This is a genomic window from Buttiauxella sp. JUb87 (assembly GCF_004361975.1).
GTDB classification, from domain to species: Bacteria; Pseudomonadota; Gammaproteobacteria; order Enterobacterales; family Enterobacteriaceae; genus Buttiauxella; species Buttiauxella ferragutiae.
In genome coordinates, this window is record NZ_SNVY01000002.1 from 615,285 (window position 1) to 672,955 (window position 57,671).

Consider the following 57,671-nt stretch of genomic DNA (forward strand, 5'->3'; position numbering starts at 1 on the left):
CAGGAAAATAGCGGAAGGGTTGCTCACTTCACGCAGCCCTTGCTCCGTCATGGCAAACACGCCTAACTCATTCACCGCACCAAAGCGGTTTTTGTGGCTGCGCAGCGTGCGGAAACGGGAATCGGCATCGCCATCGAGCATCACCGAGCAGTCGATACAGTGTTCGAGCACTTTTGGCCCGGCAAGCGAACCATCTTTGGTGACGTGGCCGACCATGATAATCGCCACACCGCGCGTTTTAGCAAAGCGCGTCAGATAAGCGGCTGACTCACGCACCTGCGCCACACTGCCAGGCGACGACTGTACGTCGGCCATGTGCATCACCTGAATGGAGTCGATAACCATCAGCTTCGGCGCTTCTTCCTCGGCAATCATACAGATTTGTTCGATGCCAGTTTCCGAAAGCATATTCAGGTTATTGGTCGGCAACCCAAGACGGTGGGCGCGCATCGCCACTTGTTGCAGCGACTCTTCACCGGTGACGTACAACGTTTTCATCTGTTCGCTGAGCTTGCATAAGGTTTGCAACAGCAGCGTGGATTTACCTGCACCAGGATTACCACCAATCAGAATGGCACTTCCCGGCACCACACCGCCGCCTAACACGCGGTCAAACTCTTTAAAACCAGTAGAAAAACGCGGCAGCTCTTCGAGGCTGATTTCAGAAAGTTTTTGAACTTTACTGACGCCCGCACTACCGGCATAACCTGACAAACGCTCATTACGCGCAACCGTCGGCGAGGCGGCAATGCGCACCTCAGTGATCGTGTTCCATGCGTGACAGGCGCTGCATTGCCCCTGCCAGCGAGGATAGTCTGCGCCGCACTCGTTGCAGACAAAGGCGCGTTTCGGAGCTTTTGCCATTAGCGTTCTTCCTGGATAAGGCTACCGGACAGAATGCAGAATACGCCCATCAAATCAGCATGACGGATGGTGACTTCTGTTTTCTCATTCACTTTAGGTTTAGCGTGGAAAGCAATGCCCAGGCCCGCCGATTGAATCATCGGTAAGTCATTCGCCCCATCACCAATCGCGACGGTTTGCGCGACGGGGATTTCGTATTTATCTGCCAGACGCTGGAGCGTTGTGGCTTTGAATTGTGCATCAACGATTTGACCGATGACTTCGCCAGTGAGCTTGCCGTCGCAGATTTCCAGCTCGTTTGCCACCACTGCATCTAAATGCAATTTGTCGCGCAGATATTCGGCGAAGAAGGTGAAACCACCGGAGGCAATCGCAACTTTCCAGCCAAGAGATTCAAGCTTAAGTACCAGTGACGTCAGCCCTGGCATCAACGGTAGTTCATCACGCACCTGGCGCAGAATAGACGCGTTAGCACCTTTAAGCGTGCCAACGCGTTGTTTCAAGCTTGCGGCAAAATCCAGCTCGCCACGCATCGCGCGCTCGGTGACTTCAGCCACCATTTCGCCAGTGCCTGCCAGTTTCGCGATTTCATCGATACATTCTATTTGGATGGCGGTGGAATCCATGTCCATCACCAGCAGGCCAGGCGTGCGCAGATGCGGGATTTTGCCCAGTGGCGCAACATCCAGACCGGCTTCGTGGGCAAGTTTGGTAGCGCGAGGAGTTAATGAACCGGCCAGGCGAATAACCTGATAATCTTCAACGCACCACGCGGTGACGATAACCATCGCCGCTCCTAACTTACGTTGATAGCGATTCAGGCACTCTTTATCCAGATTCCGACCATACAGAAGCCAGCCGCTGCGGCCAGCACGGTAATCGAGTGGCATAACTTCATCGCCACTTAACGATAGCGGCAAACCAGGCCAGAGAGATACGTCGGTTGGCAGGTCGCACCAGGTCAGACTATTCGGCATCACAACTCCAGGAAAGATTTAAGAGATAGCATTAATCATTCGGATTACAGCCAACACTGCAGCAATTCGAATGATTAAGGGTATTCGGAACAAAACAACGCATGAGGCTACCTTGTCCACGCCGCTTCTGGCAACATTAAAGTAAGCAATTTATTGAAGGTGCATTATGGCTCGGGCAAAAATGAAATTTAGGCTGCATCGTGCAGTGATTGTGCTTATCTGCCTCGCACTTTTAGTCGCACTGATGCAGGGCGCGTCGTGGTTTAGCCAGGGGCATCAACAAGCCCGGAACGTGCAACTTGAAGAACTGGCAAGAACCCTGGCACGGCAGGTGAGCTATAACCTGATTCCATTGATGAAGTCTGAAAATCCTGATGAGAAAAAGATTTCAACAGTGCTGAATTTATTGACTCAGGACAGCCGAATTCTGGATGCAGGTGTTTACGACAACGGCGGCAGCCAGGTCGCACATGCGGGCGAAGGGATCGCCGTGCGCGATCGACTCGCTCTGGATGGGAAAAAAGCGGGCAGTTATTTTAATCAGCAAATTGTTCAACCGATTGAAGATAAAGATGGGCCTGTAGGCTATCTACGCATCACGCTCGATACCCACACGCTACCCACTGAAGCCAAGCAAGTGGATAACACCACCAATATTTTGCGCCTGATGATGTTACTGGCGCTGGCAATTGGCATTGTGCTGACGCGCACGCTTTTGCAGGGCAAACGCACCCGCTGGCAACAATCTCCTTTTCTTCTGACGGCGAATACCGAAGTAAAAGAAGATGAGGAAGAACCGAGCGCCAATAAACCCCAATAAGAAAGGACTTCTGCTATGTCTACATTACGTCTGCTTATTTCGGACTCTTACGATCCCTGGTTCAACCTGGCGGTGGAAGAGTGTATTTTCCGCCAGATGCCTGCAACCCAGCGCGTGCTGTTCTTATGGCGCAACGCGGATACCGTGGTCATTGGCCGGGCGCAAAACCCGTGGAAAGAATGTAATACCCGGCGCATGGAAGAAGATAACGTGCGGCTGGCCAGACGCAGCAGCGGCGGTGGCGCGGTATTCCACGATTTGGGCAACACCTGTTTCACCTTTATGGCGGGAAAACCGGAATACGACAAAAGTGTGTCGACGGCAATTGTGGTGAATGCGCTTAATGCGCTCGGCATCAGTGCCACCGCTTCCGGACGCAATGATCTGGAAGTTGCCACCGCGGAGGGAGTGCGCAAAGTTTCCGGCTCGGCTTATAAGGAAACGATGGATCGGGGATTTCACCATGGCACGTTATTGCTTAATGCCGATTTAAGCCGCCTGGCAAACTACCTGAATCCAGACCAGAAAAAACTGCAGGCCAAAGGCATAACGTCAGTACGCGGACGAGTGGCAAACCTCAGCGATCTGCTGCCTGGCCTGACACACGAGCAAGTTTGCGATGCGGTACGTGAGTCATTTTTTGCCTTCTACGGCGAACGAGTGGCAGCAGAACATATTTCTCCTGATGCCCTGCCCGACCTACCCGGCTTTGCTGAAACCTTTGCCCGCCAAAGTAGCTGGGAATGGAATTTCGGCCAGGCTCCGGCATTTAGCCATTTACTGGATCAGCGTTTTACCTGGGGTGGTGTTGAACTGCATTTCGACGTTGAGAAAGGGCATATCACCCAAGCGAAAATATTCACAGACAGCCTAAACCCCGCGCCTCTTGAAGCGCTGGCGGCCCGTTTGCAGGGCTGTTTGTATCGCAGTGACATGTTGCAACAGCAATGCGAAACGCTGATTGCCGACTTCCCGGAACAAGAAATGGAATTACGTGAATTGAGCACGTGGATTGCGCAGACGGTGCGCTAGGCGAGTCGCTTAACGCCTGCCTCAACGGTATCAAGTTGCAATGACATCTCGGGGTAATATCTTCCGGTAATCCTGTTTGCTGTGCTAAGCGCTTCCCCCACGCTCGCCCCAAAAAACCCTGAGGACGCAGATCGGTTAAATACCATGGGATACCGTTAAACCATTGCGCGGTGCCATTATTCAGTATCACCAGACAGCTTCCCTGCGCCAGATGGGATACAAGTCACCGAAACGCCAGGCCTGCCCCGCATCATCTATTTGCCACAATGGAAATTGCCGGATCTGGCGCACTGGTCTGATCCAGGCATATTGGGTCGCTCTGGCAGAGCCTGCTTTTATGACATCGCTTTCAGTATTCACCAGACGTGAAAACGTCGCCTGGCTGACACCCAAACGCTGGTGTAATGAGGTTGCAGTTTATGGGCCATGCAGCAATAAATCTGTCAGAGCGCTCATATGAATAGATTTATGAATAGATACTTGAATAGATATATAGCGCTATACAATTGAAAGATAAAGCAGATAAGCGGAATAGATGGATTAAAATGAATAGATAATTTGAAAAGATAAAGGGTGCCGGAGCACCCTTTAAAATCTTACTCTTTGTCGCCCAGTAACACAGATTCAAGAGCGATCTTGATCATGTCGTTAAAGGTTGTCTGGCGCTCTTCAGCAGTAGTCTGCTCGTGAGTACGGATATGGTCAGACACGGTACAGATGGTCAGTGCTTTAGCACCAAATTCTGCTGCCACGCCGTAGATGCCCGCGGCTTCCATTTCCACACCCAGGATGCCGTATTTTTCCATCACGTCGAACATAGTCGGGTCTGGGGAGTAGAACAGGTCTGCAGAGAAGATGTTGCCCACGCGAGCATCAACGCCCAGCGCTTTAGCTGCATCAACCGCGTTACGCACCATGTCGAAGTCAGCGATTGCAGCGAAGTCATGGTCTTTGAAACGCAGACGGTTCACTTTGGAATCGGTGCAAGCACCCATGCCGATAACCACGTCACGCAATTTCACATCCATACGTACTGCACCGCAAGAACCCACACGGATGATTTTCTTCACGCCGAAATCAGTGATCAGCTCTTTGGTGTAAATCGAGCAGGATGGGATACCCATGCCGTGGCCCATTACAGAAATTTTGCGGCCTTTGTAAGTCCCGGTGAAGCCCAACATGCCACGCACGTTGTTCACTTCACGAACATCTTCAAGGAAAGTTTCAGCGATATGTTTTGCGCGCAGCGGGTCGCCTGGCATCAAAACGACGTCTGCGAAATCACCCATTTCTGCATTAATGTGTGGCGTTGCCATGTTTTTATTCCTTGTTTTAAGAGGTTAACGTCTGGGCGGATAAAACATCTCACCCAAATCTGTAATCCATATACCCTAAATAATTCGAGTCGCAGGTAGGCGGCAAGAAAGCGAATCCCCAGGAGCTTACTTGAGTAAGTGACTGGGGTGAGCTTTTGCAGCCAACACCCCTGCGGCTCGAAGAATGACGGGTATCACAGCATGTTCTTGCCGTAGTCCATATCTGAAACACCGAAGTGTTTCGCCACGGTCTGGCCGATATCCGCGAAGGTTTCACGATGGCCCAGAGAGCCAGCTTTCACTTTCGGGCCGTAGACCAATACCGGAATGTGTTCGCGAGTATGGTCAGTACCTTGCCAGGTTGGGTCACAACCGTGGTCAGCGGTGAGGATCAGAATATCGTCCTCTTTCAGCAATTCCATCAGTTCTGGCAGACGACGGTCGAACAGTTCCAGCGCGGCGGCATAACCTGCTACGTCACGACGGTGACCGTAAGAGGAGTCGAAATCGACGAAGTTGGTGAACACGATAGTGTCGTCACCCGCTTCTTTCATCTCGGTAATTGTCGCGTCAAACAGCGCATCCAGACCGGTCGCTTTCACTTTTTTGGTGATACCGACTTCAGCATAGATATCTGCGATTTTACCCACGGAAACAACCTGACCATTTTTTTCATCAACCAGTTTTTTCAACACGGTTGGAGCTGGTGGTTCAACAGCCAGATCATGGCGGTTGCCGGTACGCTGGAAGTTACCCGCTTTGTCACCAACAAACGGACGCGCGATAACGCGACCAATGTTGTAGCCGCCTTCGGTCAACTCTTCGCGGGCGATTTCGCACAGTTCGTAGAGTTTATCGAGGCCGTAGGTTTCTTCGTGGCAGGCAATCTGGAACACGGAGTCAGCGGAGGTATAGAAAATCGGCTTGCCGGTTTTCATATGCTCTTCGCCCAGTTCATCCAGAATCACAGTACCGGAAGAGTGGCAGTTACCGAGGTAACCTGGCAGGTTTGCGCGCTCGACCAGTTTATCCAGCAATTCTTGCGGGAAGCTGTTTTGGGTATCGGAGAAGTAGCCCCACTCGAACAGCACAGGAACACCGGCGATTTCCCAGTGGCCTGACGGAGTGTCTTTACCAGACGAAAGTTCATGCGCCCAACCGTATGCACCGATAACTTCTGCGTTACCGTCCATGCCCGCCGGGATTTTACCGGTAGAACCTTCAGCCGCTTTCACCAGACCCAGGCGAGTCAGGTTAGGCAAATGCAGTGGCCCTTTACGGCCTTTGTCGGCTTCGCCATTTGCACAAGCTTGCGCGATATGGCCGAAGGTATCAGAGCCAACGTCGCCAAAGCGGTCAGCATCTTCAGTCGCGCCAATGCCGAAAGAGTCCAGCACCATAATAAATGCACGTTTCATAATTTCTCCTGCGTCGTTGCGCCTGAAACGCCCGAGAGCGTTTCAAAAAGTGATCAGATCAGTATGCCAGCATTTAGCTAATACGGCGATAAACGTCTGGCGTTTTAGCCGGTGCCGTATCGTTAACTTTAATTGCCGCTTTAACCGCACGAGCCGCTTCTTGCCACTGACTTTCGCTTGCAGCGTGAATCACCGCTAACGGGCGAGAAATCTCAACGCTATCGCCCAGGCGCACCATATCGGTGAAGCCGACGCTGTAATCCAGGGAATCAGAAGCCTGACGACGACCGCCGCCCATCGCTACCACCGCCATACCTAGCGCGCGGGTGTCCATTTCGGAGATGAAGCCATTTTTATCTGCATAAACCGCTTTGCTCAGCACGGCGGTTGGCAGGTACTTCGCATAGTTTTCGACGAAGTCTGTCGGGCCTTTTTGCGCCGCAACCATGCGACCAAACACTTCAGCCGCTTTACCGTTATCGAGCACCGCTTGCAGTTTCTGGCGGGCTTCGGCGTCATCTTTTGCCAGATTGCCGGAAAGTAACATTTCCACGCACAGCGCCATGGTGACTTCATGCAGGCGCGGGTTGCGGTATTCGCCGGTCAGGAATTGCACCGCTTCGCGAACTTCAACCGCATTACCTGCGCTGGAGGCCAGCACCTGGTTCATGTCGGTCAGCAGCGCAGTGGTTTTAACGCCTGCGCCATTTGCCACGCCAACAATCGCTTCGGCGAGCAATTCAGAAAGCTCATAAGTCGGCATAAATGCACCGCTGCCGACTTTCACGTCCATCACCAGCGCATCCAGGCCTTCGGCCAGTTTCTTCGCCAGAATGGAAGCGGTAATCAGCGGGATGGAGTCTACGGTCGCGGTAATGTCACGCGTGGCGTAGAAGCGTTTGTCCGCCGGAGCAAGCGAGTTTGTCTGGCCGATAATTGCCACGCCGACGTTTTTAATAATGTCGCGGAAACGGTTATCGTCCGGGAAAATATCAAATCCAGGGATTGCTTCGAGTTTATCGAGCGTACCACCGGTATGGCCTAAACCACGGCCAGAAATCATTGGGATGTAACCGCCACATGCCGCCACCATTGGGCCAAGCATTAATGAAGTCACATCACCGACACCGCCCGTTGAGTGTTTATCAACGATTGGGCCGTTCAGATTGAGGCTCTTCCAGTCCAGCACGGTTCCTGAATCTCGCATCGCCATGGTCAGAGATACGCGTTCCGGCATAGTCATGTCGTGGAAGAAAATGGTCATTGCCAGTGCTGCAATCTGCCCTTCAGAGATAGTGTTATCCCGAATACCATTGATGAAGAAACGAATTTCCTCATCGCTTAGCGCATGACCATCACGTTTTTTACGAATAATTTCTTGAGCGAGGAACAAGGTAACCCCCTGAATTCATCAGGTGAAATGCGGCGGGGAAACCGCCGCAAGGAAGAGATTAGTAGCCGCTTGCGCTTTTGCCGTCACCGTGACCCAGCGTTTTTAACAGGCTCGCGAGCAGGCTGGACGCACCAAAACGGTAGTGACGGGAATCAGCCCAGTCAGCACCAAACAGTTCATCCGCGATAGACAGGAACAGCGCCGCATCTTCAGCAGTACGCACGCCACCGGCTGGTTTGAAACCAACGGTTTTCTCAACGCCCATATCACGGATCACTTCCATCATGATGCGAGCGCTTTCCGGCGTGGCATTGACCGGTACTTTACCGGTAGAGGTTTTGATGAAATCAGCACCGGCTTTGATAGAAATTTCCGACGCTTTACGAATCAGGGCTTCTTCTTTCAGCTCGCCGGTTTCGATGATCACTTTCAGCAAAACGTTTGCCGCAGCACAGGCTTCTTTACAGGCTTTAACCAGGTCAAAACCCACTTGTTCGTTACCCGCGATCAGCGCGCGGTATGGGAACACCACATCAACTTCGTCGGCACCGTAAGCGATAGCCGCGCGGGTTTCAGCCAGCGCAATTTCGATGTCGTCGTTGCCGTGTGGGAAGTTGGTCACGGTAGCAATGCGGATCTCAGGAGTGCCCTGGGCATTCAGAGTTTTACGAGCAATTGGGATGAAACGAGGATAAATGCAGATCGCCGCAGTATTACCTACCGCTGTTTTGGCCTGATGACAAAGTGCTACCACTTTTTCATTGGTGTCATCGTCGTTCAGGGTAGTCAGGTCCATCAATTTCAGGGCACGCAGACTGCTTGCAGTTAAATCGGTCATAACACTCTCCAACAAAAGATATAGAAGTCTCTGGCTTCGAAACTCAACACGTTGGAGCGGACTTGGTTCCTTGAAGAGCAGAGGTAACACGGGTCACCGTCACGTTGAGATCCTTCTCACCGCACATCATATGTAGCAATGTTATAATTATAACATTCACCATCTTGATAATATTGTGTCTCGCTTCACAAAAGCCAAAGGAGAAATTACATGCTTTGTACAGTATATGTGATTTAACAAGGTTAGATAGAGTAAAAATGTGATTCAAATATAAAAAAATGGCCGGCAAAAGTGCCGACCATTGATTTCACAGGGATGTTATAATTTTAACATCACCTTTTTATAATGACAGGAACACCCCGGCAATTGTCGCACTCATCAGGTTAGACAAGGTACCTGCTGCTACAGCCTTCAGGCCAAGCTGAGCAATATCGTGACGGCGGTTTGGAGCCATGCTTCCCAGGCCACCAATCAGGATAGCGATAGAGGAAAGGTTAGCAAAACCACACAGCGCGAAGGAAATAATGGCTTTGGTGTGATCTGAAAGAACTTGCAGGCCTGCTGCCGCAACGGTGGCGTCATCTTTCAGGTATTCCCCGAAGTTCAGGTAGGCGACAAATTCGTTGATGATCAGTTTTTGGCCGATGAAGGAACCCGCAACGTTAGCTTCGCTCCATGGCACACCGATAACCCACGCCAGCGGTGAGAACACCCAACCAAGGATCAGTTCCATCGACAGTTGCGGGTAGTTAAACAACCAGCCGCCAATGCCAGAAAGCATCCCGTTCAGTAAGGCAATCAGAGCCACAAACGCCAGCAACATTGCGCCTACGTTTAGAGCCAACTGCATACCCGAAGCTGCACCTGATGCCGCAGCATCCAGCACGTTCGCTGGGCGATCTGGATCGTTTTTCATCGATTCCAGCTCTGGTGCATCGTTTGGTGTTTCTGTTTCAGGCAGGATGATTTTTGCAAACAGTAAACCGCCGGGTGCCGCCATGAAGGATGCTGCAATCAGATATTCTAGCGGTACGCCCATTTGTGCGTAACCGGCCAACACGGAACCTGCCACGGATGCCAAACCACCACACATGACGGCGAAAAGTTCTGAACGCGTCATGGTCGCGATATAAGGACGGACCACCAGCGGAGCTTCAGTCTGGCCAACAAAGATGTTGGCTGTCGCAGACAGGGATTCAGTGCGAGAGGTTTTCAGCAACTTACGCAGGCCGCCGCCGAGAACACGAATCACTAACTGCATGATGCCCAAGTAGTAAAGCACTGCAATCAGTGAGGAAAAGAAGACAATAATTGGCAGAACGCGCAGGGCAAATACAAAGCCGCCGCCGCCAAAGACTTCGAACATTTTGTCCGAAACCAGGCCACCAAACAGGAAGGAAATACCGGCGTTACCGTAAGCGATAACGTTAGCGACACCTTCAGACATGGCCAACAGAACTTTACGACCGACCGGAACATACAGGATAAGAGCACCGATGCCGACCTGGATAATCCATGCGCCCAGAACAGTGCGAAGATTTATCGCTTTGCGATGACTGGAAAGTAAAACGGCGATCAGCAGCAGAACGATCATGCCGATCAATCCCATGAAGAGTTGCATACAGAATCCCTGTGTATTAGTTGATAAAAGTGAAAGCGAGCTAAAAACCGACAACTGGCGGGATTATAGCGGCAGGGAAGCCAGCAAATGGAACGGCAATCACGTATTTATACACATTCATGGAAACGTTTATCTTATAAGGTGAGCTGGATCACATTTTGTTACTGACTATTTCAGATTGAATAATTCATTGCAGTTATGAATGAAAGTATTTGCGATAACATCCGCAGGTTCAGAACGGAGAGAACAAAGGGTTTGAAAAACCTCAACAATGCGTTCCGGACGATTAGCCTGTCCTTGCCAGCCATTGAGTGGCATATCGGGAGCATCCGTTTCCAGCACCAACGCGCTGAGCGGTAGTTGCGCCATCACATCGCGCGTTTTGCTGGCTCGCGGATAGGTTATGGTTCCCCCCACTCCAATCTTGTAGCCCAATGCCACAAAACGTTCAGCCTGTTGCAGGCTGCCCGAAAAACCATGCACCACACCGGCTCGCGGTAAATCGTGGCGTTTTAAATGGGCAGCGAGTTTGTCGTGGGTACGACGTGAATGAAGGATGACCGGCAAATCATAACGTTTTGCCAGCTTTAACTGCGCATCGAGCATCGCTTCTTGTTTCTCAAAAAGCGGATTATCCATATAGAGATCAAGACCGATCTCGCCAATTGCCACAAGCTTTTTCGGACGTTGTTGCAGATGATGTTCCAGCAACGCCAGTGACGCATCCTGGTGTTTGTGAATCACAATCGGGTGCAAGCCCAGCGCGGCATACAACGGCGGATAATTGTCGGCCAGAGCCAGAACGACACCAAAGCGCTCGGCTTCAATGGCCGGAACGATAATTTTTTCGACACCCGCTTGTGCAGCAAGCGCCAGACTACTGGCTTCGTTATTGCTAAACGGCGGGAAGTCGAAGTGACAATGCGTATCGTAAAAAGTCATTGTCACGCCGTACCTTCATTATTAAAGGTGGAATCGTTCGCCTCTGGGGTTTCAATCACCGCCTGAGATAAAGGCTCATGCGTCACGATTCCCGGCGCCACCACAACCGGGCCTGGCACGATAATACGCGGATGATGGCGTTTTATCGGCGGTTGAGCCGCCAGCAGTTTACCCACGGTAGCAAGGAAATAGCGCCCGCATAAACGGCCCGTTTTATAGTCCGTATTCAGCGCGGGCATTCGGCTGCCAAGCGCCATGCTCATCAGTGGCTTCGGCGGATAGATTTCGAAAATACGCAGTTTGCCCGGTGGCTTTTCAATAAAATTCTGTATCTCACGATAACTTGCCTCGTGATGTTTCACCAAATGGAGCAACGGTTGCAGGCTGCTATCGCCAAGCCAGCGCTCCATGCGTTTAAACCATTCAGGCGTGTAATACATTTGCGAAGGAACAGTACGGATAACCACCAACGTATCAGCCCCCAGGCGCACGGCTTCGCGAACCGGAATCGCATCGCTTATTCCACCATCCTGATAACCGATGCCATCAATCTCTACCCCGCTACGGTAAAAACCCGGGATGGCGCTGGAGGCTTTGAGGATATTCAGCCAACTTGTGCTGTTCGGCGAAAAGTAACCTGGGGTGTAATCATCACTGCGACAGGCGCACATATAGAACGCTTTACCGGACTCAAACAGTTTTTCCGCGCTCGACATTGAGAGCGGAATTTTTGACGATGTGGCCTCAACCAGCCAGTCGAGATCGATAAGATGCCCGCCACGCACAAAGCGCAGAGGATCAAAAAATTCACGGGTCGTGGTAAAACGGGTGATCACTCTTCTGGCATAACCAGGCTGGTGACAAACATAAGCGGAAAGGTTTTGCGCACCCGCGGAGGTGCCTAAGAAGAGATCGAACGGGTTGAAGTTAGCGCGCATAAACTCGTCCAGCACGCCGGCTGTAAATATCCCACGCTGCCCGCCACCTTCACAAATAATGGCGAGTTTTCCTGGACGAAACGTTGGAAGCGCAAGCGGCGCAATGTTGCCGAGCGTTACGGGTATTCTTTGTCCCACCCTGCTTTCCTTAATCTAAAGGATATTTATTATTGGTTATTTGTTAGTCGCTTAAAAACGCGAGAGCCAGTCTAAATAGACTGGCTCTCTGGTCTGTCTCTAATGGTTATAGCACGTAAAAATCGCTATGGGCGTTTTCGGCCCATAAACAGGCTAACCAGGAACAGAATAATACCTACCACAAAGACAATTTTTGCAGCACCTGCCGCAGTACCCGCAAGAGTACCAAAACCCAGAGCTGCTGCAATCAACGCAATGACCAGAAAAATAATGCCCCAACGAAACATAAGCCTCTCCTTAACCATAGTGAACCCGAATCGCTTCTGGATGGGTGCGGGATGCGCACTCATTGGCGATATTTGGTATTGATGTTGCTTACTTGGTTACTGACTCCCCCGGCATAACCAGAGGAGAAAGTTTCGATTGATCGGTTACTTCACTTTCAGGTCGTTTTTGACGCTTTTAACGCCATCAACTGCTTTGGCAACACTTTCAGCCCGCTCGGACTGCGCGCTTGATTCCACAGTACCCGATAGCTGGACTACACCTTCGGTGGTTTCAACTTTCACATGGCGCGAAGGCACGATGTCGTCTGCTAAAAGTTTAGCTTTAATTTCGCTGGTGGTAGCAGTATCGCCTGCATAACCGCTGACTGATTTATCGGCCCCGTCACGCACATGCAGTTTGTCGCTGACAGAAGAGACCCCTTCCACGCCTTTGGCAACTGTTACGGCCTGCTCAGCCTGCGCCTGGCTTTCAACGAACCCACTTAACGTGACGATTTTTTTGTCGGTTTTCACTGAGATATCGGTACTTTTAATATCTTTGTGATCGACCAGGGCGGCTTTCACTTTCGCAGTGATAGCGCTGTCATCCATGAAATTACCGACGTCTTTTACGGAGCTATCAATTTTTTCGCCTGCTGTGTCCGCTGTCGATTCGGTTTTGTTAAGCATCTTGTCTTCTGCTAAAGCGCTACCGCTTGCCAGCACAGAGCCAAGAACAACAGCTAACAGAGTTTTAGAAATCTTAGTCGTAGTCATAGTCATCGATTAATTCCTATAGTTTTGCTCACAATTTGAGCACAAGCCTTAACGTAACGGCTTTCCTTAAACCTCAGGCCAAGTGTTACGGCCCAAAAATTTTCCGTTCAGTTTTTAATAACGCCAACAAAAATTAGAGTGGATGAACCCGCCAGAAAGCTTCGTTTACATGGCATATTCGACCAACCAATTTGTCACTGGTTTGTTAAATATAGACAACAATCACAGATTTGCATGGTGTGAATGGAGGAACGTAAGGAAAATGCAGGAAATTAAGAACAATCCGTAAGGGATTAATAAGACGGGAAAAGTAGCAGGACGCGACGACTGCCGCGCCCTGAGAGGGGATTAGTGCTCGCGAGTTTTACGGAACGTCACTTCCGGGTAACGATCTTGCGTCAGGTTCAAGTTCACCATGGTTGGAGCGATATAAGCGAGGTTGTCGCCGCCATCAAGAGCCAACTGCATTTCGTTTTTCCGTTTGAATTCTTCAAACTTCTTCACATCAGTGCTTTCAACCCAACGCGCGGTCGAAACGTTGACGGATTCGTAAATCGCTTCAACGTTGTATTCACTCTTCAGACGCGCCACAACCACATCAAACTGCAGCACACCGACCGCACCCACAATCAAATCGTTGTTGGCGATTGGGCGGAATACCTGTACCGCGCCCTCTTCAGAAAGCTGTACCAGGCCTTTGAGCAACTGCTTCTGCTTCAATGGATCACGCAGACGAATACGACGGAACAGTTCCGGTGCGAAGTTCGGAATACCGGTGAACTTCATCATTTCGCCCTGGGTGAAGGTATCACCAATTTGAATGGTGCCGTGGTTGTGCAGGCCGATGATATCGCCAGGGAAGGCTTCCTCAACGTGCGAACGGTCACCCGCCATAAAGGTCAGCGCATCAGAAATCACCACGTCTTTACCGGTACGAACCTGGCGCAGCTTCATGCCTTTTTCGTACTTGCCGGAAACCACACGCATGAAAGCCACGCGGTCACGGTGTTTCGGGTCCATGTTGGCCTGAATCTTAAACACGAAACCGGTGAATTTATCTTCAGCCGCTTCTACTACACGCGTATCAGTTTTGCGTGGCATTGGCGCCGGAGCCCACTCGACCAGGCCGTCCAGCATATGGTCAACACCGAAGTTACCCAATGCTGTACCGAAGAACACCGGAGTCAGTTCGCCTTCAAGGAACAACTCACGGTCAAATTCGTGGGAAGCACCTTGTACCAGTTCCAGCTCGTCACGCAGCTGTGCTGCTAGTTCTTCACCTACCGCCACATCCAGATCAGGGTTGTTTAACCCTTTCACGATACGCACTTCCTGGATGGTGTGACCTTTACCGGTCTGGTACAGATAAGTTTCGTCTTTATAGAGGTGATAAACACCTTTAAATAGCTTGCCGCAGCCGATTGGCCAGGTGATAGGTGAACAGGCAATTTTCAGCTCGCGTTCAACTTCATCCATCACTTCCATTGGGTCACGGATGTCGCGGTCAAGTTTGTTCATAAAAGTGAGGATTGGCGTATCGCGCAGACGGGTAACTTCCATCAGCTTACGGGTACGATCTTCAACACCTTTCGCGGCATCAATAACCATCAAACAGCAGTCAACCGCGGTCAGCGTACGATAAGTATCTTCGGAGAAGTCTTCGTGCCCTGGGGTGTCCAGCAGGTTAACCAGGCTGTCGCGATACGGGAACTGCATGACGGAGGTGGTAATCGAGATACCACGCTGCTTTTCCATTTCCATCCAGTCAGATTTTGCATGCTGGTTGGAGCCACGGCCTTTTACCGTACCCGCAGTTTGAATCGCCTGTCCGAACAGCAACACTTTTTCCGTGATGGTCGTTTTACCGGCATCGGGGTGAGAAATGATCGCAAAAGTGCGGCGTTTCCCCACTTCTTGCAAAAAAGGAGACAAAGTCATAATGAATTCTTCTGTGAATTGCGCACAGGCGTAACTGCGCGGCAAATGAACGTTACCTGGCGGCTATTTTACCCATCAGGTCAGGTTTAACAATCAGCTGTGATGCAATCATCAATTACACAACAATCGCTCCAGTTCATTTAGTGTGGTCACTTCCCAGGTCGGTGAGATGCCTTCCGGTAAGCTTCGTCCGTGGGCGTTGAGCCAGCAGGTGGCAATTCCTGCATTCATGCCACCCAGAATATCTGATTCTGCGGTGTCGCCAACCATCATGACGCGGTCGCGCGGCGGATGGCCCATTTGCTCAAAGGTGTAATCAAAAATCTTACGATCGGGTTTCGCGACACCGACCTGTTCGGAAATCACCAGCAAATCGAAATAATCGCGCAGACCCGTGCGTTCCAGGCGGATTTGCTGCAGCGCAGTAAATCCGTTGGTGATAATACCGATTTTTACTTTATCTTTTAACGCATTAAGCAGCGAAACAGCACCGGGCAACGGCACACAAATTTCGGCCATAGCATTGAGAAACGCAGCGTTCAGGTCACCCGCAGGCACCGACAATCTTTCCGACCAGCCCAGAAAACGCTGATGCTGTAACTGAAGCGCGCTAATAGCACCGTTCTGATAATCGACCCACAAAGGTTTGTTAACAGCCTGGTAATCCTGGAAATCTTCAGCGGTAAACGTCACGCTATAATCGAGAAACATCCGCTGTAAGCCGCCGAACGCGTCAAAGGTAAACAGCGTTTCGTCAGCATCAAATAAAATCCAGTCCCAGTTCATTTACACACCTGTCGTTTCAGCCTAAAGGTAATGCCATGATGATGGCATCTTCCCGACCCTCTTTTGTGGGGTAATAGTTACGGCGAATCGTCGCCTCGTTAAAGCCCAGGCTTTCATACAGTGCAATCGCCGCCGTATTCGAGGCGCGCACTTCAAGCCACAGGGTAAACACATCTCGCGCTTCCAGCTCGCTGATTAAATGCTCCAGCAACTGGCGGCCCAAACCTTGTCGTTGGAAATCCGGGTCGACCGCAATATTAAATAACGTCGCTTCATCCAGCACGACCTGCGTCACCGCAAACGCTGCCATTTTACCGTCAACATCGAGTCGTAAGTTCAAATAGCGTTCGCCCTCGTTACTGGCGAAGGTTTTTTCACTCCATGGGAAAGCATGGCTGCGTTGTTCGATGGCGTAAGCCAGGCTCAAGTCACTGGTGTTGAGGGAAGAAATCGTGTTCATGTTCGCAAATTTGTTGCCACAGCGCCTGTCTGGCAGCGCCATTATGATAAAGCTCGTTTAAATCCGGGGTCGCTAACTGCGCGCCAGAAATAGGGAGCGGTTCACTCACACCCAGTCGCCAGCTATTACAACGACTTTCACCTGGCAGCATTGCAGCTCGTTCCGGGGTCAGTTGCATAATCTGCTGTGCATCCAGATTCAGGCTGCGCAAAACATCGCAAACGAAAGGATCGTTTAAGTCAGGAAGATCTTCGGCGATTATCAATAACTTAACGTTTTCATGCAGCGAGACCGCGATTTCGCCCTGCAACGCAGCCGGGCGCCGCAGCTCCCACTGGGTGATGCCCAGCTGTTGTAACAACCAGTCACGTCGCAAAGGTATATGGGGCATAGCGAAACCAGGTAGAGAGTGCCAATTGGGGCGCAAATATAGCAAATTCATCGAATGTGCGCCATTAAAGCTCTATAATCCCGGTTCTGATTTCCCAGGAGTAATTTGATGACTGCGTTAACCCCGGCAAGTGAAGTGCTGCTGCGCCATAGCGATGATTTTACCGAGAGCCGCGTGCTGTTTGCCGGTGATTTACAAGACGACATGCCTGCCCGTTTCGAAACGGCAGCAAGTCGCGTCCATACCCAACAATTTCACCACTGGCAGGTATTGAGCGCTCAGATGGGCGAAGATGCACAATACGGCCTGGTGGCTGACGCCAGCAGCATTGGCGACTGCAATACATTAATCTATTACTGGCCGAAGAATAAGCCAGAAGCTCAGTTCCAGCTGATGAACATTTTATCGTTGATGCCAATTGGCAGCGATATTTTTGTGGTTGGTGAAAACCGTAGTGGTGTGCGCAGTGCTGAGCAGATGCTCGCCGAATTTAGCCCACTCAATAAAATTGATAGCGCACGTCGTTGCGGTTTCTATCATGGTCGCCTGGAAAAACAGCCGCAGTTTGATGAGAATTCCTGGTGGGATGAGTATCAACACGAAAGCCTGACCGTAAAAACTCTGCCTGGCGTGTTTAGCCGTGACGGTCTGGACACTGGCAGTAAATTGCTGCTTTCCACGCTGACACCGCACACCAAAGGCAAAGTGTTGGATGTCGGTTGCGGCGCAGGCGTGTTGGCGGTAACGCTTGCTAAGCATTCACCAAAAGTCCGTCTGACTTTGTGTGATGTTTCTGCACCAGCCGTTGCGGCAAGCCGTGCAACGCTTGCCGCCAACGAAATTGCAGGCGAAGTTATCGCCAGTAACGTCTATTCCGAAGTGAATGGCCGTTTCGACATGATTATCTCAAACCCACCGTTCCATGATGGTTTACAAACCAGCCTGGATGCGGCTCACCAGCTGATTCGTGGCGCAGTACGCCACCTGAATATGGGCGGTGAATTGCGTATCGTGGCGAACGCCTTCCTGGCGTATCCGGACGTGCTGGATGAAACCTTCGGTAACCACGAAGTGATCGCTCAGACAGGCCGTTTCAAAGTTTACCGCTCAGTTGTGATGCGTGGCGTGAAGAAGCGCTAACACGTTGTTGTGCCGCTTTTTGCAGCGATTAGAAAAGCGGCACTAAATTAACTGTTGACGACGCGCAGAAAACATCTAGAATGCGCCTCCGTGGTTACAATACTTCGGTGTTGTGGGTATGCGAAGGTGGCGGAATTGGTAGACGCGCTAGCTTCAGGTGTTAGTGTTCTTACGGACGTGAGGGTTCAAGTCCCTCTCTTCGCACCATTAACCACGCAAGATATCGTTCGCACTGCGCGAAGGTGGCGGAATTGGTAGACGCGCTAGCTTCAGGTGTTAGTGTTCTTACGGACGTGAGGGTTCAAGTCCCTCTCTTCGCACCAATGCGAAGGCGATATCAGATAAGATTTGATTTGCGAAGGTGGCGGAATTGGTAGACGCGCTAGCTTCAGGTGTTAGTGCTCTAACGGGCGTGAGGGTTCAAGTCCCTCTCTTCGCACCAATTCTTATCACCCTCTTCTGGCTTCACTCTCGTCATTCTCTGTTTCACATCCCTATTTCATAGCTTCCAGATTCATCATCACTAGTGCAAGCCCACTGGCAAATGCAACGCATGATGGCAACAAGACAAAATGACGTAACCGTTTATGGTAGAGCATTGCCGTCGTCACCAATAATCCCAGCACAATCAGCACTCGCCACTGACTAAAAGAAAGATCCAGATACAACAATGCGGCGACAATTCCTCCAGGTATCAACACTGCCCACGCACTTTCTAACTGCCGTTGTAACATTATCTCTATCTCATCAATTGGTAATGATAACCAATATCATATGATATAATTTCTCGTTTGTCAGCGCTTGTGTAGATTCTGTTTTACATTAGAAATGTTTAGCATTCCTGATCACCAGATGACATATATTCATTAAGGTGATAGATTGAGCGACGATTAAAAACACATAATTAACAGTCAAATAATTTCCTTAAGAAATCACTTTCCTATCTATTTTTATAATATTATTCAACAGCATAATGTTGAGTTCGAGTAAAAAGAACTATCTGATATGACAGCAACAACCTGGCGCGCTTTACTCAATGGGAAACATCAACTCTCGTTGCGTTTATTTTTATTACTGAACGCGTTTTCTGCGGGATTTAGTATGGCGTCGCCTTCTGCCCACACTCAGCACCTTACCTTACCGATTATCATGGTGCTGGTGATAAGCCTCTGCTGCCTACTCTGGCAGTTTTTTAACAAAAAAACACTGATCAACATTAACGCTGTTTCGTTAATAATTGGCTCACTTTGGGCATGGCATATCTATATAAAAGTCAGTGTGATGCCGATTAAAGATCTTAATTTTCTAATTATTGCCTTACTGGCGATATTATTTATTGGCTCAATCTCTTTTATCAATAACATACAAGCATTTATCGCCTCATGCTTGCCAGTAACGCTAATGATTTTATGGCTCGACCACGGGAATAATTGGCCGAGAGTTTTATATTCGGTGGCCCTCCCGGGCATTGGCATTATCATTCAGAATATCATTCAGCAACGTAATGATAATTTTACTCGTCGTTTAATGGATAAACTACTCGAAGAGAAAGAAACTCTTAACGATTTGAGTATGTTAGATCCCCTTACCGGTCTGTATAACCGCCGTGGTTTTCAAAATCGACTTGAGACAGTGTTAGCCGTTGGAAGCGGCACGCATTTCGTCTTGTTGCTGGATATCGATCATTTTAAAGCTTACAACGACAACTATGGTCATAGTATGGGCGACCAGGCTTTGATACATGTCTCTGCCGCCATTCGCGATGCCGTTCGTTCTCGCGATATTGTCACCCGTTATGGCGGTGAAGAATTTATGGTGTTGCTGACCGATGTGGATGCCGAGCAGGCTTTGCAAACCGCTGAACGTATCCGCCAACGGGTTTATGATTTAAAGATCCCACACTTGTTTAATGACGACGTGGCAACCCATGTGACGGCCAGCATTGGCCTTGCCGTGCTGGAACAGCAAAACATCGAAGAGGCCTTACGGCAGGCTGATAGCGCTCTTTATCGAGCCAAACGCCAGGGTCGTAATAGCATTTTTGTCAGCGAATCGCTGCTGCCTGCCTGAGCAAAAATCCCCCATCAGAACACGCGCACAAAATAGCCTTGCTAAAGGCTTTGCCTATAGATAGGATTGGCAATCATTATCATTTGTATTAGTGGTCTTGTTTGTCGATGGCTTTTCAGTCTTCCCAGTTTCTTGATGATTTTGCATGGCACTCGCCATTTGCTACCAGCTCACAGCCAGAGCTGGCAGATGAGCTGCGCGCGCATTTCATCACCCATCGACCTTATTTTAATGACATCATCAAATTCAATGAGCCCGCTCCGGCAACCAGCCAGACGTTGTATCAATGGGCCCAACCCGCTGCGTTAACCTCGCTTCTTGCCTGTTACAGTGACCATATTTATCGCAACCAGCCGCAACTTGCCCGTGAGGGGAAACCGCTGAAATCACTGTGGGCGCAATGGTATCTTGGCCTGCTGGTTCCACCGCTGGTGATGGCGCTGATCACTCAGCCCCGAGCGCTGGATATCGGCCCACAACATATTCATGTCGAGTTTCATGAAACGGGCAGAGCCGCCACTTTCTGGATAGACGTTCAGGAAGATAGAGTGGCAACCACCCAGCCGTTGCAACAACGCATTGAGAAACTGCTGGTTGAAGGGCTAATGCCGGTCGTTGAGGCGCTGGAAAACAGCGGTGAGATCAATGGGAAACTCATCTGGAGCAATACTGGGTATTTGCTAAATTGGTTTTTTGGTGAGCTGAGAGAGTTGCTTGATGATGCGACAATCGCTGAATTGCGCCACGCCTGTTTCTTTGAAAAACAACTGCGCGATGGCCAGGATAACCCCCTCTACCGCACTGTAATCCTGCGCGAAGGTTTGTTGGTACGCCGCACCTGCTGCCAGCGCTATAAGTTGCCTGATGTACAAGGTTGTGGCGATTGTACCCTGAAGTAATAAAGCAAAACGGCGGGTTTCCCCACCGTTTCATCTCACTCTTTCATTTCATTAAGCAGCCTGTTGGCTCTCTTCGCCAGAGGCTTTCTGAGCTTCTTCCGCTTCCTGCTCCAGCAACTGCTTCTCGTACACTTTAAAGAACGGGAAGTAGATGATGGCGGAAACAACAGCCAACAGAATCACCAAAATCGCCGCACGGAAATCCCAGCCTAATGCCCATGCAGCACCGATTGGCGCGGGTGCAGTCCATGGAACCACTGAAATCACACGGCCAATCAAATCCATCTTCATAGCACCCCATGCCAGCACGGCGTTAACCATTGGTGCCAGCAAGAATGGAATAAAGAACACTGGGTTCATTACGATTGGCGTACCAAAGATGACGGGTTCGTTAATGTTAAAGCAAGTTGGGACAATACTCAGACGGCCAATGGAACGCAGGTGGGCAGATTTACTCCGCAGATAGCAAATCACCAGACCCATAGTGGCCCCCGAACCACCGACAACAATGAAGAAAGTCCAGAATGCTTCCATGAAGATGTGTGGCAAAGGTGCGCCTTGTGCCAACGCGCTCTGGTTCATCCCCAGGTTGGTCAGCCAGAACATTTGCAGCATGCCGGAAACAATCGCCGCACCGTGAATCCCGGCAAACCACAGCAAGTGACCAATCAGCACCGCCAGCAGAATCGCCGGCAATGAATCAGCAGCAGATACCAGAGGTTTAAACACCGACATAATCGCTTGCGGGATTAACATGTCGAACTGCGACTGAATCAGCAGGCTCAGCGGGTAGAGTGTCAGAACCACAACCAGCACCGGAATCAGCAGATCAAAGGAGTTTTTGATCATTGGTGGAACCTGGTCTGGCAGCTTGATCCCGATATTGTGCGCTTTCAGGAAGCGCATCATTTCAACACAGTAAACCGCCACCAGAATCGCGGTAAAGATCCCCGTGCCACCCAGGCTATCCATCGGCATCACACCTTTGGTTTTCGGAGCCGCCACCAGCAGGAATGCCATTAGCGAAAGCATCGCACACATGAACGGATCCAGGCCGTGCGACTTCATATAATGTTTACCGAGGTTATAGGCAATCGCCGCACAAATGTAGATAGACATAATGCCCATCGTCATATCAAACGGCGTCAGAATTTGCCCTTCAAACTGTTTTGCCATATCCAGCCATGCACGAGCAAAGCCCCAGGTGGTGGTTGGCGAGAAAGGCGGATAGGCGAAGACCAGCAGGAACGAACCGACAATCATGAATGGCATCGCAGAAATAAACCCATCACGAATCGCCATAACGTGGCGTTGTGATGAAATTCTTCCCGCGACGGGACTCACGTAGTTTTCTACGAAGCGAAAGATCAGATTAAAAGCGGCATGATTCGATGACATAGCAGTGCTCCTGTCAGGCTTTCAACGCGAATGTTACAGCGGGAAGAATATCGCCGCGTAACAATCCGTAATTTATATAATTGATCCCCGTAGCCGGGACCTTTTTAGATATAGCTTTAATGTCTAAAACACTGGCAGGGGCATCAGTGGCACAGCATAAAAAAATAGGTTTCATAGGCTGCTCTTATTATTGGGTACAGGTGTGTGACCGTTTCAGTATTCATCGCCTTTTCTTACTCTGCAACCGGTTACTGAAACCGGTTGCAGTGATTGTGAAGAAGATCCAGAAATCACTGAAACTTTGAGTTGTTTAGCTATTTCACATCACAGCATTGGCTATTGACGGTATGTATTCATGACACATAGAAATTATGCGTTCACTGGTTTACATATAGCACAGCCTTATGCCAAATTATTTGCGGCCAAGAATGGGAGAAAAGCATGAGCCTGCAGTCAGTCCGGCAATTCTTTGCCGAAAACGCCCCGGATATCGACATCATAGAATTAAACCAAAGCACCGCCACCGTTGCTCTGGCAGCCATGGCCCATAACGTTGAACCGGGCCAAATTGCTAAAACATTGTCGTTGAAAGTTAAGGATCAAGTCGTGTTGGTTGTCGCGAAAGGTGACGCACGCCTGGATAATAAAAAACTCAAAGCGGCTTTAGGGGCAAAAGCCCGCATGCTCAGCAGCGATGAAGTGGTTATCTGGACAGGTCATCCAGTAGGCGGGGTTTGTCCGTTTGGCCTGGAAAATCCGTTAACGGTTTACTGTGATATTTCACTAAAACAGTACGAAGAAGTTTTACCCGCAGCAGGAGCGATTCATAGCGCAGTGCGTATTTCCCCGGCTCGTCTGGCTGAACTCACAGCTGCACTTTGGGTCGATGTCTGCCAATAATCAGATGACTGAGGACGCACTAGCGAACCTCAGTCATCACTAATTTTCTTCATATCCCCTGGTGATACGGAGGCAAATTCAGCTCCTGCATCCCATGTACACTGATCATCCATGCATACATTTCGGCGTCCGTTTTCAGCATCAGGCGGCGCATAGCACTGCTTTTTTGTGCACTGATGGTTTTGTAACTTTTCTCGAGCAGAGTCGCAATTTGGGTCAGTTGCCACCCTTTGCTAAGCAGCCGTAGAACACGACGCTCTGAAAAAGTTAAATTGGCATTCGTCACCGTAATATCGGACGTATTAACCGCTTTTTCTTGCAAAAGAAGCCGGCTAATTCTTTCGGTTTGACCACCGCTATTAAAGACATGTTCGATAATACGGCTCATCGGTTCATGTAAAGAAAGCAATGCTGTTTTGGCCGTCAACAACCGTTCAATGGCAATATTCACCAAGTTCACGGGAAGCGTGAAAACCCACTCCACTTGCCGGTGCTGATTTTGTAATTGGTTGAAGAAATCACAGGCTTCGAAGATTTCCTGCAACGTGCTATCCAGTTCAATAACCACCACATCGATCTGCAGCAATATTTCTGGCCTGATATCCAAATAGTTTTCACAAAGAATGAGCGATGATTTCTCAGCGCGTTCCTTCATCATAAACTGAAGGCCTTCTCTCATCATTGGCCGCTTGCTAACAACTAACGCGCGGCAAAATGGGTTACGCAAAAAGACCTTTGCTTTGCTTTCCTGCATATTTATCTCCTTTTAAAACTTTCACTTTCCTAGCAGTGCGCAACCCAAGACATGGAGATCTTTCTCACACTGAAGGCCGAGTTTTTCCATCGCATGTCTTTTATGTGCGCTCACCGTTCTGATATCGCGTCCTAAACTTTGAGCAACCTGGCTGACGTTGTGCCCAAGAAATAACTGCCCTATTACCTGAACTTCGCATACCGTCAGTTCACCTGAAATTCTCGTATCCAGAATATTCTTGATCATCGGGCTGGAAAGCATCGATCTGGAGGAAAAAGACTTTATAATTAAATCGGTGAATGTTGAGGATGACTCGTATTGAGAAATAATCACCCGCGCGCCCAAAGCAGAAATATAATTCAACACGCTAAGTTTATGATTTCGTGTGTAAGCAACAATGGCAGCGCCAGGTTGCACTGTACGGCACCAGTTAATAAATTTTATCTCCTCAGCGAGTTGAGTAGATGACTCGCTAATATTCAAAATAACAAGTGAGTCCGTGGCTTTTAATACCTCTCCATAAGCCTCATCAATCCTTTTGATATTGCTCACTAATTTATGAATTTTTGGCATGGATTTTAATCGATGTACAATTCCTGCTGCCGTTAACACGCAGGGTACAACCACCATTATTTTTCCAGGTAAACTATTTGTACTAATAATGTTTTCCATATCATTCCTTTGATTAATGCATTCATATTATTTAAAATATGACCGATGATTCACTCATACATTAAACATATAAGTGCTTTGAACAACAAAAATACAATAGTTTATTCAGATGGAAATTTAAATTAGAAGGAGTTTTTTATGATGAAATAATATTTCAAGTTATGATCTTATTTACAAATAATCTACAAACTACAAAACAATAGTCAGTGTGACTAAATAACGATTTAAATTTAATTAAACAATTACCTTCCTTCTATTAAAGACGCTTTCAATTCACGCATCGGATGTTGACGAAAATCCTTTGGCGTCGTACCCGTATAACGGCGGAAAAAACGCGAAAAATAGGTCGCATCACTAAAGCCAAGATAATCAGAGATCTGGCTGATCGTCATGCTGGTATACAGCAACCTGCGTTTGGCTTCGAGCAACACGCGTTGATGCAGGACATTCAGAGCGCTACAGCCATAGAACTCATGGCACAGGGTATTCAGGTGCACACTTGATAAACCGATTTCGCTGGCATAATGCGTGACCAGCAACTGCTCACGATAATGACACTCAACCAGTTGATTAAATTGATGAATCACCGCCCGTTTTCGCTCGACACGCGAACTGCTGCCTGGTACCGGAGCACATTGCCGATTGAGCCAAACTAAAAGCGCGCTGATTAATGAATGCAGCATCATGTCACGGGCTTCCCCCGCTCCTTCATACTCACTTTGTAAGGTACTAAACAGTGTATTAATTTGCCTGTTCGAGCCTTTAACCGGCACACACGCCGCCTGCTTAAGTACCTGTAAAGGGCGGCCAAATTGCTGCTCAAACTGGGCGATTAACGGAGCTGAAAACGAAAGCGAATAACCCTGAGTCCCCGGTGAGAATTTAAAACCGTGCACGCACAACGCAGGTACCACCTGAATACACGCCTGTCGCACATGATGCTTAACGCCTTCAATATCTATCTCCACCTCACCTTTGTGCAAATAAAGTAATTGAACCAAATCCGCATGCTGATGAATGCGAATGTGCCATTCATAAAGGCTGCTGCGGCTTTGAATCGATTCGCAATGCAGCAAATCTGCTGCAGGCCAGTTCCGGCTTTCACCATATAGTTTAAATACCGGAATACTGGCATTCAGATTCATTACGTCCTCTTTTTAAGCATAAGATCCACAGACTAATAGTGAATAAGTGTAGTTTATTCAACGGGCTCGAACGGTAAACCGACGTAGTTTTCGGCGATAGTCGTCAATCCGGCGCGTGAGGTCAGATAATACTCACGATCTGCCTGCTGCATTTTGCGGTCAAACGCATCCATTCCTGTAAAATCATGCAGGAGATTAGTCATAAACCAGCTAAAACGCTCACCTTTCCACACCCTGCGCAACGCCATAGGTGAATAGGTTTCCAGCAAATCGGTTCGCCCTTCGTGGTACACCTTACATAAGATCCGGAACAGATAATTCACATCAGAGGCGGCCAGGTTTAGCCCTTTGGCTCCGGTTGGCGGTACGATGTGCGCTGCATCTCCCACCAGGAAAAGGTTGCCATACTGCATCGGTTCAACCACAAAACTGCGTAACGGCGCGATGCTCTTCTCGAGTGAGTGACCAGTCACTAACTTATCCGCCAATTCTTTTGGCAACCGCTGTTTAAGCTCATCCCAGAAGCGTTCGTCCGGCCAGGCGTCAACGCTATCGCTTAAAGGAACCTGCAAATAGTAGCGACTTCTGGTTAGTGAGCGCTGACTACACAACACAAATCCGCGTTGATGATGGGCATAAATCAGCTCGTGATTTACTGGTGGCGTGTCAGATAACAAGCCGAGCCAGCCGAAGGGATAAACCCGTTCATACTCGCGAGTAATCTCTGCCGGAATCGCTTTACGTGAAACACCATGAAAACCATCACATCCGGCAATGTAATCGCAATCAATGCGGTAGGTTTCGCCCTGCTTTTCAAAAGTGACATACGGCGAATCACTTTTCACATCAAACAATTGTACATTGCTGACACCGTACATCGTCGGCGCTGAGGTTTTGCGGCGTGCGTCCATCAAATCACGCGTCACTTCGGTCTGGCCGTACACCATCACCGTTTTGCCACCGGTCAGCTCTTTTAGCGCAACCGGAATACGTTTTCCATCTACCAAAAACTCCACGCCTTCATGGACCAGCCCTTCGGCATCCATTCTTTCACTGACCCCGGCTTCACGCAGCAAATCTACGGTGCCATTTTCCAGGATACCCGCCCGAATTCGCCCCTGTACGTGCTCCGGGGTTTGTCTTTCTAACACCACATTGCTAATACCTGCATTGTGCAGCAATTGCCCCAACAACAAACCCGACGGGCCAGCACCGATTATCACGACCTGAGTTTTCATAAGATATGCTCTCTAATAAAACGTTACATGAATGTTGTTTTTATGTTTAACAAATGCTCATTCGTGCATTTTTAGCGTCCACAGAGAGAAAAAGAAGGCCAATATCTGTCTAAAACGTGCACTTTTCGAAAGTCTCACTCAAAGTGCGGACAAGCTCATATTTCGCCGAAAAAGTGTGCGAAATGCGTTATTACGCTAAATGTTGATCTGGTGCGCCTGAGTACAGGGGTCGGCATATGTTAAAAATGGGGGATGTTAAAATTTCAGCGACCGCCGTCGCTTTTCATCTTACATAGGCCAGGCATGTCGACAGATGTCAACCCGCAGCGCGAAGTCACCCGCCTCTGCATTCAATGTGGGCTTTTCTTGTTGCAACACGGCGCCGAAAGCGCCCTTGTAGAAGAGCTTTCCAGTCGTTTAGGTGTGGCATTAGGGATGGACAGCGTTGAAAGCTCAATCTCAGCGAACGCCATCGTACTCAGCACCATCAAAGACAATCAGTGCCTCACGACGACACGCAAAAACAGCGACCGCGGCATCAATATGCATGTGGTGACGGAAGTGCAGCACATCGTGATCCTGGCCGAGCATAAGCTTTTGGATCATAAAGACGTTTTGAAGCGTTTTGAGTACATTAAACCCTTGCGCTATCCCCGCTGGTTAGTAGTGCTGATGGTCGGTCTTTCCTGCGGCTGTTTCTGTAAGCTCAATAGCGGCGGTTGGGATGGTGCAATGGTTGCTTTCCTTGCCAGTTCGGTGGCGATGTATGTGCGCCTGGTGCTCACATCACACCACCTGCATCCGCAAATTAACTTCTGCATCACGGCGTTTGTCGCCACCACGATTTCTGGCCTGCTGATTGCCAAAGGCCCGTTCGCCATGACCTCAAATATTGCGATGGCCGCAAGCGTCTTGTTGCTGGTTCCTGGATTTCCGCTGATTAACGCCGTCGCCGATATGTTTAAAGGCCACGTCAATACTGGCCTTGCCAGATGGGCGATGGCTAGCCTGCTTACGCTTGCCACGTGTATTGGAGTGGTGATGGCGATGTCACTGTGGGGGTTAAAAGGATGGGAGTAATCGACTTTTTACTGGCGCTGCTTCAGGACATGACGCTGGCCGCCATTCCCGCCGCAGGTTTTGCCCTGGTGTTTAACGTCCCACAGCGTGCCTTACCTTATTGCGCACTGCTGGGTGCCATTGGCCACGGTTCGAGAATGGCGATGATGACGGCGGGCATGAACATTGAATGGAGCACGTTTATCGCTTCACTTCTGGTGGGCAGCATCGGTATTCAGTGGTCGCGCTGGTATCTCGCCCATCCTAAAGTCTTTACCGTGGCGGCGGTTATTCCGATGTTCCCTGGCATTTCTGCCTACACCGCCATGATTTCAGCCGTGAAACTGAGCCACTTTGGTTACACCGAAGACTTGATGATTCAACTGCTCACCAACTTCCTGAAGGCGTCGTTTATCGTCGGAGCATTATCGATTGGCTTATCCATTCCAGGCCTGTGGCTGTACCGTAAACGCCCGCGAGTGTGATGTGTTGCAGGGCTTCGCTAACTCATCAGTGCTTTGCCCACGCAAACTTGTTTTAATGTCATCTGGCCTGGGCGATACCAGCGGCCTGATGACATTAAGGAGCCTTGCGTGGAAACCCACGAAATTTATCTTCCTGAGCGTTTTGATGACGCCAGTTTGAAAGAAAAGATTTTCTTCAGCGCCATTAGTTTGTTCGCTGAATTTGGCCTTAACGGCGCACGCATGGAGCAAATTGCCGAGAAAGCCAACACCACCAAACGGATGGTGGTTTATCACTTTAAAAGCAAAGAGCTGCTTTACGTTCAGGTGCTGGAATATGTTTACACCCAAATTCGCAGCTGTGAGCGCCAGCTTAATCTCACTGACCAGCCGCCAGTCGAAGCGATGGTGGAACTGGTAGAATGGACCTTTGATTTCCACGTCACTCACCCCGATTTCATTCGGATCATCTGCATGGAGAACATGCAGCGTGGGCGCTTTGTGAAAGAGTCGGCTTACTTACGCGAGATAAACCGCAGTGCGCTGGAATTACTGCAAGATGTGCTTTCCCGAGGCCAGGATAAACAGCTATTCAGCAGACTCGTCACCGCTAAAGACGTCCACCGCCTGATCAGTAGTTTTTGTTTCTACCACGTCGCAAACAGCTACACATTTTCGAATTTCTTTGAAGATGGTTCAGAACCGGTTGATAGCACAGCACATTACCGTGAAATGGCGGTAAAAGTGGTGCTGCGTTATATCGGGCCATAAACATAAATCTCTACCCTAAATAATTCGAGTTGCAGCCAACGCACCTGCAGCTTGAATTATTTAGGGTAAATCTGGAAGCTTTAGGAAATCTCCTGGCACCCATCGCCCTACAGATAGCGGTATACTCGTCGAAAATTCTCCTGCGATGCAGGTTAACGAAAAGAGTATAAAAATGATGAAAGCAAGCAATCGGGTTCTCTGTGCACTGGCGTTGGCAACATCCGTATTTGCAGGCCAGGCGATGGCGTCGAGCTGGCAGGATCAACTCTCCAGTGCTGCGAGTGAATTAAGCAAAACCACCACCAGCAATACTGCAACACCTGCGACCACCGCAACCACTGGCAACTCACTTTCCTCACTAACCAGCCTGCTCGGCGGCGGTACTCAGGCCCTGAGCGCCAACAGCATGACTAACGCGGCGGGCATTTTGCAGTACTGCATGAAAAACAAACTGGTTTCAGCCACCAACACCGACAACGTGAAAAGCGAGCTGCTCGATAAACTGGGTCTTGATAGCGGCAAGAAAGAAACTCAGCCACAGGATTACACACAAGGCTTGATGGGGATGCTCAATACCGGCAAAGGCCAGCAACTGAATCTGGACACTATTGGCAGTTCGCCGATAGCAGAAAAAGTAAAAACTCAGGCCTGTGATTTTGTCCTCAAGCAGGGCATGAGCTACCTTTCCTAAGTTGATTTTCCGCCCTGCGTAAAGCGGCTGTAGGGCGGATCATCAATACTCACTCCTTAACATTAATCTCCAGTACGGCATACACCCCATCGCTGGGTAACGTCACGGTGACGTTTTGCAGATTGATTCCGGCGGCCAGAATAATCTCCCTAAGCTCAAACAGCGTGCGTGGATAAATCGTGGTCCAGCCGACACAACGCAGCGCAAAGTCAATTTGTGGACTGGTTTTCAGCATATTAGAAATAATCAGCACGCCACCGGGTTTCACCAGACGCAGCGCGTGGCGAATGAAATGCACCGCTTCGGCCTGCGAGAAATATTCGAAAATACCCAGCCCGTCGACCAGCTCCGCTGACTCCTCGCCCAGTTCCTGAACCAGCTTGTCACTGGCAATCATCCGGTCGAACAAATTGCGCATTAACAGCGAAAAATGGTGGCCTTCAACCAACCCATATTGTGTCGCCAGCCCGCGGGCAAACTTCAGCGATTGCCTGTCGTGGTCAACCAGCAACAACGTGAATTTCTGCGCCTTTAATTTTGCCCCGCGCAAAGTCTTTAAAACCGGCACCGCCGCGCCGCAAGCGAGGCTTATCCAGTTTCCTGAAACGCGGTCGTTGAGATGAATATCGGCAATGGCCGCCATTACTTTGGCGCGCGAGCGAATCCCCCGTGCATCGTTGGCGTGAATAAACCATGGCCGACTATTGAGATCCATCTCCCCGCCGCTAATCAGGCGCTCGGCAAGCGGGTGCTGCACCGCCCACAGCGCAAGTGCCGTCGGCACCAGTTGGCAACGCCACTCCGCGAGCGCGGGGCGATTATGAAAGGCAAATTCTGAGTGTTTGTTCCGGCACCTAATCTGGCGTATTCCCAGGTTGTCTAAAATGATTTCCGGGGCTTCCAAAGAAGGGTCTGATGCTAGCTGTTGATTGATGTCATCGATCTGCTCTGATACCTGATCCTTCATCGGCCAGTCATCACTGATGTCGCTGCAAGTGATGTGTTTAATGGCAAGATCCGCAGGCACCGATCCTGGGATCACTGAGAGAAAAGGTTGCCAGGACATGTAAAACCTCTGCAGACGTTTTCTTTCAGTCTAGAAAATCCTCCGTGATTGACCGTCAGCAGAAAGTTGTAATTTGCAGGCTGGATTACCGCTTGAAAAGTACCTCCTCACCGCGCATGACGCAGGGTGAGGAGCAAAAGCTAGCGTAAAAATGACTCGGTCAATTTAACCCAGTAAGTCGCGCCACCTGAAATACAGGCATCGTTAAATTGATAGAGCGGATGGTGAACCGAGTAATCATTGTTGCCCGTTGCCGTCCCCAACCATAAATAGCAGCCAGGGGCTTCTTCCAACATAAATGAAAAGTCCTCGCTGCCCATGGCACTTTTCACCTGCGCAGGATCGGCGACTTTATCGGAACCAAAAACATCGCGCGCTACCTGCAACGCAAACTCGGTCTGCTGAGGATCATTCACCGTCACCGGATAACCAAAATCCACGGCGATCGTTGCTTTCACGCCAAAGCTTTCGGCCTGAGCATGAACTAATTTCTGAATGCGCTGTTTCACCGCATCACGCACTTCCGATTTGAAAGTACGCATATTGAGCTTGAGTACCGCGCTGTGCGGGATGATGTTGTGCGTGGTGCCGCTTTGCAGGCTGCCCACTGTGACCACGGCAGAATCCTGCGGATCAACATTGCGCGAAACAATCGTTTGCAGCGCCATAACGATCGACGCCCCGGCAACGGTCGGATCAATACAGTGCTCCGGCATCGATCCATGTCCGCCCTTTCCTTCGAGCGTCACGGTCATGCTGTCTGAGGAAGCCATCAACGCGCCTGGTTTGGTGGCGATCTCACCTGCTGGCAGCAAAGGGAAATTGTGCAAACCGAACACCGCATCACACGGAAACAGCTTGAATAAGCCGTCATCAATCATCCGTTTGGCACCGCCAATCGTCTCTTCTGACGGCTGGAAAATCAGATGGAGCGTGCCGCTAAACGGGCGATGTTCTGCCAGATAACGCGCGGCTGACAACAAAATAGCGCAATGCCCGTCGTGCCCGCAGGCGTGCATTTTCCCCTCAACCACACTCGCCCACGGCAGCCCGGTTTGCTCCTGCATCGGCAAGGCGTCCATATCAGCGCGAATGCCCAGGTGCTTACCGCCACTACCCACTTTCAACGTGCCAACAACCCCTGTGCCACCTAGCCCACGGTGAACTTCATAGCCCCAGCCCGTCAGCAATTCGGCAATACGGTCGCTGGTACGGAACTCCTCAAAACCTAGCTCTGGGTGTTGATGGAAATCGCGACGAATGGCAATCATCTCTTCTTCGTAATCGAGAATTTCTTTAATCAGCATAGGGTTATTCCTTTTTATTCATCACAGAAAGTTTTGCGTTCGTGCCAGGCCAGCAACGCGGCAAAAGTCACCACCGCGCAGAACATCAAATACCATGCCGGAGCCATCGGTTGGCCGGTGACTTTCAACAACCAGGTCACTATCAATTGTGCGAAGCCACCAAACAGCGTAACGCCAATGGCATAAACCATCGCCATACCGGAGGCACGAACCGCTTTTGGAAACGCTTCAAGGATCAACAAGAAAAATGCAGCCGAGCTGATGTTTGCCAGTATCTGATCGATAGCAATCAGCAGCAGGGTGACGCCCAGCGGAGCGCCATGCAGAATTGTCGCGAAGATCGGCCAAATCAGGGCAAATGATCCCACTGCGCAGCCAATCAGGATCGGTTTACGCCGTGGCAATTTGTCCGCCAGTTTACCGCCGAAGAAAGGCACCAGCAGCGTTAGAGCCGCCGCGGTCAAACTCACCCACCATGAGGTGCTGGCTGGCATATGCAGCGTGTTAACCATATACGCTGGCATGTAATAGATGATGATGTAAAAAGTCGTAGTGCCTTTCATCACCAGTAAAATGCCCAGTAATAGAGCGCGGCGATGTTCACGCCACAGCGTTAATGCCGGGTTTTCTGCACTCACCGCAGGCGTCACGGTATGCGTTTCTTCAAGCTGGCGACGGATGTACAAACCAATCGGCATGATCGCAAGGCCGACAATAAACGGGATACGCCAGCCCCAGTCATACAACTGCTGTTCGCTCAGAACATGGCTCAGGCCCGCGCCCATTGCCGCACCAAAAAGTGCCGCGCCGCCCTGGCTGGTCATCTGCCAGCTCACTCGCGCACCGCGGCGAGATTTATCACCGGCTTCCATCAACCACGAGGTTGCCGCCCCCACTTCACCACCTGCTGAAAAGCCCTGCAACATGCGCCCGGCCACCAGCACCACGGGCGCCATAATCCCGGCTTGCTGATAAGTGGGCGCAAAAGCCACCATCATCACCCCTAAAGACATCAGCCCCAGTATCAGCGTCATGGCCGCTTTGCGCCCATGTTTATCGGCATAGCTCCCAAGCACCATGCTGCCGAGCGGGCGCATCACAAACCCCACGCCAAATGTCGCCACCGCTAACAACAACGAGGTGTATTCATTGGAGCTGGGGAAAAACAGATGCCCAATAATCACCGAGAAAAAACTGTAAACCGCAAAATCGTAAATCTCGAGGCCGTTGCCAATCGTCACCGCCACCAATGACTTAAAGTTGGCACGTTCCGGAACCAACGCCACATCTACGGGAAGCGAGGCGGAGATCCCGGCATCTAACTGGGCATAGCTGACACGCTGTTTCATGCTCACGTCCTCTTTTGTTATTCAGATGTAAACAAACTGGGCTGGATTTAACTATCTGCATAAAAAAAGAACATTACAATCATAAAAATTAGTTATGCCTTTGGTTATCTTGTTTGTATTGTTAGAGAGCAAAATTTGCACCACGGTGGTGGCTCAGGCGGGACAGAAAATTGAAAATCAAACTAAATCAGTTAGATATTTTGTTAGAGGTTGCCGCGCAAGGCAGCATTGGCAAAGCGGCGAAAGCATTACACCTCACACAACCGGCCATTTCGAAAACCATTCAGGAGATGGAAGCGGAAATCGGCATGCCGATTCTGCAACGCTCATCACGCGGCGTAACGTTAAATGAGTATGGGCAAGTTCTGCTGCGCCATGCGCGCGACATCGACCGCTCGCTGCACCAGGCGCGTGACGAAATCGACAATCTGCTCGGCAAAGCGATGCGCCAGTTACGAGTGGGGTTTACCTCTGCTGCATCCTACGGGCCATTTACCCACACGTTGATTCAATTTCAGGCACGTTTCCCCGGCGTGAAACTGATCGTGATGGAAGGCAGACCGCAACAAATTCACGATGCGCTGGAGAACCAACGCCTGGATATTGCCGTCATCACCAGCGCCAGCAATGCGGTGCAAAACGGTATGTATCACGAAACGCTGTATGCGCTGAGCAACACGATTATTGCCGGAAACCAACATCCCGTCACCCATACAACCTCGCTGAAAAACCTGATGGATTACCCGTGGCTGGACTGGGATGAACCTGGTGAACACTCGATTTTAGGCCAGGTTTTCCGGCGTTATAACCTGCCGCTGCCGCAAAATATTATCCACTGCTCATCGCCGTGGATCATGGCGCGCATGATGGAACAAACCAATATGGTCAGCATGTGGACGTCAGTGCGTTTGCGCTTCCCTGGCTACAGTTCAAACTTGCGCCCGCTGGTACTGCGCGAAGTGCTTCCAGCCAGCAATATCAGCATTCTGTGCCCGAATATCGGCCGTCTTTCCAGTGCCGGACACACCTTTATGGAAATGCTAAGAATTAACACCCGCGACTGGTTACAAGACAGCGATGCTCTGGAGATGGTGGTGCGGGTTTAGAATGTGTGAAGGCGGCCCAGCGGTTGAAACCGGGCCGTAAAACGGGGCTTGTTAGCTTAAATCAGCGCCATTGCTGGCGATCACTTTCTTATACCACCAGAACGACTTTTTACGTGTACGTGCCAATGTGCCGTTGCCCTGGTCGTCACGATCAACGTAGATGAAACCATAACGCTTGCTCATTTCACCGGTCGATGCGGAGACCAAATCAATGCAGCCCCACGAGGTGTAGCCGATAACCGGGATACCATCTTCAATAGCATCGCCCATCGCTTTGATGTGCTCACGCAGGTAGTCGATGCGGTAGTCATCGTTGATTTCGCCCTGCGCATTAACTTCATCTTTTGCACCCAGGCCATTTTCTACCAGGAAAAGTGGCTTCTGGTAGCGGTCGTACATCATGTTCATGGTGATGCGCAGGCCAAGCGGGTCAATGCCCCAGCCCCACTCGCTCGCCTGAATGTACGGGTTCTTCAGTGACTTAACGATGTTTGCCGCGTTGCTGTTGAGCTCGTTCATCTCACCGGAAGCACAACGTGAGGCGTAGTAGCTAAATGAGACAAAATCGACGGTATTCTTGAGGATTTCGTCGTCGCCAGGCAGCACTTCAAGCTCAAAGCCTTTCTCGCGGAACAGACGTTTGGAGTACGACGGATAAGCACCACGTGCCTGCACATCAATAAAGAACAGGTTCTCACGATCCTTTTCCAGCGCTGCCCACACGTCTTCCGGTTTGCAAGAATACGGATAGAAATTCCCACCCGCCAACATACAGCCGACCTGGTTATCAGGGTTAACTTCGTGAGCAATTTTGGTCACTAACGCACTGGCGATCAGTTCATGGTGCGCCGCCTGGTATTTCACTTGTTCTTTGTTATCGCCTTCTTCAAATACCAGACCCGCACCGGAGAATGGAGCGTGAAGTAAAATATTGATTTCGTTGAAGGTCAGCCAGTATTTCACCAGGCCGTCAAAGGCTTCAAAACAGGTACGCGCGTAATGGGTGAAAAACTCCACCATTTTGCGGCTGCGCCACGAACCATATTCCTGCACCAAATACATCGGCACATCAAAGTGGCACAGCGTGACCAGCGGTTCGATATTGTGTTTTTTGCACTCGGCAAACAGATCACGGTAAAACGCGATCCCTTCCGCATTAGGCTCTTTCTCATCGCCCCGAGGGAAGATACGGCTCCAGGCAATCGAGGTACGGAAAACGGTAAACCCCATCTCAGCCATCAGCGCAATATCATCTTTGTAGCGATGGTAAAAATCGATCGCTTCATGGCTCGGGTAAAATTCGTCATCACGCAGTGAAAAACGTTTTTCTAAACCGAGTTTCACCGCCAGACGATGCTCACCGTGCGGAATGGTATCGACGGTTGAAAGCCCTTTTCCTCCTGCGAGGTAGGCACCTTCAGCCTGGTTCGCAGCAATAGCACCGCCCCATAAAAAGTCATCAGGAAAAATGGATGCTGACATAAAGTCCCTCTTCTAAGTTAGTTAGCGTTTACAGCATGTTGCGGTGCAACAACGGCGTTTGGCTGGATTGGCTCTTTCTCGTGACTTTGCTCAACGGGAATGTCTTCAAAGCCCAGGATTAACGTCAGGACGAAAGAGAGCACCACGGCCAGAATCATCACGCCAAACACCCAAGCAATGCTCATCGGATTAGCTGGATCAAAGAACTGCACACTGGTGAACAGGCCCGGAGATGCCATGGAATGGCTGGCCAACCCACCGATTCCTGCGACCGCGCCGCAGACAAAACCACTGATTAATGCCGCAATCAGCGGGCGTTTCAAACGTACCGCCACACCGTAAAGTGCCGGTTCCGAAATCCCCGCCACAATGGCCGATGCCGCCGCAGCCAGCGCAGTCTGGCGCAGTTCAGGGTTTTTCGTTTTCCATGCGACTGCCAGAGATGAACCACCGAGCGACAAGTTAGCACCAATTTCTGATGGCATAACCATGCCTTCTTTGCCCGTTTCGGCAATGGTCTGAATGATAGACGGTGTGAATACTCGGTGCATACCGGTCATCACCAGCAGCGGCCACAGTGCGCCCATAATCGCCACGGACAACCAGCCCAGGTAGCTATGAACGGTGTAAACCAGTGCGGAAATTCCGGTACCAATCCAGATACCCAGCGGGCCAATCAACATGATGGCAATCGGTGCGGAAATCAGCACAATCAGCATCGGTTTGAGGAAGTTTTTCGTCACCGCTGGGGTGATGCGGTCAACCCATTTTTCGATATACGAAAGAATCCAGGTCATGCACAGCGCAGGAATGACGGTGTAGGTATATTTCACCGCAGTGACCGACATCCCCATAAATTCAACGTGTTGGCCTTGTGCCGCTTTCGCCATCAGGTCAACAAAGTTGGGGTGAACCAGCACACCGGCAATAGCAATTGCCAGCGACATATTGGTTTTGAATTTTACCGCCGCCGATGCCGCAACCATGATTGGCAGGAAGAAGAATGCGCCGTCGCCAATCACATTGAGGATGATAAGCGTTGAGGAGCCTTTGCCGAAGACGCCGGTCATATCCAGAATCATCGCCAGCAGTTTTACCATTGAGCCGCCGATAATCGCCGGAATCAACGGTGACATAGTGCCAATCAGCGCATCCAAAATCCCGGCACCAATACGTTTGAGCGTAATTTTGCTTTTACCCGGAGCGGGTTGCGCGGGCTGCATCCCTTCCGGCAGCAGTTTCAGCACTTCAGCGTAAGCTTGTGAAACGGTGTTGCCGATGATCACCTGGCACTGATTTTCGCTACGCACGACGCCCATCACGCCACTAATAGCTTTTAACTTTGCGGTATCGACCCGGCTATCGTCGTTGAGGACAAAACGCAAACGGGTCATACAGTGAGTCACCGCGCCGACGTTGCCCGCGCCACCTATTGCGTCGACTATCGACTGAGATACTGCCGCATAATTCTTAGCCATGAGTTACCACTCTCTCGTCATGAGACTTTAATATTTTTAAATTCATGTAGTTACTAAAAACTCTCCGGCAACTCCGCGACGACTTGTAGGGGTCTGAGAGATAGGTAACCGGTTCCACATTAGATTGACCATGAAAATAGAACAGATCAAATCCTAATTTTACATATTGTTAATTTTGTGATGACGATCGCCACAAGTTGTTCTAAAAGGGCCCTCACCACACCTTTTCGGCAGTATTTTGTCGCCGCGGAATGTGTAAAATGAGGCATTCAAAAAAGCCAGGAAGCTCCCATGTCGACAATGCTAGAAGTGGCACAAAAAGCCGGCGTCTCAAAAGCCACTGTTTCACGCGTTTTATCCGGCAAGGGATACGTCAGCGAAGCCACAAAAGAGCAGGTCTATAAAGCCATCGAAGAAGCGGGATACCGGCCCAATTTGCTGGCGCGAAATCTGGCGACGAATAAGTCAGAATGTATTGGTTTAGTGGTCACCAACACGCTTTATAACGGCAGTTATTTCAGTGAAATACTTTCGCAGGCAGCGAAGAAATTAGAAGACAATGGCCGTCAGCTTATTCTGGTGGATGGTAAACACAGTGCGCAGGAAGAACGCGAAGCGATTCAGTTCTTGCTCGATTTACGCTGTGATGCGGTAATTATTTATCCACGCTTTTTGACCATTGATGAAATGGACGACATTATTGATCAGCATAAACAGCCGATTATGGTAGTGAACCGAAAACTCAGAAAACACCAGAGCCACTGTATTTGTTGTGACCATAAAGGCTCCAGTTTGATGGCGACAAAATACCTTATTGAACGCGGGCATCGTGATATTGCTTTTATTACCGGCGCAATGGATTCCCCTACCGCTATCGAGCGCTTAGCGGGCTATAAAGAAGCGTTGAATCAATATGATATTGCTGTAAACGAAGAGTTGATTGCCCACGGAAAATGGACGCCAGCCAGCGGTGTTTCTGCGGTAGAAGCATTGCTTGCACGCAAACATAAGATCAGCGCGATTCTTGCCAGTAATGATGAAATGGCGGTCGGAGCCATGAAAAAATTAAACGATATGGAAATTTCTGTTCCACAGGATATATCGATTATTGGCTTCGATAATATTCCGACTGCACCTTATCTTTCTCCGGCGTTAACCAGTATTAAAGATCCGGTGAGCGATATGATCAGTGAGGTCATCAACCGCTTAATATCCATGTTGGATGGCGGATACTTATCGAAAGATAATGTGTTTACGTCGGATTTGTTAGCCAGAAATTCGGTGATTGACGGGCCATATAAAGGTTAATAAAACGGCGCATTAGCGCCGTTTCAATAAAAATCAACTCGCGACTTTCACAATCAACTTGCCGAAGTTCTTACCGCTCAACAGACCGCGAAACGCTTCTACGCTCTTCTCCAGGCCATCAACCACATCTTCGCGGTACTGAATTTTCCCTTCAGCCAGCCATTGGCTCATCTGCTGATAGAATTCTGGATAACGATCGGCGTAATCCTGGGAAATAATAAACCCTTGTACGCGCATGCGTTTTTTCAGAATGCTACTCATCAACAACGGTAATCTGTCCTGCTCGAATGCGCTGTTCATGCCGTTGTACTGGCTGATAACACCGCACACCGGAATACGCGCTTTGGTATTGAGCAGAGGCAAAACGGCGTCAAACACTGCACCACCGACATTCTCAAAATAAACATCAATCCCTTTGTTGCAGGCTTTTTTAAGCTGTTCGGCAAAGTCTGGTGCTTTGTGGTCAATACAGACATCGAATTTTAAAGTATCGGTGACGTGACGGCACTTCTCCGCGCCACCCGCAATACCCACCACTCTTGCACCCAGTAATTTCGCCACCTGGCCAACAACCGAACCTACCGCGCCGCTGGCGGCGGCTACAACTACCGTTTCACCTTCTTTTGGCTGGCCAATATCGGTCAAGCCCATATAGCCGGTAAAACCGGGCATGCCGAGTAAACCGAGCGCATACGACGGGTGCGACATATTGGCGTCGAGTTTTTGCAAACCTTCGCCATTAGAGAGCGCGTAATCCTGCCAGCCGGTATAAGCCAACACCAGGTCACCCGCTTTGTAATCCGCATGTGCAGATTTTTCAACCCGGCAAACGGTACCTGCACCAATCACATCGCCAATGGCTAATGGGGCAGAATAGGATTCCGTATCATCCATGCGCCCGCGCATATACGGGTCGAGTGACAGATAGAGGGTACGTAACAACAACTGGCCTGCGGCAGGTTGTGGGACGGGTGCTTCTTCGAGGCGAATATCTTGATCGGTTGGCATACCTTGTGGACGCTGCTTAAGCACAAAGCGGCGGTTAATCTGGGACGACTGAGTCATAACGCTCTCCATAGGTTAGGGTCGTGAATAAACGGTCAATCTGTCCCAGCCTAGCTAATAATTGCTGAGTGTGGCATGAAAAAAGTGCCTTTAAGCATTCGTTTGAAAGGCTGGATGGCGCTAACGCTTCTCCAGCCACTGTTGAATCAATGCAGAACCGTTACCGCATCTTCCAGCCGTGCGGCGCGGTGTTTTACCATCGCCGAGACTTCGGCACTTTCTTCGACCAGTGCCGCATTTTTCTGTGTGATGGCATCCAGTTCCGCCACCGCGCGGGTTAAATCAGACAGCCCTTGCGCTTGCTCCGATGTCGCGTGGCTAATTTGCCCTAAAAGCTGCGTCACATTACGCACCTGCGCCACGATGTCATTCATGGTGCGCCCCGCTTCGTGCACCTGAATAGTGCCTGATTGCACTTTGCTGGCGCTGGCATCGATAAGCTTGCGGATGTCGTTTGCCGCCGTCGCACTACGCTGTGCCAGGTTACGCACTTCACCCGCCACTACCGCAAACCCTTTGCCCTGCTCGCCAGCACGGGCGGCTTCCACGGCAGCGTTGAGCGCCAGAATATTAGTTTGGAAAGCAATATCGTTGATAAGACTAGTAATGGAGCCGATACGCTGCGTACTGTCGGCAATATCATCCATCGTCGTTACCACGGTTTCCATTGCCTTACCGCCATGTGCTGCGGCATCGCTCGCAGAGCTGGAAAGCTTATCGGCAGCGGCGGCAGTTTCAGAGTTGTTCTGTACTGAAACCGCCATCTGGCTCATGGTAGTGACCGTTTGCTGCACGTTAACCACCGACTGGCGCGTGCGTGCGTTGAGTTCGACATTGCCCTGCGCCAGAGTTTCACTGCCGCTGCGCACGTTTTCGACCTGATGACTGACATCATGAATCAGCCAGCGGCACATCAACCCGAGCTGGCCTATGGCGCGTAACGTCATGCCGATTTCATCGGTTCGTGCCAGATGCTGCACACATTGCTGGTTGCCCGTCGCCACTTCCAGCGCCTGGCGGGCGACATTTTCTAACGGGCGTGCAATTTGCCACTCCAGCAACGCGCAGGCCAACACACTTGCCACAGCACTGACTACCAGCGGCAACGCACCTTGTTCCGTCACAATGAGTGCGGCCATCATCGATAAAAATACGCTGCTGATAATCAGGCGAATGCGGGCTCTTAGTGGTAAAGCGGGCAATTTCCCCAACATACTTTTGCGCAACACCAGTCCTTTAAACAGACGGCGTTTACAGCGCCCTTCTTTCAGCGCCTTGTACAGCGGTTCGACGGCAGCAATTTCTTCCGGCCGTACTTTGGTGCGAATCGACATATATCCGGTGGTTTTACCGTTGCGCACCACCGGCACTACATTGGCGCGAACCCAGTAGTGATCACCATTCTTACGCCTATTTTTAACAATTCCGGTCCACGGCTCGCCCTGTTTTAGGGTGAACCACATATCAGCAAAAGCGGCTTTTGGCATATCAGGGTGGCGCACCAGGTTATGTGGCTGTCCGGTAAGTTCGTTAAGTTGGTAACCGCTCACTTTCACGAACGCATCATTCGCATGGGTGATCACGCTTTTTAAATCGGTCGTGGACATCAAAGTCGTATCGTCATCAAGCAGGTATTCGTGCTGTGTAATAGCCGTGCGCGCAGTCATAGCAACTCCCTTGAATAGGTTAGCTAATTGTTAATTTTTTTCATCGTGTTGTTATTTCGGCGCTGCAAAGATTTCCTTTAGCGGTTAAACTTGATGGCGATCACACTTTTTTAACTAAGCCATATTTTTTATAATGTTTTTAGAAGAGAGCCACATTTTCCAATAATTTCATAAAGTTATTAGTGGCTTTTGCATAGTGACGCTGAGTGCAGGAGTTTTAACCTTCAATTTGCGATCGGCCCACTACACTTAGACTGGGAGACGCTTTTGCTCCCGCAAGGAAAAAGAGGAAAATAATGTTAAAAAGGAAAAAGAAAGTCAGACCTATCAAGGTCAGTGACGTCACCATCATCGACGACAGCCGCCTGAAAAAAGCGATTACTGCCGCTTCTTTGGGCAACGCGATGGAATGGTTTGATTTCGGCGTTTATGGCTTTGTGGCCTATGCCCTCGGTAAAGTTTTCTTCCCGGATGCCAGCCCAAGCGTGCAGATGATTGCAGCACTGGGTACTTTCTCTGTTCCGTTCCTGATTCGCCCGCTAGGCGGCCTGTTCTTCGGCATGCTGGGTGATAAGTACGGGCGCCAGAAGATCCTGTCCATCACTATCATCATTATGTCATTGAGTACCTTCTGTATTGGCCTGATCCCGTCGTACGCGACCATTGGTATCTGGGCGCCAATCCTGTTGTTACTTGCGAAAATGGCGCAAGGGTTCTCAGTGGGCGGCGAATACACCGGGGCATCCATCTTTGTGGCGGAATACTCGCCCGACCGTAAACGTGGCTTTATGGGCAGTTGGCTGGACTTCGGTTCGATTGCCGGTTTTGTCTGTGGTGCGGGTGTCGTGGTTCTGATTACCGCGATTGTCGGCGAAGCTAACTTCCTCGAATGGGGCTGGCGTTTACCGTTCTTCCTGGCACTGCCATTAGGGATTATCGGCCTGTATCTGCGCCATGCGCTTGAAGAGACACCGGCGTTCCAGCAGCACATTGAAAAGCTGGAACAAGGCGATAAAGAAGGCCTGGCGGAAGGGCCAAAAATCTCCTTCAAAGAGATTGCCACTAAGCACTGGCGCAGTCTGTTGACCTGTATCGGTATCGTTATTTCTACCAACGTGACCTATTACATGTTGCTGACGTATATGCCGAGTTACCTGTCCCATAACCTGCATTATTCTGAAGAACATGGCGTGCTGATCATCATCGCCATTATGATCGGTATGCTGTTTGTGCAGCCGATGATTGGCCTGCTGAGTGACCGTTATGGACGCCGTCCGTTTATCGTCTTTGGTAGCGTGGCATTGCTGATACTGGCGATTCCTGCATTTGTCTTGATTAACAGTAATGTGCTGGGTCTGATATTCGCCGGGCTGCTCATTCTGGCGGTGATCCTCAACTCCTTCACTGGCGTCATGGCATCGACACTGCCTGCGATGTTCCCAACCCATATTCGCTACAGTGCGCTGGCAAGTGCCTTTAATATTTCAGTGCTGGTTGCGGGTATTACGCCAACGGTTGCCGCATGGTTAGTCGAAACAACCAACAACCTGATGATGCCTGCCTATTATCTGATGGTGGTTGCGGTGATTGGCCTGGTGACCGGCCTGACTATGAAAGAGACCGCGAATAAGCCGCTTAAAGGGGCAACGCCTGCGGCGTCTGATATTGCGGAAGCGCGTGAAATTGTTCAGGAACATCACGACAATATCGAGCACAAAATCGAAGATTTGGACCGTGAAATCGAAGCGCTTCAGGAAAAACGCACACTGCTGGTTCAGCAGCATCCGCGTATTAATGAATAACTTCTGTTTGTGATAAAACGCCGGGTGAATACCGGCGTTTTTTTTAACTGATAGTCAGCATTTCGCTATCTGTCATCGCCATAATGCAACGGTTGCGCCCGGTGTTTTTACCGTAATACATCGCTTTATCCGCGCGGCCAATGGTCTGATGCAAGGTGTCAGTTTCCAGGACTTTTGCCAACCCACCGGTTGCCGTGACAGTGATCTTATCGTCACCCACAAGGAAACTATGCTGTTGTAAGTATTGCTGTATACGCTGCGCTGCGGTCTGTGCATCCCGGTCGTTTTTCGCATCAAGTAAAATAATGAACTCTTCACCACCAAAACGATAAATTCGCTCGGCTTTGCGCGTCGCCTCTTTTAGCGCCAACGCGACATTGCGCAATACATCATCACCAGCATTATGGCCCCATGTATCGTTTATCGACTTAAAATGATCAATATCGATAATTAATAGATACAAATGATGATTCATACGTTGGCACTGCGCACGAACTAATGGGAACTCCCGATATAATAAATGGCGCAGCGGTAACCCGGTTAATGCATCATGCAAATTCCGCCAGGAAAAGAGATGTTCCTTATATTGATCCAAGTTATGAATAAATTCCTGCTGGGCTTTTTGATACTTCATCAGTAATGAATCAGTCACATATTGATGAACAATGGACTGCATCAATTCGCGGGCAACATTGTGCATGTGGGTGTGATTTTTATCGATGGTGATGACCATCTCTTTATCTAAAGCTTCACCATTCATACGCAATGATAGCCAACGACTGAAGCGGCAGTGCTGAGCCGAGTTGGGGTCGAGAATATCGCCGTCAACTTCCCCCCCCAGCAGACTCAAACGAAGGAATTTTCCGGCCCAATCATAATGATCATTTATCGCCAAATTTAATTCAGTTATTGAATAATCAAGGTCATTTATATACATATTCAAACCACTTATACACTGCATTTATTTAATAACCCCCACAAAATGATAACGTTCAGCGGTGAAATATTCACTGGGTGAATCATTAATTCAAGAGTCATTAAACTGGCAGGCATCATTCTATAATTTACTTATTCGCAATTCATCGCAAAAATAAATTAAAATGAAATTACTTCTTTTCATTTTATGAATTTAAAACTGCTAACTTTTCTTAGCGATGCACCTTTAAGTAGCACGATGCACGGCAATGGTGCACTACAACCAGATAACGCAGACCAAAGTCCCGCCATTATGGAATTTTCAACCAAAAAAACTCATCCCGTGTGCTTATTTATTACGCAGTTTGCATTCACTCAGATCGTTTATCCTGATTTTGTTTAGGGAAAGCGAAGTGGCGTATTCCCTGCAATACTTATTTCGTGTATCGCGTGATACGTCATCCCCAGGAGCACATTTTGAACAGGTTACCTACCAGCGCTTCGGCTCTTGCCTGTACAGCGCACGCCCTCAACATCATTGAAAAGAAGTCGCTGAGTCATGAGGAGATGAAGGCGTTAAATCGCGAAGTTATTGATAACTTCCAACAGCATGTGAATCCGGGTTTTCTTGAGTATCGCAAATCAGTGACCGCCGGCGGGGATTACGGAGCCGTAGAGTGGCAAGCAAGCAGCTTAAATACGCTTGTCGACACCCAGGGTAAGGAATATTTAGATTGTCTGGGTGGGTTCGGCATTTTTAACGTGGGGCACCGTAATCCAACAGTGGTATCCGCCGTACAGCATCAGCTCGAAAAACAACCCCTGCACAGTCAGGAGCTGCTCGACCCCTTACGGGCGATGTTAGCCAAAACCCTTGCGACACTCACACCGGGTAAACTTAAGTACAGTTTCTTTAGCAACAGCGGTACAGAATCGGTTGAAGCGGCGATTAAACTTGCTAAAGCCTATCAATCTCCACGCGGGAAATTTACCTTTGTCGCAGCCAGTGGCGCGTTCCATGGCAAATCTCTCGGGGCATTGTCAGCAACAGCAAAAGCTGCATTCCGTAAACCGTTTATGCCGCTGCTTCCGGGCTTCAGGCATGTACCGTTTGGCAATATCGATGCATTACGCACCCTATTCAACGAATGCCGTAAAACCGGTGATGATGTCGCAGCCGTGATCCTTGAGCCTATTCAGGGTGAAGGTGGCGTCATTATTCCACCAGCGGGGTATTTACCTGCGGTTCGTAAGCTGTGCGATGAGTTCGGCGTACTGTTGATTCTTGATGAAGTGCAAACTGGCATGGGCCGTACCGGCAAAATGTTCGCCTGTGAACACGAAAACGTACAGCCTGATATTTTATGCCTCGCCAAAGCACTCGGTGGTGGCGTAATGCCGATTGGCGCGACCGTTGCCACAGAAGAAGTTTTCTCTGTGCTGTTTGATAATCCTTTCCTGCACACCACAACTTTTGGTGGCAACCCGTTAGCCTGTGCTGCAGCGCTTGCCACAATCCATGTTCTGCTTGAGCAAAACCTTCCCGCTCAGGCACAACAGAAAGGGCAATTGTTGGTGGATGGCTTCCTGGCTCTGAAACGCGAGTTTCCTGAGCTGGTTGTTGATGCGCGTGGGCAAGGTTTGTTGATTGCCATCGAGTTCAGCGACAACGAAATTGGCTATAACTTTGCTAGTGCTATGTTCCGCCAGCAGGTGCTGGTCGCCGGGACGCTCAACAATGCGAAAACCATTCGTGTTGAGCCTCCACTGACTATCACGATTGAGCAGTGCGAACATGTGTTGAGTTGTGCGCGGAAAGCATTGTCCAGCCTGAGAGTCGTGCAACCAGAAATCGTTGAAATAGAGCAACAATGAAGCTGAAAGTCTCCTGAGGCATAAGTGTAGCGCTTATGCCTCTTCTTTTAGTTTGCCGCAATTACTGTAAAATCATCTAAAATTTACTCGGATGGTTGTGGTTGATATGCGTTTTTTCTTTCTGGAATGGGTTAATGATTTTGAAAAAATGATGCTTGATTCTTTAGCACAAGAGAATCCTGTCTATCAGGTTAATCGCATCATGCGACGTTTCAAATCCATCAATAAATTACTCCCTGGCCAATATTTAAAAAAACTGCATAAAAAAATTCACTGCGCAAAAAAATTTTCTTTAATTAAAAACAGCGACGTCATCGTCTGTAATGGCTACAGTGTTTTCCCCTTCCTCGATTATGTGCAAACCATGCACTGTAAAAAGATATTGATTCTGCGCGACTCAGTTGATGCCTTAACGACTAAGCGTAGAAAACTGGGACAACTTGCAGAAAATCAGGATTATATTGAAACGGTTAAGCCTATTTTTGATGTAATTTTCAGCTTCGATCCGCAAGACAGCAAGACCTATGGCCTGACTTACATTAAGCAATTTGTTCCGTTTACCTGGCAACAAATTCAGTCTGCTAACCGCGCACCACACCCCATCGGAAATAGCTGTTTTTATGTCGGGGGTTATCAAACGGAAAGAGTGGATCTCATCAATAAAATAACGCCGTTGCTGCTGAAAGAAAATTGCAAAACTGACTTCTATTTAATGGATAAATATCACCACGACAGCAATTATCCAGCAAACTGCAAAAATATGAAGTTGAGTTATCAGGAAAATATAGAAAAACTAAACCAGTCACGCTTTGTTCTGGAGATCAATAAACCTGACCAAACGGGTTTAACGTTGAGATCTGTTGAAGCATTGGTTTTTAATAAAAAATTAATTACTAATAACAGTGCCATAAAAGAACAAGAGTTTTACCACCCATCTCGAGTGTTTATCTTTGATGGAAAAAACCAGCATGAACTTAAGCAATTTCTACACATTGAGCCGGTAGCGGCGACCGCAGAAATTGCCAGCAAATACAGTGCCGATGGCATGCTGGAAACGCTGAAACAGCATATTTCTTAGCCGGTTTTTTCTCCCTCTCCCGTGGGAGAGGGCTGGGGTGAGGGCATCACTCCTCAGGCAACAACCCAACAAAACTCCTTTTCTTACGCGGTTCCGACATCATCGCGTCTAGCTTATCGACACAGGCCAGATAATGCGGTGTTTGCTTGTGCGCCAACACCGCTTCATCGTTTTGATACGCTTCATAAATAAAAAACCGCGTCGCGACATCCGGGTCTTGCAACACATCAAAACGCAAATTGCCCGGTTCCTTGATTGAGCCTTCGTGATTGGCGCGGAACACATCCATAAACTCATCAACCCGCTCCGGTTTGATGTTAATTTCCACCAACGTCACGTTCATCCTTTGCCTCCATGATGTTTTTCATCCAGCCAGAATTGGTACGCTTCGCGGGCAGAAAGATTCTCATGCACCACCTTTTTCACCGCTTTTAGCATCGCCAGCGGTGCGTCTGACTGGAAGATATTGCGCCCCATGTCCACACCGGATGCGCCCTGGTCGATGGCTTTGAAGCACATATCCAGCGCTTCTTGCTCCGGTAGTTTCTTACCGCCAGCAATAACAATTGGCACCGGGCAACTGGCGGTGACTTTCTCGAACCCCTCTTCCACAAAGTAAGTTTTCACAAACTGCGCACCGATTTCTGCGGCAATTCGGCTGGCGAGCGAGAAATAACGTGCGTCGCGTGCCATCTCTTTGCCCACGCCAGTTACCGCAAGCGTAGGAATACCGTAGCGCGTGCCTTCATCTACCAGTTTGATGATGTTATTAATCGACTGGTGTTCATACTCGCTGCCGATGTAAATCTGTGCGGCCACCGCGCAGGCATTGAGACGCAAGGCATCCTCCATGGTCACCGCCACCGTTTCCCGCGACAGCTCGCTCAAAATCGAATTACCACCGGAAGCCCGCAAAACCACCGGTTTGTTGGTGGCTGGCGGCACCACGCTGCGCAGAATACCGCGGGTACACATCAGCACATCGGTTTCCGGAAACAGCGGCGCAATAGACAAATCAATGCGCTCAAGGCCGGTGGTCGGCCCCTGGAAATAGCCGTGGTCGAAGGCCAGCATCACGGTGCGCCCGCTGTCGGGGTTAAAAATCCGCGCCAGCCGCGACTGCATGCCCCAATCCAGCGCCCCACTGCCCTTCAGGTAAAACGCTTTATTCTCCTGCGGGCGGCCAATGCCGTAATCTTTTCCCTCTTTGATATCGTCAAGATCTGCCATTTTTCCTCCCTCAGAAGTCGTATTTGCCGATGTTGTCTTTGGTGAACACCACACGTTCAGGTAGCAGCACAATGCCGTTACCTTTCGCTTCATACTGGTAGCCCTGCACGCTATTTGGCTCGACTTTCAGGCTGCCAATTTTCGCCACATCAACAGTATCGCCGACGTTCAGATCGCCTTTTTTCAGCAGCGTATTGGCGACGTTGACCGCAATTTCGCCCTGCTGTACCACGTCCCACAGGCCAAAGGCTTTCACCGTGCCGCGCTCAACGTACGGGCGCATGACGTTTGGCGTACTGAAGCCAACAATCGCGACATTGGTGCGTTTCAGGTTTTCAGCTGCTTGGGCTGCGGCAGGTAACGCGTTGGCATCAGGGGCGATGATCGCATCCAGATCCGGATACGCTTTTAAGATCCCTTCAGCGGTTTGCAGCGATTTAGTCGCGTCGTTATAGCCAAACTGGGTGGTGACGATCTCCCACTTTGGATGATCTTTAGCAATTTTCGCCTTCGCCTCTTTCACCCATTGGTTTTGATCCGTCACGGTGGGGCTGGAGTAGAAGAAGGCAACTTTGGCGGCCGGTTTAGTCACCTGTTTCGCGGCCATATCCACCAGCATGCCGCCGAGCTGTTGCGGGGTGCCCTGGTTGATATAAATACTGCGGCACTCGGGTTTGGTATCAGAATCCCAGGTCAGCACTTTCACTCCACGCTGCATCGCACGTTTCAGCGCCGGACACAGGCCGTCTGGCGAAACTGCCGAGACAATAATCGCGTTGTAACCCTGGTTAACGAAGTTGTTAATCAGCTGCACCTGGCCGGAGACACTCGGTTCAGTGGGGCCATCGTAGGTCACCGGTACACCGAGGTCTTTACCCGCCTGCATCGCGCCATTACCGCCGCTGGTAAAGAAGCCGACACCCACTAATTTTGGGATAAAGGCAATCCTGTCGGCGGCTTGCGCGCTCACCACACCAAAGGCCAAAGCCCATGCACTGAGCTGTAGCACGCGTTTTGTTGTCTGCTTCATCTTCAAACCCCCGTTAGTTTTTTGTGACCGCGCAAACGACGCCATGTCGTCTGTAGATAATCGCGGTGCAAACTCACCGACCGACCAATGACTACCACAATCAACAACGCACCGGACAACGCACTCGATACCTGATTAGGCACGCCAGCCATCTGTAAACCTTGTTGTAAATATCCCACTAACAGCGCGGCGAGCGCGGTGCCAAGAATGGAACCGGAACCGCCATAAATATTCGCGCCACCCAGCACCGCCGCCGTAAGCGCAGGCATCAGTAAATCGCGGCCTAAATCGGAACGCGCCGAACCGAAGTAGGAAACCAGCACAATGGCGGCAATCGCCGACGCCAGCCCAACCATGCCATAAACGCCGTACAGCGAACCGTTGACTGGCAGCGCGGCATAGCGCGCCGCACGCGGGTTTTGTCCGATAAGAAAAATATGGCGGCCAAAGCGTGCGCGGTGGGTCAGCAGCCAGAACAGCAACGTGATGACAGCGAACATCACCAGCGGGATCGGCAAGCCAAACAGCGTCAGATTGGCGAAGTTGGTGAAGGTATCCGGGAAGCCGCCAATGCCTTCGTAACCTGTCGCCCCCGCCATCCCCGAAAGCAGCAGCGCCGCACCGCCAAACAGATACAGTGTGCCCAGCGTAATCACCAACGGGCTGATTCCGGTGTAGTGAATCAGTGCCGCGTTGAACACCCCGCATAGCAGGCCGACGGCGAGCGTAAGGATCACCGCCAGAGAAATCGGCATTCCCGCCTGCAGCATCACGCCCAGCGCAATCGCGCATAAGCCAATGGTGGAACCGAGCGAAATATCAATGCCACCGCTGATAATCACCAGCGTCAACGGCAGTGCGACAATCCCGATGCAGATAAAATCGCTGGTGCTAAACAGCAGCATATTCACGTCGAGCATGCGCGGGTTGATGGCCCCAAACAGTAAAATCTCCGCCACCAGAATCAGTAACAGCGCCACTTCCCAGTTAAGTTTCAGCTTGTTCATTTACGCCACATCCTTTTTCTTACGGGGAAATTGCCGCACGTTTTTAGCTCCGGGCAATGGCGGTACAAAACGGCTGTATTTCTGCGCCCGTTGGTGGCGAGCCAGCGCCTGTCGCAAGCGCCCGTCGAGCACTAAAACGCCGAGCAAAACCAGTCCGGCGATAAAGTCATTCCACCAGGCCGGCAGTTTGAACAGCACTAAGACGGTGTCGATTTGAGTCAGGAAGAACGCGCCGAGGAATGCGCCAATCACGGTTCCGGTGCCGCCGAGCAATGAAATGCCGCCCAGCACACAGGCGGCGATAGCTTTCATCTCCAGCCCGCTACCGGTTTGGTTCGGTACAAAGCCAATCTGTGAAGCGAAGATAATCCCGGCGATGGCCGCCAGCATGCCGTTAAACGTGAACGCCAGCAGACGGGTGCGATTGACCGCAACACCCAACTGGCGCGCAGCGGCGAGGTTATCACCCACCGCGTAGAAATCGCGACCAAAGGCGGTACGCGCTAACATCCAGGCGGCAATAGCCACCACAATCAGTACCAAAAACCCAAGCGGTGAAACCCCAATAGCAACCGGCTCGGAGAGCGCTTTTAGGCTGGCAGGCAGCCCTTCAATCCATTTTCCGCCGGTCCACAGCAGCATGCCACCACGATAAAGCCCGAGCGTGCCCAGCGTGGCGACAATCGCCGGAATGCGCAGCCACACCACCAGCACCCCGTTAAAAAACCCTGCAATTGCGCCAATCAGCAATGCAAACAGCATCGCCGCTGGCAGGCCGTAACCGCTGTTAAGCGCAACCCCTACCGCGATGGCGCACAAGCCGACGGTTGATCCCACCGAAACGTCGATGTTGCGCGTTAGCATCACCATCGTCGCGCCCACCGCCAACAGGATCAGGATCTGCGCACTGGTGAAGATCATGCTTAACGTTTGCAGGCTGAAATAGCTGTGATTCAGCGCCACCAGCACGGCAAACAGGGCGACGATCGCCAGCAGTGCGCTCAATTCGCGGTTACGGAGCAATTTCTTCATGCTTTACCTCCGCCAAACGCCATGCTCATCATGCTTTCGACCGTGATCGAAGGTTTGCGTAATTCGCCGTTCATCGCGCCCTGATGCATCACCAGTACGCGATCCGCAAGCCCACTGAACTCGTCAAGATCGGATGAGATCATCAGCACCGCGACGTTTTGCGCCGCGACACTTTTGATCAGTTGATAAATATCCGCCCGCGCTGCTACATCCACGCCGCGCGTCGGCTCGTCGATGATCAGCAATAACGGGTTGGCTTCCAGGCAGCGCGCCAGCAGGACTTTCTGCTGATTACCGCCGGACAACGTGCGCACAGTTTGCTCGGCATTATTGAGTTTTATGCCCAGCGCCCGGTGGTAGCGTTCCACTACCGCTGCTTCCCGCTTGCTTTGCTGCCAGACACTCGCCTCATTGAGCGCGACGGTGTTCCAGCGAATCGGCGCATCCAGAAAAAGACCGGAAACTTGCCGATCTTCCGGCAGATAAATCAGCCCACGATCGAGGCGTGATTTCGTCCGATCGCCGCTAATTTCCCGGTTCTCCAGATAGATCCGGCCTCCACGCACCGGGCGCAGGCCATATAACGTTTCAGCTAACTCGGTGCGCCCGGATCCGACCAGCCCGGCAAGGCCGACGATCTCACCGGCGTACAGCTCAAAACTGAGATCGATAAAACCTTCTCCGGTGAGTTCTTCAACGCGCAATACCGGAAAATCCTGCGGCTGCGTGCGGCGGTTTCCCGGCAGCGCCAGCCACAGTTTTTGCGTATCGCTCAGCGTATGCTTGCGGTCGAGTGGCGTCATGGCATTGATTAACTGCTCATCCAGCAGTTGTGCGGTTTCGCCCTGTAGCACCACCGCGCCGTCGCGCATCACCGAGATATGGCTGGCGATCTGGCGGATCTCCGGCAATTTGTGCGAGATAAAAACAATGCCGACGCCGAGGTTTTGTAGCGCGCGGATCTGGCGGAACAAGCGTTCGGTTTCACCTGGTGTGAGAGAGGCGGTCGGTTCATCAAGGATCAAGATCTTCGCCTCGCGCATTAAACCGCGCAGGATCTCAACCATCTGTTGATCGGCCACTTCTAACGTGCTGGCAGTGGCACCGAGCGGGATCTGGCACTCAAGCTGGCGCATTTTCTCTTGCAGCCGTTTTTCAATGTCACTTTGCCGCGGCAGACGAAAAAGAATGTTTTCACGTACCGTCAAATTGGGGAACAACATCGGTTCCTGCGGCACCAGGTAAATACCCAGCTCATGCGCTTGACCCGGTTTAAGCCGCCCAAATGCTTTACCGTGCACCTTCAGTTCACCGCTATCCGCGGTTTCGACCCCGGCGAAAATCTTCATCAGCGTCGACTTACCGGCACCATTCCCGCCCAGCAATGCGTGGACCTGCCCGGCATACAGAGCAAAATCAATCGCTTTCAGAACGCTGACGCCTGAAAATTGTTTGCTGATGTGATGAGCTTCCAGCATTGCGGTGGTGTTGGGCATCGGCACTCCACAATTGAACAAAAGAGAAATTGAATTAATAATGTTCAAAAGCGTAGACGCAGGGTTATCTTTACAACCGGACTGGGATCACAAAATTTTTAAATAGATCGGCTAAACCCCTGGTATCAGAAAATGATCTTTTTGCCGTGTGCTTCACATTTTCTTGCCCCGCATCTTCGAACATATGATCTAAATTTTAAGAAGAGTTCAAATATGAGCGATAAACGAACAGCAGAAGAAGGCAAACTAGCCGCCTTGCCGATGGCAGAAGAGGAGTTGTTGGCGCGTGTAGCCTGGTCTTACTACCACGACGGGCTGACGCAGAACGACATTGGCGAGCGCCTCGGCTTACCGCGGTTAAAGATTTCACGACTCTTGGAAAAAGGCCGTCAATCTGGCGTGATTCGCGTGCAGATTAACTCGCGTTTTGAAGGGTGCCTGGCGCTGGAAACTCAGTTGCAGCAGCGTTTCGGTCTCAAAATCGCCCGAGTGCTTCCGGCGCATAACACGCCGCCGATGAACACCCGCTTGGGGATTGGCGCGGCACAATCGCTGATGGGCATTCTGGAGCCAGGGCAATTACTGGCGGTGGGATTTGGCGAAGCGACCATGAACTGCCTGCAACATTTGAGCGGCTTTATCAGCTCGCAGCAGATTCGCCTGGTGACGCTTTCCGGCGGTGTCGGGCCTTATATGACCGGCATCGGCCAGTTAGATGCGGCTTGCAGTGTCAGCATGATCCCGGCACCGCTGCGGGTATCATCGCCACAAGTGGCCGAGATTTTGCGCATGGAATCCAGCGTGCGCGATGTGATTCTTGCGGCTACCGCCGCCGATGTCGCGGTGGTCGGGATTGGGGCGATTAATCAAAAGCGCGATGCCACCATTTTGCGCTCCGGTTATATCAGCGAAGGCGAACAACTGATGTACGCCCGCAAAGGCGCGGTGGGCGATATTCTTGGCTATTTCCTGCAAGCGGATGGCGAACGGGTGGAAGGACTGGAAATTCACCGCGAACTACTTGGCGTGACGCTTGATGACCTGGCGCATCTCCCGACGATTGTGGGTGTTGCGGGCGGGACAGACAAAGCGGACGCGATTTATGCCGCACTGCTAGGCCAGCATATCAATGGCCTGGTGACGGAAGAAGAGACTGCGCGGGCGGTACTGGCGTTGGCGGATTAAACCTGATTCGTCGCCAGCCGCGCTCATAAGAGGAATGGCGATGAGTTATTTACTTGCACTGGACGCCGGAACGGGCAGCATCCGCGCCGTGATCTTCGATACTTCAGGCCACCAGATTGCCGTCGGCCAGGCCGAATGGAAACACCTGAGCGTGGCCGATGTCCCCGGCTCGATGGAGTTTGACCTCATCACCAACTGGCAGCTCGCCTGCCAGTGCATCCGTGATGCACTGCAAAAAGCCCACCTTCCCCCTGGTGCTATCAGCGCAATTTCCTGCTGTTCGATGCGTGAAGGGATCGTGCTTTACGATAAAAATGGCACACCTATCTGGGCCTGTGCCAACGTTGATGCCCGTGCCAGCCGTGAAGTCTCCGAGCTAAAGGAGATCCACGACTATCAGTTTGAATCCGAGGTTTACCACGTTTCCGGTCAGACGCTGGCGTTAAGCGCCATGCCGCGTCTGCTGTGGCTTGCACATCATCGCCCGGATATTTATCGCCAGGCGGCGACCGTGACGATGATCAGCGACTGGCTGGCGGCCAAACTCAGCGGTGAGCTGGCGGTTGACCCTTCCAACGCAGGAACTACCGGTATGCTGGATTTAGCCACCCGCGACTGGCAGCCCGCATTGCTGGATATGGCGGGGCTGCGCGCGGATATTCTCTCTCCGGTAAAAGAAACCGGCAGCGTGCTGGGAGCCGTGACCCAGCAAGCCGCACAGCAGAGTGGTTTGCTGGCTGGAACCCCCGTGGTGATGGGCGGCGGCGATGTGCAACTGGGTTGCCTCGGGCTTGGCGTGGTGCGCGCCGGGCAAGCGGCAGTGCTGGGTGGCACCTTCTGGCAACAGGTAGTGAATCTGCCAGCGATCAAAACCGATCCGGATATGAACATTCGTATCAATCCACATGTTATCGCCAATATGGTACAGGCCGAATCCATCAGCTTTTTTACCGGCCTGACGATGCGCTGGTTCCGGGATGCCTTCTGCGCGGAAGAAAAACTGCTGGCCGAAAGGCTTGGCGTGGATACTTACGCTTTGCTCGAGGAGATGGCAGCGCGTGTTCCGGCGGGGTCGCACGGTGTGATGCCGATTTTCTCCGACGCGATGCACTTCAAGCAGTGGTATCACGCAGCGCCGTCGTTTATTAACCTCTCCATCGACCCCGAAAAGTGCAACAAAGCGACATTATTCAGAGCACTGGAAGAGAATGCAGCGATCGTGTCGGCCTGCAATCTTGAGCAAATTTCCGGGTTTTCGGGCATTCAGTTTGAGTCGCTGGTGTTTGCCGGTGGCGGCTCAAAAGGCGCGTTGTGGAGCCAGATTTTAAGTGATGTGACGGGCCTACCGGTGCGTGTTCCGGTTGTCAAAGAAGCGACAGCATTGGGTTGTGCAATAGCCGCAGGCGTCGGTGTCGGGTTGTTTAACAATATGGCTGATGCAGGCGAGCGCCTGGTGCAATGGCAGCGTGAATTTACACCTAATCAGGCGCATCGCGGGTTGTATGACGAGATGAAACGCAAATGGATGAAGGTTTATGCCGACCAGTTAACGCTGGTTGATAGTGGTTTGACGACGTCGATGTGGCAGGCTCCTGGCCTGGTGATGCCACCCTCACCCCGGCCCTCTCCCTGAGGGCTCACAACTTGCTCTGGCAATCTTGTCAGGGTCAGATCTGCAAGCCTCGCTGATTTTCCGTTCACCCGTGCGTTCAGCTATCTCTTTAATTCCCGAAAACGGTGAACGTATCAAGGGGTTAACGCCAACCCCTTGATAATCCAGGCGCCCGGCAAATCAATCGCCGCTAAAGCGGTAAACACCGTTTTTCACCCAACATTCGAGGTCGTTCGCGATTCGTTCCCGACGATCGCTCTCTCACGTGGCTCCCGGCCACGTGACCCCGACTGAAGGGTAAAAAACGGCGCGATTGAAGCCGGGGACAAGGTCAAAACCGCTCTGGCTTTTGACTTTGACTTTCGGGTCCGGCTTAAATCGCCCGGTGAACGAAACCTTCTCCCAATCAGCAGGAACCGTCCTTCAAAGATGTGACTAAGAGACAGCTCCTGGGGGAGAGGGTGAGGGCAAGCTAACTCACATTAGAAATAATATTTAAATCTCACACGCCCGCCATAGCGGGTATTGTCGTCGCTATCGCTGCCGTCATTATCAGCGCTAACCCACGACACATAAGTCCCGAGATAAATATTAAAGTTCTTCATGCCCATCACGTTCGGGAATTGATACGAAGTATGGATGGTGTGAATATCGTAAGTCCCCGCATTGGTTATCCAGCAGTCGTCTTCACAGGTATCCATCGCCGAGTTGACATCAAACTTATCAATGTCGTTGTGGGCATAGATATAACCTAGCTCGAAACGCTGCCACAGTGCGTTGACACCCGCAGTGAAGTCAGTTTCATCGGCGGCGTCAAGGTAGGCAGTATTGAAGTTGGCAACGATGCCGTTATCCGGGTCGCTTTTCAGTCCGTTCCACGTCATGGTTAAGCCATAACCGGTGCGGCTCGATTGATCCACCATTTGGCCATTGGCATCTTTGTAACCGTATGCGTTATCCACCACCTGCGCTTCCATCGCAGCAGCAACTGAGAATTCATCTTGCGACCAGGAAATCACCGGACGCAGATAAGCAACATTTTTGTCTTTGGTCAGTTCATTGCCATGATAAGACTTGTCTTGATACAGCGAAGTGCCATCTTCCAGCAGGGTATTGAATTCGAAATACCAGTTGTCGATGGTTTTACTCATCAGGAAGCTACCACCGGAATCACTACGCCCGCGCCCTTCTTTCATCATATAGATGTAGCCAAAGCCATCGCCGTACAAGTCGTTGGCGGTATTACCGGAATACTCAACAAAAGTATCCTGATTCAGCGGGAACATATCGTAGGCTTCGAAGCGCCCGACTTTTATTTTCCAGTCGTTCTCTTGCCCAAAGAAAAATACCGCATCATCAAGATTCATATCACCGGTTAAATCCGCTAACGGCTGTGCTGAGAAACCGGCAAATTGGCCATTTTCCATGCGGCGATAACCATCAAAGCCCAATAATAAACGACCAT

At 50.5% G+C, this 57,671-nt stretch carries 53 protein-coding genes, 3 tRNA genes and 1 pseudogene (2 of these 57 cut by a window edge); 20 read left to right on the forward strand and 37 right to left on the reverse strand.

The window, feature by feature from the left end:
• Together radA and serB are read right to left on the reverse strand one after the other, a co-directional pair.
• Nucleotides 1-864, reverse strand: partial view of a DNA repair protein RadA gene (radA, locus tag EC843_RS11030; protein WP_064543359.1) — the 5' portion only. The gene continues 519 nt to the left of window position 1, outside the view; 864 of the gene's 1,383 nt are visible here — the first part of the coding sequence; the start codon lies at nucleotides 862-864; its stop codon lies off the left edge, out of view.
• Nucleotides 864-1,841 carry a phosphoserine phosphatase gene (gene serB / locus EC843_RS11035; RefSeq protein ID WP_064543357.1) on the reverse strand — a complete coding sequence of 326 codons (978 nt, stop codon included), beginning with the start codon at nucleotides 1,839-1,841 and terminating at the stop codon, nucleotides 864-866. Before serB ends, radA begins: the two co-directional genes overlap by 1 nt.
• Before the next feature lie 166 nt (nucleotides 1,842-2,007).
• On the opposite strand from serB, the gene EC843_RS11040 reads away from it, so the two are divergent.
• Both EC843_RS11040 and lplA read left to right on the forward strand, forming a co-directional pair.
• On the forward strand, nucleotides 2,008-2,661 hold the full coding sequence (locus EC843_RS11040) for a YtjB family periplasmic protein (protein ID WP_064543354.1): 654 nt from the start codon (nucleotides 2,008-2,010) through the stop codon (nucleotides 2,659-2,661).
• Nucleotides 2,662-2,676: 15 nt separating this feature from the next.
• Nucleotides 2,677-3,693 carry a lipoate--protein ligase LplA gene (gene lplA / locus EC843_RS11045; protein WP_133522255.1) on the forward strand — a complete coding sequence of 339 codons (1,017 nt, stop codon included), beginning with the start codon at nucleotides 2,677-2,679 and terminating at the stop codon, nucleotides 3,691-3,693.
• Between the two features lie 55 nt (nucleotides 3,694-3,748).
• On the opposite strand, the pseudogene EC843_RS24810 reads toward lplA, so the two are convergent.
• From EC843_RS24810 to EC843_RS11110, 14 genes and pseudogenes are all read right to left on the reverse strand, one after another.
• Nucleotides 3,749-4,086 (reverse strand): annotated as a pseudogene (locus EC843_RS24810) (transcriptional regulator); the annotation flags it as partial.
• 203 nt (nucleotides 4,087-4,289) lie between these two features.
• Entirely contained in the window at nucleotides 4,290-5,009 is a 720-nt protein-coding gene (gene deoD, locus EC843_RS11050; RefSeq protein ID WP_064543345.1) for a purine-nucleoside phosphorylase, read from the reverse strand.
• Nucleotides 5,010-5,203: 194 nt separating this feature from the next.
• Entirely contained in the window at nucleotides 5,204-6,427 is a 1,224-nt protein-coding gene (gene deoB / locus EC843_RS11055) for a phosphopentomutase (RefSeq protein ID WP_064543343.1), read from the reverse strand.
• Nucleotides 6,428-6,500: 73 nt separating this feature from the next.
• On the reverse strand, nucleotides 6,501-7,820 hold the full coding sequence (gene deoA, locus EC843_RS11060; RefSeq protein WP_064543341.1) for a thymidine phosphorylase: 1,320 nt from the start codon (nucleotides 7,818-7,820) through the stop codon (nucleotides 6,501-6,503).
• Between the two features lie 58 nt (nucleotides 7,821-7,878).
• Entirely contained in the window at nucleotides 7,879-8,658 is a 780-nt protein-coding gene (deoC, locus tag EC843_RS11065; protein ID WP_064543339.1) for a deoxyribose-phosphate aldolase, read from the reverse strand.
• Between the two features lie 340 nt (nucleotides 8,659-8,998).
• Nucleotides 8,999-10,279: a NupC/NupG family nucleoside CNT transporter gene (locus EC843_RS11070; protein WP_064543337.1), complete on the reverse strand. Its 1,281-nt coding sequence runs from the start codon at nucleotides 10,277-10,279 to the stop codon at nucleotides 8,999-9,001.
• Nucleotides 10,280-10,447: 168 nt separating this feature from the next.
• A complete protein-coding gene (locus EC843_RS11075; protein ID WP_121814863.1) occupies nucleotides 10,448-11,227 on the reverse strand; it encodes a TatD family hydrolase in 780 nt (259 codons plus the stop codon).
• Nucleotides 11,224-12,297 (reverse strand): patatin family protein, encoded by a 1,074-nt coding sequence (locus tag EC843_RS11080; protein ID WP_064543333.1) that lies wholly within the window; start codon nucleotides 12,295-12,297, stop codon nucleotides 11,224-11,226. Before EC843_RS11080 ends, EC843_RS11075 begins: the two co-directional genes overlap by 4 nt.
• Nucleotides 12,298-12,422: 125 nt before the next feature.
• On the reverse strand, nucleotides 12,423-12,584 hold the full coding sequence (locus EC843_RS11085) for a DUF1328 domain-containing protein (RefSeq protein ID WP_064513877.1): 162 nt from the start codon (nucleotides 12,582-12,584) through the stop codon (nucleotides 12,423-12,425).
• Between the two features lie 144 nt (nucleotides 12,585-12,728).
• Nucleotides 12,729-13,346, reverse strand: a complete 618-nt coding sequence (gene osmY, locus EC843_RS11090) for a molecular chaperone OsmY (protein WP_064543331.1) — start codon at nucleotides 13,344-13,346, stop codon at nucleotides 12,729-12,731.
• A gap of 342 nt (nucleotides 13,347-13,688) precedes the next feature.
• A complete protein-coding gene (gene prfC, locus EC843_RS11095; protein ID WP_064543556.1) occupies nucleotides 13,689-15,278 on the reverse strand; it encodes a peptide chain release factor 3 in 1,590 nt (529 codons plus the stop codon).
• Nucleotides 15,279-15,389: 111 nt separating this feature from the next.
• Nucleotides 15,390-16,064, reverse strand: a complete 675-nt coding sequence (gene yjjG / locus EC843_RS11100) for a pyrimidine 5'-nucleotidase (RefSeq protein ID WP_064543330.1) — start codon at nucleotides 16,062-16,064, stop codon at nucleotides 15,390-15,392.
• Between the two features lie 16 nt (nucleotides 16,065-16,080).
• Nucleotides 16,081-16,524, reverse strand: a complete 444-nt coding sequence (rimI, locus tag EC843_RS11105) for a ribosomal protein S18-alanine N-acetyltransferase (protein ID WP_064543328.1) — start codon at nucleotides 16,522-16,524, stop codon at nucleotides 16,081-16,083.
• Nucleotides 16,493-16,906 carry a DNA polymerase III subunit psi gene (locus EC843_RS11110; RefSeq protein ID WP_121815734.1) on the reverse strand — a complete coding sequence of 138 codons (414 nt, stop codon included), beginning with the start codon at nucleotides 16,904-16,906 and terminating at the stop codon, nucleotides 16,493-16,495. The genes rimI and EC843_RS11110 overlap by 32 nt, the downstream gene beginning before the upstream one ends.
• Nucleotides 16,907-17,023: 117 nt before the next feature.
• Here EC843_RS11110 and rsmC point away from each other — a divergent pair, with 117 nt between their 5' ends.
• From rsmC to EC843_RS11130, 4 genes are all read left to right on the forward strand, one after another.
• On the forward strand, nucleotides 17,024-18,055 hold the full coding sequence (gene rsmC / locus EC843_RS11115) for a 16S rRNA (guanine(1207)-N(2))-methyltransferase RsmC (RefSeq protein ID WP_064543324.1): 1,032 nt from the start codon (nucleotides 17,024-17,026) through the stop codon (nucleotides 18,053-18,055).
• Between the two features lie 120 nt (nucleotides 18,056-18,175).
• Nucleotides 18,176-18,262 (forward strand) — tRNA-Leu (locus tag EC843_RS11120).
• A 29-nt stretch (nucleotides 18,263-18,291) separates the two neighbouring features.
• Nucleotides 18,292-18,378 (forward strand) — tRNA-Leu (locus EC843_RS11125).
• Between the two features lie 32 nt (nucleotides 18,379-18,410).
• A tRNA-Leu gene (locus EC843_RS11130) sits at nucleotides 18,411-18,497 on the forward strand.
• Between the two features lie 52 nt (nucleotides 18,498-18,549).
• Here EC843_RS11130 and EC843_RS11135 read toward each other — a convergent pair.
• Nucleotides 18,550-18,789 (reverse strand): DUF1435 domain-containing protein, encoded by a 240-nt coding sequence (locus tag EC843_RS11135; RefSeq protein WP_064543322.1) that lies wholly within the window; start codon nucleotides 18,787-18,789, stop codon nucleotides 18,550-18,552.
• Nucleotides 18,790-19,060: 271 nt separating this feature from the next.
• Between EC843_RS11135 and EC843_RS11140 the strand changes: the two genes are divergently transcribed.
• Nucleotides 19,061-20,125, forward strand: a complete 1,065-nt coding sequence (locus EC843_RS11140; RefSeq protein ID WP_064543320.1) for a GGDEF domain-containing protein — start codon at nucleotides 19,061-19,063, stop codon at nucleotides 20,123-20,125.
• Between the two features lie 107 nt (nucleotides 20,126-20,232).
• Nucleotides 20,233-21,024 carry a siderophore-iron reductase FhuF gene (gene fhuF / locus EC843_RS11145; protein WP_133522256.1) on the forward strand — a complete coding sequence of 264 codons (792 nt, stop codon included), beginning with the start codon at nucleotides 20,233-20,235 and terminating at the stop codon, nucleotides 21,022-21,024.
• Nucleotides 21,025-21,075: 51 nt separating this feature from the next.
• Here fhuF and EC843_RS11150 read toward each other — a convergent pair whose 3' ends face one another.
• Entirely contained in the window at nucleotides 21,076-22,422 is a 1,347-nt protein-coding gene (locus tag EC843_RS11150) for a PTS sugar transporter subunit IIC (RefSeq protein ID WP_064543317.1), read from the reverse strand.
• A gap of 441 nt (nucleotides 22,423-22,863) precedes the next feature.
• Between EC843_RS11150 and EC843_RS11155 the strand changes: the two genes are divergently transcribed.
• Complete coding sequence (locus tag EC843_RS11155; protein ID WP_064543315.1) at nucleotides 22,864-23,322, forward strand: YbaK/EbsC family protein; 459 nt, start codon at nucleotides 22,864-22,866, stop codon at nucleotides 23,320-23,322.
• A gap of 49 nt (nucleotides 23,323-23,371) precedes the next feature.
• Here EC843_RS11155 and EC843_RS11160 read toward each other — a convergent pair whose 3' ends face one another.
• From EC843_RS11160 to pobA, 4 genes are all read right to left on the reverse strand, one after another.
• Nucleotides 23,372-24,076 carry a LuxR C-terminal-related transcriptional regulator gene (locus tag EC843_RS11160; protein ID WP_064543313.1) on the reverse strand — a complete coding sequence of 235 codons (705 nt, stop codon included), beginning with the start codon at nucleotides 24,074-24,076 and terminating at the stop codon, nucleotides 23,372-23,374.
• Nucleotides 24,077-24,097: 21 nt separating this feature from the next.
• Complete coding sequence (locus EC843_RS11165; protein WP_064543311.1) at nucleotides 24,098-24,748, reverse strand: LuxR C-terminal-related transcriptional regulator; 651 nt, start codon at nucleotides 24,746-24,748, stop codon at nucleotides 24,098-24,100.
• 242 nt (nucleotides 24,749-24,990) lie between these two features.
• Nucleotides 24,991-25,893, reverse strand: coding sequence for a helix-turn-helix domain-containing protein (locus EC843_RS11170; protein WP_133522257.1), 903 nt, complete (start codon nucleotides 25,891-25,893; stop codon nucleotides 24,991-24,993).
• A 53-nt stretch (nucleotides 25,894-25,946) separates the two neighbouring features.
• The gene (pobA, locus tag EC843_RS11175) at nucleotides 25,947-27,131 is read right to left on the reverse strand and encodes a 4-hydroxybenzoate 3-monooxygenase (RefSeq protein WP_064543307.1); all 1,185 of its coding nucleotides are present in this window, start codon (nucleotides 27,129-27,131) and stop codon (nucleotides 25,947-25,949) included.
• A gap of 303 nt (nucleotides 27,132-27,434) precedes the next feature.
• Between pobA and EC843_RS11180 the strand changes: the two genes are divergently transcribed.
• The 4 genes from EC843_RS11180 to EC843_RS11195 all read left to right on the forward strand — a co-directional run bounded on the left by EC843_RS11180 (nucleotide 27,435) and on the right by EC843_RS11195 (nucleotide 30,116).
• On the forward strand, nucleotides 27,435-28,211 hold the full coding sequence (locus tag EC843_RS11180) for a threonine/serine exporter ThrE family protein (protein ID WP_133522258.1): 777 nt from the start codon (nucleotides 27,435-27,437) through the stop codon (nucleotides 28,209-28,211).
• A complete protein-coding gene (locus EC843_RS11185; protein WP_064543305.1) occupies nucleotides 28,202-28,675 on the forward strand; it encodes a threonine/serine exporter in 474 nt (157 codons plus the stop codon). Before EC843_RS11180 ends, EC843_RS11185 begins: the two co-directional genes overlap by 10 nt.
• Before the next feature lie 108 nt (nucleotides 28,676-28,783).
• On the forward strand, nucleotides 28,784-29,425 hold the full coding sequence (locus EC843_RS11190; RefSeq protein ID WP_064543303.1) for a TetR family transcriptional regulator: 642 nt from the start codon (nucleotides 28,784-28,786) through the stop codon (nucleotides 29,423-29,425).
• A 175-nt stretch (nucleotides 29,426-29,600) separates the two neighbouring features.
• Complete coding sequence (locus EC843_RS11195) at nucleotides 29,601-30,116, forward strand: DUF2501 domain-containing protein (RefSeq protein ID WP_121815733.1); 516 nt, start codon at nucleotides 29,601-29,603, stop codon at nucleotides 30,114-30,116.
• A 49-nt stretch (nucleotides 30,117-30,165) separates the two neighbouring features.
• On the opposite strand, the gene EC843_RS11200 is transcribed toward EC843_RS11195, so the two are convergent.
• The 3 genes from EC843_RS11200 to EC843_RS11210 form a co-directional block, all read right to left on the reverse strand.
• Nucleotides 30,166-31,182 (reverse strand): hypothetical protein, encoded by a 1,017-nt coding sequence (locus EC843_RS11200; RefSeq protein WP_064543301.1) that lies wholly within the window; start codon nucleotides 31,180-31,182, stop codon nucleotides 30,166-30,168.
• A gap of 140 nt (nucleotides 31,183-31,322) precedes the next feature.
• Nucleotides 31,323-32,489 (reverse strand): M20 aminoacylase family protein, encoded by a 1,167-nt coding sequence (locus tag EC843_RS11205; protein WP_133522259.1) that lies wholly within the window; start codon nucleotides 32,487-32,489, stop codon nucleotides 31,323-31,325.
• A gap of 14 nt (nucleotides 32,490-32,503) precedes the next feature.
• Nucleotides 32,504-33,838 carry an MFS transporter gene (locus EC843_RS11210; protein WP_121814854.1) on the reverse strand — a complete coding sequence of 445 codons (1,335 nt, stop codon included), beginning with the start codon at nucleotides 33,836-33,838 and terminating at the stop codon, nucleotides 32,504-32,506.
• A gap of 170 nt (nucleotides 33,839-34,008) precedes the next feature.
• On the opposite strand from EC843_RS11210, the gene EC843_RS11215 reads away from it, so the two are divergent.
• Nucleotides 34,009-34,944 (forward strand): LysR family transcriptional regulator, encoded by a 936-nt coding sequence (locus EC843_RS11215; RefSeq protein ID WP_064543296.1) that lies wholly within the window; start codon nucleotides 34,009-34,011, stop codon nucleotides 34,942-34,944.
• A 51-nt stretch (nucleotides 34,945-34,995) separates the two neighbouring features.
• Here the strand turns inward: EC843_RS11215 and EC843_RS11220 are convergent, their stop codons facing one another.
• Both EC843_RS11220 and ascF read right to left on the reverse strand, forming a co-directional pair.
• Nucleotides 34,996-36,426: a 6-phospho-beta-glucosidase gene (locus tag EC843_RS11220; RefSeq protein WP_064543294.1), complete on the reverse strand. Its 1,431-nt coding sequence runs from the start codon at nucleotides 36,424-36,426 to the stop codon at nucleotides 34,996-34,998.
• Nucleotides 36,427-36,443: 17 nt separating this feature from the next.
• Complete coding sequence (ascF, locus tag EC843_RS11225) at nucleotides 36,444-37,904, reverse strand: PTS cellobiose/arbutin/salicin transporter subunit IIBC (RefSeq protein ID WP_064543293.1); 1,461 nt, start codon at nucleotides 37,902-37,904, stop codon at nucleotides 36,444-36,446.
• 291 nt (nucleotides 37,905-38,195) lie between these two features.
• Here ascF and EC843_RS11230 point away from each other — a divergent pair, with 291 nt between their 5' ends.
• Nucleotides 38,196-39,212 (forward strand): LacI family DNA-binding transcriptional regulator, encoded by a 1,017-nt coding sequence (locus EC843_RS11230; protein ID WP_064543291.1) that lies wholly within the window; start codon nucleotides 38,196-38,198, stop codon nucleotides 39,210-39,212.
• A gap of 33 nt (nucleotides 39,213-39,245) precedes the next feature.
• Here EC843_RS11230 and EC843_RS11235 read toward each other — a convergent pair whose 3' ends face one another.
• Nucleotides 39,246-40,277 (reverse strand): NADP-dependent oxidoreductase, encoded by a 1,032-nt coding sequence (locus tag EC843_RS11235; RefSeq protein ID WP_064543289.1) that lies wholly within the window; start codon nucleotides 40,275-40,277, stop codon nucleotides 39,246-39,248.
• 146 nt (nucleotides 40,278-40,423) lie between these two features.
• Complete coding sequence (locus EC843_RS11240) at nucleotides 40,424-41,944, reverse strand: PAS domain-containing methyl-accepting chemotaxis protein (RefSeq protein ID WP_121814853.1); 1,521 nt, start codon at nucleotides 41,942-41,944, stop codon at nucleotides 40,424-40,426.
• 296 nt (nucleotides 41,945-42,240) lie between these two features.
• On the opposite strand from EC843_RS11240, the gene proP reads away from it, so the two are divergent.
• Nucleotides 42,241-43,746, forward strand: coding sequence for a glycine betaine/L-proline transporter ProP (gene proP, locus EC843_RS11245; protein ID WP_064543287.1), 1,506 nt, complete (start codon nucleotides 42,241-42,243; stop codon nucleotides 43,744-43,746).
• A gap of 43 nt (nucleotides 43,747-43,789) precedes the next feature.
• Here proP and EC843_RS11250 read toward each other — a convergent pair whose 3' ends face one another.
• A complete protein-coding gene (locus tag EC843_RS11250; RefSeq protein WP_232886431.1) occupies nucleotides 43,790-44,683 on the reverse strand; it encodes a diguanylate cyclase in 894 nt (297 codons plus the stop codon).
• A 455-nt stretch (nucleotides 44,684-45,138) separates the two neighbouring features.
• Here EC843_RS11250 and ygjG point away from each other — a divergent pair, with 455 nt between their 5' ends.
• Nucleotides 45,139-46,536: a putrescine aminotransferase gene (gene ygjG / locus EC843_RS11255; RefSeq protein ID WP_208111317.1), complete on the forward strand. Its 1,398-nt coding sequence runs from the start codon at nucleotides 45,139-45,141 to the stop codon at nucleotides 46,534-46,536.
• 97 nt (nucleotides 46,537-46,633) lie between these two features.
• Complete coding sequence (locus tag EC843_RS11260; protein ID WP_133522261.1) at nucleotides 46,634-47,614, forward strand: hypothetical protein; 981 nt, start codon at nucleotides 46,634-46,636, stop codon at nucleotides 47,612-47,614.
• A 46-nt stretch (nucleotides 47,615-47,660) separates the two neighbouring features.
• Here EC843_RS11260 and lsrG read toward each other — a convergent pair whose 3' ends face one another.
• The 6 genes from lsrG to lsrA are packed head-to-tail and all read right to left on the reverse strand — an operon-like array spanning nucleotide 47,661 to nucleotide 53,391.
• On the reverse strand, nucleotides 47,661-47,957 hold the full coding sequence (lsrG, locus tag EC843_RS11265) for a (4S)-4-hydroxy-5-phosphonooxypentane-2,3-dione isomerase (RefSeq protein WP_064543284.1): 297 nt from the start codon (nucleotides 47,955-47,957) through the stop codon (nucleotides 47,661-47,663).
• Entirely contained in the window at nucleotides 47,954-48,844 is an 891-nt protein-coding gene (gene lsrF, locus EC843_RS11270) for a 3-hydroxy-5-phosphonooxypentane-2,4-dione thiolase (protein WP_064543283.1), read from the reverse strand. Before lsrF ends, lsrG begins: the two co-directional genes overlap by 4 nt.
• Nucleotides 48,845-48,854: 10 nt before the next feature.
• The gene (lsrB, locus tag EC843_RS11275) at nucleotides 48,855-49,874 is read right to left on the reverse strand and encodes an autoinducer 2 ABC transporter substrate-binding protein LsrB (RefSeq protein WP_064543281.1); all 1,020 of its coding nucleotides are present in this window, start codon (nucleotides 49,872-49,874) and stop codon (nucleotides 48,855-48,857) included.
• A 2-nt stretch (nucleotides 49,875-49,876) separates the two neighbouring features.
• Nucleotides 49,877-50,881: an autoinducer 2 ABC transporter permease LsrD gene (lsrD, locus tag EC843_RS11280; protein ID WP_133522262.1), complete on the reverse strand. Its 1,005-nt coding sequence runs from the start codon at nucleotides 50,879-50,881 to the stop codon at nucleotides 49,877-49,879.
• A complete protein-coding gene (gene lsrC / locus EC843_RS11285) occupies nucleotides 50,882-51,913 on the reverse strand; it encodes an autoinducer 2 ABC transporter permease LsrC (protein ID WP_064543277.1) in 1,032 nt (343 codons plus the stop codon).
• Entirely contained in the window at nucleotides 51,910-53,391 is a 1,482-nt protein-coding gene (gene lsrA / locus EC843_RS11290; RefSeq protein WP_162303071.1) for an autoinducer 2 ABC transporter ATP-binding protein LsrA, read from the reverse strand. Before lsrA ends, lsrC begins: the two co-directional genes overlap by 4 nt.
• A 231-nt stretch (nucleotides 53,392-53,622) precedes the next feature.
• Between lsrA and lsrR the strand changes: the two genes are divergently transcribed.
• Entirely contained in the window at nucleotides 53,623-54,594 is a 972-nt protein-coding gene (gene lsrR / locus EC843_RS11295; protein ID WP_064543273.1) for a transcriptional regulator LsrR, read from the forward strand.
• A 40-nt stretch (nucleotides 54,595-54,634) separates the two neighbouring features.
• Nucleotides 54,635-56,227, forward strand: a complete 1,593-nt coding sequence (gene lsrK, locus EC843_RS11300) for an autoinducer-2 kinase (protein WP_133522263.1) — start codon at nucleotides 54,635-54,637, stop codon at nucleotides 56,225-56,227.
• A gap of 461 nt (nucleotides 56,228-56,688) precedes the next feature.
• On the opposite strand, the gene EC843_RS11305 is transcribed toward lsrK, so the two are convergent.
• Nucleotides 56,689-57,671, reverse strand: partial view of a carbohydrate porin gene (locus EC843_RS11305; RefSeq protein ID WP_121814845.1) — the 3' portion only. It continues 412 nt past the right edge of the window; the window shows 983 of its 1,395 coding nt (coding positions 413-1,395); its start codon lies beyond the right edge, outside the window; its stop codon occupies nucleotides 56,689-56,691.

What these genes read in the sequence shown, in the direction of transcription:
- fhuF (WP_133522256.1), top strand. Translation starts at nt 20,233, where the DNA reads ATGGCTTTTCAGTCTTCCCAGTTTCTTGATGATTTTGCATGGCACTCG.
- lplA (WP_133522255.1), top strand. Translation starts at nt 2,677, where the DNA reads ATGTCTACATTACGTCTGCTTATTTCGGACTCTTACGATCCCTGGTTC.
- EC843_RS11220 (WP_064543294.1), bottom strand. Translation starts at nt 36,426, where the DNA reads ATGTCAGCATCCATTTTTCCTGATGACTTTTTATGGGGCGGTGCTATT.
- EC843_RS11135 (WP_064543322.1), bottom strand. Translation starts at nt 18,789, where the DNA reads ATGTTACAACGGCAGTTAGAAAGTGCGTGGGCAGTGTTGATACCTGGA.
- EC843_RS11170 (WP_133522257.1), bottom strand. Translation starts at nt 25,893, where the DNA reads ATGAATCTGAATGCCAGTATTCCGGTATTTAAACTATATGGTGAAAGC.
- lsrK (WP_133522263.1), top strand. Translation starts at nt 54,635, where the DNA reads ATGAGTTATTTACTTGCACTGGACGCCGGAACGGGCAGCATCCGCGCC.
- EC843_RS11200 (WP_064543301.1), bottom strand. Translation starts at nt 31,182, where the DNA reads ATGTCCTGGCAACCTTTTCTCTCAGTGATCCCAGGATCGGTGCCTGCG.
- lsrA (WP_162303071.1), bottom strand. Translation starts at nt 53,391, where the DNA reads ATGCTGGAAGCTCATCACATCAGCAAACAATTTTCAGGCGTCAGCGTT.
- EC843_RS11185 (WP_064543305.1), top strand. Translation starts at nt 28,202, where the DNA reads ATGGGAGTAATCGACTTTTTACTGGCGCTGCTTCAGGACATGACGCTG.
- serB (WP_064543357.1), bottom strand. Translation starts at nt 1,841, where the DNA reads ATGCCGAATAGTCTGACCTGGTGCGACCTGCCAACCGACGTATCTCTC.
- rsmC (WP_064543324.1), top strand. Translation starts at nt 17,024, where the DNA reads ATGACTGCGTTAACCCCGGCAAGTGAAGTGCTGCTGCGCCATAGCGAT.
- EC843_RS11240 (WP_121814853.1), bottom strand. Translation starts at nt 41,944, where the DNA reads ATGACTGCGCGCACGGCTATTACACAGCACGAATACCTGCTTGATGAC.
- rimI (WP_064543328.1), bottom strand. Translation starts at nt 16,524, where the DNA reads ATGAACACGATTTCTTCCCTCAACACCAGTGACTTGAGCCTGGCTTAC.
- EC843_RS11195 (WP_121815733.1), top strand. Translation starts at nt 29,601, where the DNA reads ATGAAAGCAAGCAATCGGGTTCTCTGTGCACTGGCGTTGGCAACATCC.
- EC843_RS11160 (WP_064543313.1), bottom strand. Translation starts at nt 24,076, where the DNA reads ATGCAGGAAAGCAAAGCAAAGGTCTTTTTGCGTAACCCATTTTGCCGC.
- lsrF (WP_064543283.1), bottom strand. Translation starts at nt 48,844, where the DNA reads ATGGCAGATCTTGACGATATCAAAGAGGGAAAAGATTACGGCATTGGC.
- lsrB (WP_064543281.1), bottom strand. Translation starts at nt 49,874, where the DNA reads ATGAAGCAGACAACAAAACGCGTGCTACAGCTCAGTGCATGGGCTTTG.
- EC843_RS11230 (WP_064543291.1), top strand. Translation starts at nt 38,196, where the DNA reads ATGTCGACAATGCTAGAAGTGGCACAAAAAGCCGGCGTCTCAAAAGCC.
- lsrC (WP_064543277.1), bottom strand. Translation starts at nt 51,913, where the DNA reads ATGAAGAAATTGCTCCGTAACCGCGAATTGAGCGCACTGCTGGCGATC.
- EC843_RS11210 (WP_121814854.1), bottom strand. Translation starts at nt 33,838, where the DNA reads ATGAAACAGCGTGTCAGCTATGCCCAGTTAGATGCCGGGATCTCCGCC.
- EC843_RS11205 (WP_133522259.1), bottom strand. Translation starts at nt 32,489, where the DNA reads ATGCTGATTAAAGAAATTCTCGATTACGAAGAAGAGATGATTGCCATT.
- deoD (WP_064543345.1), bottom strand. Translation starts at nt 5,009, where the DNA reads ATGGCAACGCCACACATTAATGCAGAAATGGGTGATTTCGCAGACGTC.
- lsrR (WP_064543273.1), top strand. Translation starts at nt 53,623, where the DNA reads ATGAGCGATAAACGAACAGCAGAAGAAGGCAAACTAGCCGCCTTGCCG.
- EC843_RS11070 (WP_064543337.1), bottom strand. Translation starts at nt 10,279, where the DNA reads ATGCAACTCTTCATGGGATTGATCGGCATGATCGTTCTGCTGCTGATC.
- EC843_RS11150 (WP_064543317.1), bottom strand. Translation starts at nt 22,422, where the DNA reads ATGTCATCGAATCATGCCGCTTTTAATCTGATCTTTCGCTTCGTAGAA.
- lsrG (WP_064543284.1), bottom strand. Translation starts at nt 47,957, where the DNA reads ATGAACGTGACGTTGGTGGAAATTAACATCAAACCGGAGCGGGTTGAT.
- EC843_RS11235 (WP_064543289.1), bottom strand. Translation starts at nt 40,277, where the DNA reads ATGACTCAGTCGTCCCAGATTAACCGCCGCTTTGTGCTTAAGCAGCGT.
- lsrD (WP_133522262.1), bottom strand. Translation starts at nt 50,881, where the DNA reads ATGAACAAGCTGAAACTTAACTGGGAAGTGGCGCTGTTACTGATTCTG.
- EC843_RS11085 (WP_064513877.1), bottom strand. Translation starts at nt 12,584, where the DNA reads ATGTTTCGTTGGGGCATTATTTTTCTGGTCATTGCGTTGATTGCAGCA.
- yjjG (WP_064543330.1), bottom strand. Translation starts at nt 16,064, where the DNA reads ATGAACTGGGACTGGATTTTATTTGATGCTGACGAAACGCTGTTTACC.
- EC843_RS11180 (WP_133522258.1), top strand. Translation starts at nt 27,435, where the DNA reads ATGTCGACAGATGTCAACCCGCAGCGCGAAGTCACCCGCCTCTGCATT.
- EC843_RS11155 (WP_064543315.1), top strand. Translation starts at nt 22,864, where the DNA reads ATGAGCCTGCAGTCAGTCCGGCAATTCTTTGCCGAAAACGCCCCGGAT.
- deoB (WP_064543343.1), bottom strand. Translation starts at nt 6,427, where the DNA reads ATGAAACGTGCATTTATTATGGTGCTGGACTCTTTCGGCATTGGCGCG.
- pobA (WP_064543307.1), bottom strand. Translation starts at nt 27,131, where the DNA reads ATGAAAACTCAGGTCGTGATAATCGGTGCTGGCCCGTCGGGTTTGTTG.
- prfC (WP_064543556.1), bottom strand. Translation starts at nt 15,278, where the DNA reads ATGACTTTGTCTCCTTTTTTGCAAGAAGTGGGGAAACGCCGCACTTTT.
- EC843_RS11140 (WP_064543320.1), top strand. Translation starts at nt 19,061, where the DNA reads ATGACAGCAACAACCTGGCGCGCTTTACTCAATGGGAAACATCAACTC.
- EC843_RS11040 (WP_064543354.1), top strand. Translation starts at nt 2,008, where the DNA reads ATGGCTCGGGCAAAAATGAAATTTAGGCTGCATCGTGCAGTGATTGTG.
- deoC (WP_064543339.1), bottom strand. Translation starts at nt 8,658, where the DNA reads ATGACCGATTTAACTGCAAGCAGTCTGCGTGCCCTGAAATTGATGGAC.
- ascF (WP_064543293.1), bottom strand. Translation starts at nt 37,904, where the DNA reads ATGGCTAAGAATTATGCGGCAGTATCTCAGTCGATAGTCGACGCAATA.
- EC843_RS11250 (WP_232886431.1), bottom strand. Translation starts at nt 44,683, where the DNA reads ATGTATATAAATGACCTTGATTATTCAATAACTGAATTAAATTTGGCG.
- osmY (WP_064543331.1), bottom strand. Translation starts at nt 13,346, where the DNA reads ATGACTATGACTACGACTAAGATTTCTAAAACTCTGTTAGCTGTTGTT.
- proP (WP_064543287.1), top strand. Translation starts at nt 42,241, where the DNA reads ATGTTAAAAAGGAAAAAGAAAGTCAGACCTATCAAGGTCAGTGACGTC.
- EC843_RS11165 (WP_064543311.1), bottom strand. Translation starts at nt 24,748, where the DNA reads ATGGAAAACATTATTAGTACAAATAGTTTACCTGGAAAAATAATGGTG.